The following is a 45,922-nucleotide window of genomic DNA, read 5'->3' on the forward strand; positions in this document are numbered from 1 at the left end:
AAATATGTCGTAAGTGAGCAGAAACATGTCGTAAGTATATGAAGATTGGGATAGTTTCCAAATAATATCCAGTAATATGTCGTAAGTTCCGAAAAATAGGTAGTAAGTGACTGAAAATATGTCGTAAGTGAACAGAAAGATGTCGTAAGTGAACAGAAAGATGTCGTAAGTATATGAAGAATGGGATGGTTTCCAAAAAATATCCTGAAAATGTCGTTAGTTTTGAAAAATAGGTAGTAAGTTACAAAAATACAAGAGAGAAAGGAGTGTCCCTGTTGCCATTTGATTTAGATCTACAATCCATTCAGGAAATGCGGGATGCAGTTCAGAAAGCGAAAGAAGCACAGCAAAAGTACTTGGCGTTTTCCCAAGAACAAGTCGACAACATCGTGAAACGAGCTGCCGAGGCGGCTGCTGCCAAATCACTTGAATTAGCCCAGATGGCCGTCGAAGAAACCGGAATGGGTGTGGTTGAACATAAAAAAATGAAAAATGACGTCGGTTCACTAGCTGTCTATGAATCTATTAAAAACGAAAAGACAGTTGGAATCATTAACGAGGACCATACAAAGAAAATCGTTGAAGTCGCCTCACCTTTTGGCGTGATTGCCGGGATTATTCCCACGACAAATCCCACTTCGAGTGCGATTTTTAAAGCATTAATCGCCCTAAAAACAAGAAATGGAATCGTTTTTAGTCCGCACCCACGGGCAGTTGAATGCTCAGTCGCCGCTTTAAAGATTTGTTTGGAGGCAGCGGTTGATGCGGGAGCACCGGAGGGAATTATCGGCTGGATCTCAAGGCCGACAATGGCAGCAACCACAGAATTAATGCGCCATCGTGATATTGATTTGATTTTAGCAACTGGCGGAAAAGATTTAGTCCGTGCTGCCTACAGTTCAGGTAAGCCTGCCTATGGTGTCGGTCCTGGAAACGTGCCCGTCTATATCGAAAAAACGGCAAATGTCGAAAAAGCGGTTAAAATGATTGTTCAAAGCAAAACGTTTGATAACGGCACGATTTGTGCAACGGAGCAAGCCATTGTGGTGGACCAGAATGTCAAAGAAATGGCCGTAAGGGAGCTTAAAAAGAATGGCGCCTATTTCTTAAACGAGCAGGAGAAATCCCTTTTAGAAAAGGTGATTTCACCATTTCCAGGAAAACTCAATCCGGCAATTGTTGGCCAAAGTGCTGTCAAGATTGCAGAGTTGGCGGGTATCTCTGTTCCAGCGGAAACAACGATTTTAATTGCGGAAGAAACCCGGATCGGGAAGGACGTTCCATTTTCCATCGAAAAACTGTCGCCGATCTTTCCGATTTATACAGCTGAAAGCTATGAACGTGCCAAAGAGCTGTGTGTGAAAATCTTACATTTAGGCGGGATGGGCCATAGCTTATCCCTACACACCAATGATGACAATGTGGCCCGTGAATTTGCGTTAGTAATGCCGGTATCACGTTTGATGGTGAATACTCTTTCGTCCATTGGTGCGGTTGGAGCCACCACGGAATTAATGCCATCCTTGACACTTGGCTGTGGATCATTTGGCGGTAATATTACTTCAGACAATCTTACGGCCCGTCATTTAATCAATATTAAAAGAATGGCCTTTGGAACAAAAGAAGTTAACGTTCCAAAACCATCCAGTAAAAGTTCTGCTCCACAATGGGGTGCCAGCAACCAAGTAGACGAGATTGTGAATCAGGTTTTAAGCAATGTGAATGGAGCGGACCAGCTTGATTCACAGGTAATTTCTGAATTGGTAAATCAAGTATTAAAAAAATATCAAATGAATTAATAGGAGGAATTTATAATGGCTAGAGAATTAACAGCATTAGGAATGGTGGAAACAAAAGGTTTGGTAGCATCCGTGGAAGCGGCAGATGCAATGGTAAAGGCAGCAAACGTCCATTTAATCGGTAAAGTACATGTGGGTGGAGGGCTTGTAACGGTTCTTGTCCGCGGAGATGTAGGTGCGGTTAAAGCGGCAACTGAAGCAGGTGCGGCAGCAGCGGAACGTGTTGGGGAACTATTATCTGTTCATGTCATCCCACGTCCGCATAATGAATTGGAGAGCATTTTACCAAAATTAGAAGTGGAAGTGTAAGAAGTAAGGAGCCAATTCGATGAATGAACAAGCCATTCGAACGGTAGTTGAAGAAGTGATTCAGCAATTATTAAAAAAGGACTCGAGAGAAAGTACAATCCCTCTGGCTGTCTCTGCACGCCATTGCCACTTAAGTCAGGCTGATTTAGAAACGCTTTTTGGCAAAGGGTATGAGTTAACGAAAAAAGCGGACTTGTCACAGCCCGGTCAATTTGCGGCTAATGAAACGGTGCTCATTGTCGGACCAAGAGGAAGCATTGAAAAAGTGCGAATTCTCGGTCCGGCCCGTTCGTTAACACAAGTAGAAGTCAGCAGAACAGATGCATTAAAGCTTGGGTTGAAGCCGCCGCTAAGGGAATCGGGCAATATTGCTGGTTCTGCTCCGATTACACTGGTAGGGCCCAAAGGAAGTATTTTTAAACATGAAGGACTGATCGTTGCCCAGGCTCATATTCATATGAACCCGGAGGATGCCACTTATTTTGGCGTAGAAAACGGCGAGTATGTACGAATCCGAACAGAAGGGGAACGACCGATTTCGTTTGAAAAAGTTCTTATAAGGGTTTCACCGAGATATCGGCTTGAGATGCATATCGATACCGATGAAGCCAATGCCGGGTTCATTACAAGCGGTCAGGCTGGTCTTCTTGTCAAGGATGGGGAACCTTTGGTGAAAACCGAGACAGTGACCAATCAGGAATCCCCTAAACAAATGGTACCAACAGAAGTTTATTTTCAAAAAAATCTCTTAACCAAAAGAGATGTGCAGGCATGCCAGTATCAGATGATTTCGGTGCGAAAAGGCACAATTGTGACTCCACTGGCACGGGATGCCGCAAGAGAGCTGAAAAAAACCATCCAGGTTATGGAGTAGTGTAAGGGGATGATTTTTTGTTAGTTGGAACGGTGATTGGTAATGTGTGGGCGACAAGGAAGGAAGAGAATCTAACAGGATTAAAATATTTATTTGTCCAGCCGGAGCTTCCATCCGGGGCGCCTATCCTTTCACCGTTTATTGCGGTGGATCGGATTGGTGCCGGAGTCGGAGATAAAGTGATGGTCACAACGGGAAGTGCGGCGGCAAATATTATCGGTGAGACTAGACTGCCGATTGATGCTGTCATTATCGGAATTATCGATTCTATTGATGCAGAAGGAGGTGCGTAAACGATGTCAAAGGCCTTAGGAATGATTGAAACAAGAGGACTGATTGCCTCGATCGTTGCCGCAGATGCAATGGTCAAAGCAGCGGATGTACGTTTAGTTAAAAAAGAAAAAGTGGATGCCGGCCTCGTTTCGATTTTAGTAGAAGGAGATGTCGGGGCTGTCCAGGCAGCGGTGGATGCCGGCAAGTATGCAGCTCAAAGTGTCGGGGTGCTGGTAACCGCGCATGTGATCCCGCGTCCGGATGAGGGAGTAGGGCAAATGTTGGCTCAGACGCCGAAAAAGGGCGAGGAGAAACCTAAACCTGCAAAAAGAGGTCAAAAAGCAAAACAAGAAGAGCCTCCAGCTCAAACGGAATAATTTTTAAAAGAATGGAGGGAGAAACATGTCGTTCAAACGTAAAAAAATTGCCGTGATTGGTGCAGGATTTACTGGTACAACAGCAGCGCTGATGGTTGCGCAAAAAGAATTAGGAGATGTCGTTCTACTTGATATCCCGTCTCAAAACGATCCGACCAAAGGGAAGGCACTGGATATTCTGGAAGCCAGTCCTGTCCAAGGTTTTGATGCAAATATAACCGGTACCTCAGATTATGCGGATATTCAGGATGCTGATTTGGTGTTAATCACGGCAGGGCTGCCGCGGAAACCTGGGATGAGCAGGGATGATTTGGTTTCTACCAATGCAAAAATTATCGAGCAAGTCTCAGAAAATATTAAAAAATACGCGCCTAATAGCTACATTATCGTCTTAAGTAATCCCGTTGATGCGATGACCTATGTTTGCTATAAAACAACAGGGTTTCCTAAAAATAGGGTGATCGGTCAGTCCGGTGTCTTAGATACTGCGCGTTTCAATACGTTTGTTGCCCAGGAATTGAATGTGTCAGTGGAGGATATTTCGGGTTTTGTCCTTGGCGGGCATGGGGATGATATGGTCCCATTGGTTCGATTCGCTTATGCCGGCGGAATTCCGCTAGATAAAATTCTCCCGCCTCATCGAATTGAAGCGATTGTGGAAAGAACGCGTAAAGGCGGCGGCGAGATAGTCAGTTTGCTAGGTCAAGGCAGTGCCTACTACGCACCGGCAGCTTCCATGGTCCAAATGGCTGAAGCCATATTAAAGGACAAAAAACGAATCTTGCCATGTATTGCCTATCTGGAAGGGGAATATGGCTATCAGGATTTATATCTAGGTGTTCCAACGATCCTTGGCGGCGATGGGATTGAAACGGTCATTGAAATTGCGTTAACCCCTGAAGAAAAAACAGCCCTGGATCAATCAGCCCAATCTGTTCGCAATGTCATGTCGATATTGAAGACACTATAATATTTGGATAATATAACCTGTGAGTCCTCCTACAATTTTATATTAAACTAGTAACTACTAGTTTTGGAAATAGTCTTGTAGGAGGATATGGTTTTCTTTTAATATTTCCAGGAGATCTACTATGAAAGGGGAAGGGTTTATGGAGCAGGGAAACAACCATTTACAGAAAGCGCTTAAACCAATCCATCTCTGGGGTATTGCCGTAGGGATGGTTATATCCGGTCAATATTTTGGATGGAACTATGGTTTTGAATCAGGCGGCACCATCGGCCTCGGCATTGCCGCACTGATTATTATTGTCTTTTATACGACCTTTATTTTTAGTTATTCAGAGCTTTCCACTTCCATCCCTCATGCCGGCGGGCCGTCTGCCTATGCCCGAAAGGCAATGGGGCCGTTTATGGGTTTTATAACCGGTTTAGCCTGTTTACTGGAATTCGTGTTTGCCCCTCCAGCGATTGCGGTTTCGGTTGGAGCGTATATCAATTTCTTAATCCCGAGCATTAATGCCGTTTATGCTACGGTCGGAATGTTTATTTTATTTATTTTGGTCAACCTCATCGGTGTAAAAGGTGCCGCTATCATTGAGTTAGTGGCAACGATATTGGCACTAATCGGTCTCGCAATTTATTATGTGGCCGGTTTACCTCATGTTCAATCATCCAATATCTTTAATGATATGGCTTTTAGTCATGGCTGGTCCGGTGTTTTGGCAGCGATTCCATATGCCATTTGGTTCTTCCTTGCGATTGAGGGAGGAGCGATGGCAGCAGAAGAGGTGCGCGACCCGAAGAAGGATATTCCAAAAGGCTTTATTTCCGGTATTTTAACGCTTGGTGTGGCAACGATTTTAACCTTAGTCGTAACGGCAGGACTTGGCGGCGGTACCGGTAAACCAGCGGATTATCCACTCCCACAGGCATTGGCAAGTATTTATGGAGAAGGCAGCTTTATTCCAAAATCAGTTGCCATTATTGGTTTATTTGGTTTAATTGCCAGCTTACATGGTATTATTATTGGTTATTCCCGTCAAACGTTTGCCCTGGCTCGTGCAGGTTACCTGCCTAAGTTTTTGTCTAATCTTTCAAAACGCGGAGTGCCGCATTGGGGCTTGATTGTTCCTGGCGCGATTGGAGTGATCGCAGCAGGCTCTGCAAACTTTGCAAATGCGTTGATTATCCTATCCGTTTTTGGTGCGATTACGATGTACTGCTTAAGTATGGTTTCGTTGTTTGTGCTGCGGAAAAAAGAGCCGAATTTGGAAAGACCATTTAAGGTGAGCTATCCTGTAGTACCGGCGATTGCATTAGTATTAGGTGTTTTCTCTTTTTTCTGCGTGGTAAAATACAGCGTGTTAACCACAACTCTTCCATTGTTTGGAGTACAGCTGCCTTTGGCGGGTGTGATTCTGACGATTTTTGGTGTAGCGATTGTCTATTATTTCTTAGTAGGATCCAAGAAACTTCGTCCAATGTCGGAGGAGTTTGTTTCCATTGAGGATGTGACTTCTGCAGAAACAGGGACAGAGGAGAAAATAGGATAACGTTTAATAGAAAAAGTTGTTCCATTACCCCCGTCAAGCAGACAGTATATAAAAAGGTGCATTATTTAAGTTACCTTAGCCCTGAACTCTATAGGGCTAAGGTTTTTTAGCTTCTATATAAAATAGGGTTTAGCGATATTTTTCATTCTATCATCGCAGGATGGTTTTTTCAGAATATAAATTTCTTTTCCCTATTTTCCCATTTGCCACCATTGTACCCAAGACATCCAAAACAGCTCGGGCTGCCAGCAGTGAGGTTTTGTCACTGACATCATATGGAGGAGATACTTCCACAACTTCCATCGCGCACACGCCTTCCTTAGCGACAAGCTGTAAAAATTTCAATGCTTCGCGTGGTAGGAAACCGCCTGGTTCAGGTGTACCCGTTCCAGGAGCAAAACCAGGATCGAGACTATCGATATCAAAACTTAAATACACGGCTTTTGCATTCTTCCAGGCTGTTTCCAAAGCAATTTCAGCTGCTTTCTCAATACCCATCGTTTCCACATCAGTCATGGTTAAAATAGTAGTATTTCTTTTTCCAGCATTGGAATAGCCTTCACGTGGGCTAATCCATCCACCCTGACCCACTTGTACGAGATTGGAAGCCGGAGCATTCGGTATATTAGTGGCATGGAACCAAGGTGTACCATGCATTCTTTCATCCATATCCTTTTCACCCATGTCAACATGGCGATCTAAATGGATGATTCCAACGTTCCCGTCAACATTTTCGGCAATGGCACGCAAACACGGATAACCGATAGCGTGATCTCCACCAAAAATGATGGGCATGGTTCCCGAAGAAAATACATGTGATACGGCTTTTGTAATTTGATCAAAGCTTTTTTCAATATTGGCGATTGTAAATACATCACCGATATCCACCATATCTAGTGACTCTTTTAAATCAACACCTAATTCAAAAGAGAAGGAAGTAAATAAACTAGAAATGCGACGAATCGCCTGCGGGCCAAATCTGGTTCCAGAGCGGTAAGTGGTTCCAATATCAAAAGGAACTCCCATAAAGGCCACGTCATATTTTCCAACTTCACGAACATCTTCTAAATAAGGAACTTTGAGAAATGTATTAATGCCGGAATAGGGTGGTAATGATCCTCTAGAAAAACAGGAAATCGTTCTGTCTCCAATAGAATCAGCAGCTTCCAATCCAAATTCCAGTCCACGCTTGATCTCTTCCTCTGCTTTCACTCTTGGAACTTCCTTTTCTTTTTGGGCGGCAATGACACCTAAAAGATCGTTTTTGGTTTCAGAGTCCAATCCTGTGCTCGGTTTGTATTTAAGTCCATGATTATCAAAAAATCCCATTTTATATTCCTCCTAGTAAAGTATTAAATGATTTACATCCGGTTAAAAAATAGCCGGAAGAAATGAAGATTCACCAAAGACATAGAGGATTCCCATGCCTAAACTGTATATCGCTGTAGCAAATGCGAAACTTCGAAAGGCCAGTTTATTCTTAAGAATACGTGTAAACCCGAAAAAACAAGCCAGGGCCAACAGGGTATGAGAAATCAATAAGCCGACGACAAACGCTAGGACCACAATGATCCCATGATCCAAATGACCAACGCTCGAAGCAGCGGTAAACAGCATCAATTGGGTAGGAGTTTCAGCGCCAATACCGTGAACGATGCCGATGGCGAACGAACCGGTACGGGAAACATTAATATTGATGCTGGAATCAAAACCTCGGTATTTCTTGAAATAACGACCAGTAAGTAGGGCAAACAAATTATAAAAGCCTGTAAATAAGATTCTCCATCTACTAACCATGATGATTTCCTGGCTGTTTTTATAAAGAGAAAGCAATAAAAAAGATGCCAAAATAATAAGTGTTACTCCAACAACCGGTTCCATCACGTTATCAACCCAAGAGGGGAGTGTGCTTCCGAACAGTACCGCCATTCCTCCAAGCAAAATAATGACGACTTCATGACCCATTGCGTACCAAAAGGCCAAAATAAATCCTTTTTTCTGATCTTTCTCACCACCTACTAAATCTGTAATGGCCGCGATGTGGTCCCAATCAATCCCATGCCGTAATCCCAAGAATACGGAAAGTAATATAAGGCCAAAGATTGCATGATCCACTTTAAAACCTCCCTGTAAAATGTTCATTTTGGACAAATTCTCTAAGTATTGTTATAGCTTCATCGACTGTTCGAGGTATTGTACGAAATTTGTGTCTAGGAAGGTTAATAAAGGGAAGTGACTGTATCGGCAATCGTAAGCGCGCTTTTTCCATTAGTTTTTCATCAAGAACCAAAGAAGGTGACCCTTCCGCTAACAGGCGGCCTTCGCTTAGTAGGAACAGATGATCCGCCCAGTTAGCAGCAAAATCGACATCGTGAGTCAGAACGATAACTGTTTTTCCAATAATGTGTAATCCTTCTAAAAGAGCGTATATACTCCGATAACCTTCAGGGTCCAAGCCGCTAATCGGTTCATCTAAAACCAAAACATCAGCTTGAGTAACAAGAGCTCTAGCAATACCTATTCTTTTTTTTTGACTCTTGTTTAAATAACTTAAGGTTTGATACTTCGATTCAAGCATGCCAACCATTCCTAGAGCCGTCTCTGCCATTTTAATTTTCTCTGCTTTAGGCAGTGATTTATGGATGATTCCAGCGGTTACATACTCCCAAACGGTTCGAACAAAAAGAGATGAGCGTAAATCTTGTTCTACAAAACTGATACGTTCACGGAGGAATTTCTTCGATTTTGATGGTATCGCTTCACCAAACAATCGAATGGATCCTCTCATTAATAGTGATAAACCACATAACTGATGGGCGAGTGTTGTTTTTCCTGAGCGGCTACTCCCCAAAACCACTACTTTACTATTAAATGGCACTGCTCCGGAAATATCTGAAAGGCCTAGTTCGCCATTGGGAAAAACATAGGATAGATTATAAAACTCCAATGCATACATTCTAGGTAACACCATCCTATATAGGAAAAGATCCTTTACTTATTTGTAATACTAAATGTCTCATTAACTACTAAACCCCAAACTATCAATCAGCAGTAATACTTTTCTCCTGACTTTCTATTAACACGTACTCATCGTTCACATCATCAAAATGTAACTTTCGAAGCCGCTGACGGAAGAATTTTGTCAAGAAAAGCAAATAGACAAATCCGATTGCCATCCAGCTTATTCCTAAAATGAGTGCATGAATATTCAAGTAGGACCATAGCCACATGATGAATCCTGCACCAATAAGCGGAAAAATAAGATAATGAATGGTTTCAGCGAAAGAACGCTTATGATTCCTCACATAATAGTGGGCGATGACGGAAAGATTTACAAAGGTGAACGCAATCAGGGCTCCGAAATTAATAAACGTAATCGCTGTATCCAGGCTTAGTACAATTCCTAATAAGGAAATGAAACTAACAACTAGAATACTAGTGGAGGGCGTTCTAAATCGTGGATGAATATAGCCGAATATTTTCTTCGGTAAAACCGAATCACGGCCCATTACATACAACACGCGAGAAACACTCGTAACGGACGAAACACCCGAAGTAAAGTTGCCGATAATCATGACAGTAATGAATAAAGAGCTAAATAAGTTTCCACCGATCATTTTGACAAGTTCGAGTGCTGCAGAATCAGTGTTTTTGAAATGAAATCCTGGAAAGACAATCTGTGCCAAATAGGATGAACCGATGTAAATAATACCCATGATAAGCATCATCAAAAAGATTGCTTTTGGAATCGTTTTCTCCGGATTAATGGTTTCCTCCGACAATGTTGTGACGGAATCGAAACCAAGAAAACTAAAGCAGAGAAGTGATGCCCCGGCAAAGATGACAGAGACTGAAACATTTGAGTTAACGAAGGGATGATCGGATACAAGTGTACCTGCACCCATGCCACCCAAGACGCTTTTGATTGATAAGATGGCAAAAACGACAATAAAAAGGACTTGAGCGATAACAAAAATTTTGCTTGTATTTGCGGAGAAGTTGATCCCAATTAAACTGATGATGGTTATACCGATATTTAGGATGATAATCCAAAAAGAAAACGGAATGCTTGGAAATTCTGCGCTTAAAAAAACAGCGGACATCAGACAGGTAATCATCGGCGTCAACAGATAATCCAACAAAATGGTCCACCCAACCATGAAACCGGTTTCAGAATTCATCGACCTTTGAGTATAGGTGTACGCCGAGCCAGCGATTGGATGTGCCTTAGCCATCTTTCCATAACTGACTGCGGTAAAGAGAATGGCCATAAACGCTATCACATACGCACCCGCAAGTACGCCCTTTGAAGTTTCAGCTGCAATTCCATAAGTATTAAAAAATACCATTGGGTTATTCCAGGCTAAACCTAAAAAAACAACTTGTAACAATGTTAGGGATCTTCTAAGAGTTGCTTTTTCAGTCAAATTCATTCCTCCCTCGCTATACTCGCTTAATTCTGTTTGGGCGTTTGCCCGTAATCATGTTTCTTCTCTATCTCTCCTTGATTGGATGAACATAATATCTTTTCGATAGGATTCGTTTTCTAATAGGAAAACAAATCTACCAAATTTCACCTCCTTTAAATTTACTATTCAGATAAATCTGAACTTAATGTATCATTATGGTAAAGCTTTGTGTTACACAAAGGTCAATAGGTTTTGTTATGGCATTTTTTATATCTTTTTTGTTTCTTAAGGGGTGGAGTTTTTTGAAAGAAAGGTTAACAATCAGTGAAATGGCCAAGTTACGAGGGGTGACGACAGAGACATTGCGGCATTACGATCGAATTGATTTATTTAAACCGAAATATGTTGATTCTCAAACAGGTTACCGATATTATTCAATTTTTCAGTACGAGATACTCGGGACGATCAAAGAGCTTCGTCAAATCGGAATGAGTACCGAGGAAATTAAACAGTATTTCAATCAGCGAAATTTCAAGAAATCGAGGGACATTCTGAAAGCTAAACATGTCGAACTTGTTTCTAAACTAAAAGAATTATCTGAGCTTGAGGAAAATATTCAAGAAAAAATAGCGTATTTGGACAGTGTTTTAAGTGAAGAGTCTTTTCAAGAGATTACCCTTCGCGAAATAAAAAGCAGAAAGTTATTTACGTTAAATGAACAAATCAATACGAATTTGGAACTTTGTTACAGTATTATAAGGTTAGAGACCTTGCTTACCGAGAAGGCTCCAATACTTGCCAGTAATCGCTTAGGCATCATTATTAAGGAAGCTGACATTAATGACCGACGTTTTAAGGATCCCTCTGTTATTTTTGTCGTAGCCAAAAACAATGAACAAATTCCAGAAAAGTACCTGAAAATAATTCCTGAAGGGTTATTTGCATGTATCCGTTATAATGGGGAGTTGTTAAGGAATCGGAGTAAAAGTTTGAATAAAATATGTACATATCTGGACGAAAAGGGTTACCGGATCACGGGTGATGCTCTTCAAATCATGCTTGTGGATATTACGGTAACGGATAATCCAAATGAAGTCATGTTTGAAATACAAGTCCCAATTCAAAAAGCTTGAAATTTCTGTATCTATGAAAGTTATATAATTATTTAGATTAGAGTGTTTTGGCGCAAACATTGCTGGAATGACAACTTTATTATTTAACAAACTTGGCGCCTAGATCTAATAGATCAAGCGTCTTTTTTTTGTGCCAGATTGTGTAATTCTAACGGACTATTCTGGAGAGAATATATGAAAACGTTAATTAAATGAAGTTCATATACATGAAATTATTTCATAATATATTGAACGTTTCGCTGATTTAAAATATAATATTCACGATTATGAAATTTGGGGGTATTTTTTTGATTATAGGAATGGAAATAAAGAAATTGAGGACTGAAAAAGGAATTACTTTGAAAGAGTTAAGTGAAAAAAGCGAACTATCTGTTGGATTTTTGTCTCAATTAGAAAGGGGGCTTACTACCATAGCTGTTGATTCACTTGAAATACTAGCTGATATTTTGGAAGTACATTTAACACATTTTTTTGATTATCCACGTAAAAGAAAAGATATGGTTTTAAGAAGTTATGAACAAGAAATAATAGATTCAGTAGAAGGTGGATTTATTAAGTATAGTTTAAGTACAAATTTGGAAAATAAACAACTTGTACCAAGGCTTATAGAAATTCTTCCTCAAAAGAAAGATGAAGAAATATTATCCTATAAGCATGGGGGAGAAGAGTTCATTTATGTTTTAGAGGGTATATTAACAGTTTACATAAATGGCGAGAGGCATGAAGTGTATCCTGGTGACAGTGTTCATTTGGACTCAAATATTGCCCACAATTGGGCTAATTACACTAACAAAAAGGTCAAGCTCATAGCAGTAAATACTCCTAATTATATCTACAATAGTAAGTTTTATACGACAGAGGCTGATTAGTAAAGACATTATATAAAGTTAAAAGAAAGTGATAATAACAATGGACAAATTTGTGTTATATCTAATCGGTTCTTTTTTTGTAATCGGAGCTATTGATTATATTACCGGAAATCATTTGAAACTGGGTGAAAAATTTGAGGAAGGCATAAAGACCATGGGGGCTTTAGGGCTTGGCATGATAGGAATACTTTCTTTAGCCCCTATATTTACAAATTTTTTATCCTCTGAGATTATTCCAATCTGTAGAGTTTTTAATTTAGATCCTTCTATCGTTCCTGCAGTATTTTTAGCTGTAGATATGGGGGGATATCAAATCGCAGATAAGCTAGCATTAACAAAGGAAATGGGGGCATTCTCAGGAATTATCATCGCATCTACTTTAGGAGCCACAATTAGTTTTTCAATACCCGTCGCGTTAGGGATGCTTTCTAAAGAGGATGAAAAATATTTTTCTAAGGGTGTGCTGGTTGGAATTATTACTATACCTATAGGATGTCTTGCAGCAGGCTTATGGCAAAAAATAAATATCGGCATATTAGTATGGAATCTGGTGCCTATATTTGTTTTTGCCATTATTTTAGGGGCAGGATTATTAAAAGCTCCTCATGTTTTTATTAAAGTTTTTAATGTATTTGGAAAGCTGATAATCAGTTTGAGTACTGTTGGATTACTTTTACAAGGTATAGATGTGATATTTGGTGTAAGGCTTGTCTCAGGATTAACACCACTATCTGAATCTACTCTTATAGTAGGCAAGATCGCATTTGTATTAGGTGGAGCCTATCCTATGCTAGCACTTATTAATCGAATTTTTAAAAATAGTTTTAAAGAAATAGGGGAGAAATTTGGAATTAATTCAGTTTCAGTAGCAGGCATTCTAGGAAATTTGGCTAGTAATCTGTTGATATTTGGAACATTTAAGGAAATGAATCCTAAAGGAAAAGTGGTCTGTACTGCCTTTGGAGTAAGTGGAGCATTTGTATTTGGTGGTCAATTTGGATTTGTGTCAGGAGTAGCTCCAGAAATGTTAGGAGCGTTTATCATATCAAAGCTTACTGCCGGAATAATTAGTATAGTACTAGCCATATGGCTGTATGATCGTGAAAGTAAACAATTTAGTCATAAGGAAAATGGAGGTATTTGTAATGAATATCAGGAATAGGGTCGAAAAGTTAAGGCAGCTAATGAAAGAAAATCAAATGGATGCTTATATCATTCCCAGTTTTGATGCACATCAGAGTGAATATGTAGCAGACCATTGGAAAAGTAGACAATGGATATCAGGATTTACAGGGTCTGCAGGTACTGTAGTTATTACATTAGAGGATGCTGGGTTATGGACAGATGGCAGATACTATATTCAAGCTGAAAAGCAGCTTGAGAGCTCAGGAAACAGATTATTTAGAATGGTGGATCCAGGGGTACCATTTTATACAGAATGGCTCGCAGATGTTCTTAAAGAAGGAAGCATTGTGGGCTTTGATGGAAATGTTTTTTCCATTAATATGGTTAAAAAGATGGAAAAAGATCTAAAAGCAAAGAGAATCGCATTAAAAATGAATCAAGATTTAATTGGTAATCTGTGGGAAGATAGACCGGAGATTCCTAAAGGCCCCATTTTTACTCATGACGTAAAATATGCAGGCAAATCACGAGTAGAAAAATTAAATGAAGTAAGAGAAGAAATGAAAAATAATGGAGCAAATTATTATATTTTAACTTCCCTTGATGACATTGCATGGCTTTTGAATATAAGAGGGGCTGATGTGCCTAACAATCCAGTTGTAATAGCTAATGTCATCGTAGCAGAACATAAATGTTATTTATTTATTGATTCTAGCAAGGTTCCCTCTTTGGCTAAATTAGAACTAGAGGCTGACGGAATCGAGTTAAAAGTGGATCATGAAATACAAGCATTCTTGGAAAATCTTTCAATCGAAGATGCCATTATTTTAGATACAGATAAAACAAATATTAGATTATATAATGCCATTAACAGTAATACAAAGAAAATTGAAAGTCCAAACATCACGACTAATTTAAAAGCTATTAAAAATGAAGTTGAGATAAAAAATTTTAAATGGTGTGAAATAAAAGATGGTTTAGCCATGGTGAAATTTATAAAATGGCTAAAAAACTTTGTAGACAAAGAAGAAATTACAGAGATTGCTGCAGAAGAAAGATTAGAAGATTTCAGAAGAGAGCAGGAAGGATTTGTTGGACCTAGCTTTGATACGATAGCAGGTTATAAAGAACATGCTGCGATGATGCATTATAAAGCCAATAAAGAAACGCAATATACTCTTAAGAATGAAGGTCTCTTTTTAATTGATTCAGGCGGACAGTATTATGATGGAACAACAGATATTACACGAACGATTGTTTTAGGAAAACTTACCGATGAACAAAAAAGAGATTTTACATTGGTGTTAAAAGGATTCATTGCATTAAGCTCAGTAAAATATTTATACGGAGCAACAGGCTCTAACTTAGATGTTTTAGCAAGACAACCAATTTGGCAGTATGGTTTAGACTATAAATGCGGGACGGGACATGGGGTAGGTTTTTTCTTGAATGTTCATGAAGGACCACAAAGCATAAGGAATAATAATCATGTTGTATTAGAAAAAGGCATGATTATTACGAATGAACCAGGAATATACCTTGAAGGTAAATATGGAATTAGAATTGAAAATATGATGGTAGTAGTTGAAGACGAGAAAACAGAGTTTGGTCAATTTATGAAGTTTGAAGAGATCACGTATTGCCCTATCGATTTAGCCGGTATCAATAAAGATATGTTAACAGAGAGTGAAAAGCAATGGTTAAACAGTTATCATCAAGAGGTATACAAAAAGCTCGCTCCTTATTTAAATGAAGAAGAGAAAGCGTGGCTAAGGGAAGAGACTCGGGAAATATAAATAGGTTTGCAGATTACAAGTAATATTTATCGCCTTAAAAACAGTGAAATTCACCAACCTTTATGCAAATCTAAATATTAATTTCAGAGAAAAAGAAGCGATTCGAAAATAGAAAAAATTCTAGGCACGCATATAAAAAGGCGTGTCTTTTTTTATCGGGCCATTTAATTATCAAAAACACTGGATATAAATTATTAAAACTGGATATGAAAATAAACCCCCTCCTTCTAAAAATATCACAAAAAAACATAAATTTTACACAATCAAAATTTGTCCGAATCTTCCTATAATTTAATTATCCTGTTGTGTAACCGTTTGCATGGTAGGGATAATTTTTTTGATAGAGGAGGGCATAAAAACCTAGATAGTTTTTGTTTAGAGAAAAAACATCGAAAATTCAAGGAGGGAACAAGGTTGTCAAAGAGACCAAGATATTTTAGAAAGATTGTTATGTCTTCACTAGTTTCAAGTGTTGCAGCTGCAGCCATCGCCGGAGGTGCTTTTGCTGCGTCTCCTAGTAACTCCAGTTCAGGGGGTAACCCACCGGCCCATTCAAATGCGGGCGGTAAGAAGGCACCATCTGTTGAGGCCCATGTTAAGCCTATTATTAAAATTGGTCAGCGCCTGTTTAAGGATCTCAATGCCAACGGCAAACTCGATCCTTACGAGGACTGGCGTTTATCAACAGAGAAGCGGGTTGCAGACCTTCTCCCGCGCATGAGCATGGAAGAAAAGGCTGGAATCATGCAAATTACTTCACTAAGTACTACTAACATCAACGATTACATTAATAACCGCCACATTCGTTACCTAATCATCCGAGATAACCCTACAGCATCAGAACTTGCTACACGGGCGAATCAATACCAGGAAATCGCTGAAAAAACGCCTCTTGGGATTCCGCTCGTATTCACCTCCAACCCTAGAAATCACATTAATGAACAGAATGAGTTCGGAATCAGTGAGGCTTCCGGTCAATTCTCGACTTGGCCTGGCACGCTCGGCCTTTCGGCTACACGGGACCTTGACCTGATTCGCGATTTTGCCGAGATTGCTCAAGATGAGTGGCGCTCTGCAGGCATCCAAAAGGACTATGGATACCAAATTGAAACTGCGACTGAACCGAGGTGGCGCCGTATCTCAGGCACCTTCGGCGAAGACCCGGCATGGAATGCGAAAATTGCCAAAGAACTAGTGCTTGGCTTCCAAGGAGAGGAGCTTAGCAGCCAGTCTGTCGCACAAACCGTCAAGCATTTCCCTGGGGACGGTGCCGTGGTCAAAGGCCTCGATCCGCACAATGAACCAGGACAGTACGCTACTTACCCAACACCAGGCAGCCTTTACAAATACCAGCTGCCTCCGTTCCAAGCCGCCATTGATGCTGGTGTAAGCTCAGTCATGTCCTACTATAATGTACCGAAAAATGAGGGAAGTGCCGAACAGCTTCCGCGTGAGCTTTGGCAATCTGAGACCCAGCAATTTGAAGAGGTGGCCGGCGCCTACAACAAGACCATTCTCACTGACCTTCTCCGTGAACGGATGGGCTTCAAAGGCTATGTCAACAGCGATAGCGGCGTGTTGACCAACCGCGACTGGGGCGTTCATAACCTGACCATTGAGGAGAAATTTGCGAAGGCAATCGATGCAGGGACAAACATTTTCTCTGACAACAACGACCCAAGCGGACTAATCTCTGCTGTAAATAAAGGATTAATAAAGGAGAAGGACCTTAATCCTTCCGTGTCCCAGCTGCTTACTGAAATGTTCAACCTTGGACTTTTCGAGGACCCATATACGGACCCGACAGAAGCTCAGAAGATCGCCAGCTCAGAAACATCACAGGCCAGAGCGGACGAAGCGCACCTTAAGTCCATTACACTTCTGCGCAACAACCAAGGTATGCTGCCGCTGACAGATGAAAAAGTCGCACATACAAAGCTGTACATTGAAGTTTTTAGCGGGAATAATAGTGCTCCTCGAACAGAAGCACTGAAGAAACAAATCGTGAAGGAAGACCCTACAGTGACCATTGTAAATACGCTTAGTGAAGCAAATGCTGCTCTTGTTTGGCTGCGTCCAAGCCCATTCGAGTTCCCTGATAACTCTACAGTTGACATTAAACTAGGTACAAACACCGGCATTGACGTTGCGAAGGTGAAACAAATCGAAGCAGCTGTCCCAACAACCCTTGTGATAAATATGACCAATCCATGGGTCATTGATGAGGTGGAGCCTGCTTCTGCTGCAGTCGTAGCTACTTACAGCGTCAAATCTGAAGCACTGCTGGACGTTCTGCGCGGACGCTTCAATCCAACAGGCAAGCTTCCAATCACAATCCCAGCCAATCAGGAAGCTGTCGAAAAGAACGCGTCAGATGTCCCTGGATACGCGGAAAAATTCGACTACACCTACACAAATGCTGCTGGCGACGATTACAGCTTTGGATTTGGTCTAAGCTATAAATAAAATGGAAGAAAGAAGATAAATAGCAAGAAAAAATAAATACAGAGAATGGCTCAGTTCATATTGGACTGGGCATTTTCTTTGGAAGGGAGAATGATATTTCGAAGCAAGTTAGGCTGAAAAGTAGAATTAGATGATTATGGTAGTAGGTTTGATTTCATCAGATTTTATATTGAAAGAAAACAATAAAAATGCTAATTTTAAAATATATTATATTAGTTTAATAAACTAACAAAATAAGGTAAGTACTTTTCAATACAAATCCTACCTAAAAAAATCACAAATTATCCTAAAAAAAGAACATTCAAAAACATTCATCAGATTCTTAAAATGAAAGAAAGGTAAACGTTTTCAATATGGGGGGGAATCAAATGAATGTCATCAAAAAAATAGGGTTAGTTATCGATACTATTTTTGAAAAATTCACTCTATTTTCGTTAGTTGCTTTAATTTTGGTCGTAACCACACAAGTTATGACCCGGAAATTATTTAATTTTGTATTTTTTTGGTCAGAGGAAATCACGCTTTTATTACTAGCTTGGTTTGCCTTTATGGCAATAGCGGTGGGATTTCGGGAGTATATCCATTTAGGAATTGATTCTTTCACGAATTTATTTCCTAAAAGTTTTAATAACGTCTTAGATAAAATCATCAGTGCCTCCATTTTTGCTTTCGGTGTATACCTGGTGGTTCAAGGCTGGAACTTTACGGTTTTGATGATGGATTCAACACTGCCGGCTACTAAACTTCCAAGCAGTATCACTTATGCGGTTATGCCCGTTACAGGAGTAATGATTTGCGTTTATTCACTTTTACAATTCTTTAACATCAACACCACTCGTCACAAAGAGATAGAGGAGGGTATGTAAATTGGACAGTAATACAATTGGAATTATTATCTTACTTTCAAGCTTTGTCCTATTAATCTTACTTCGGTTTCCAATTGCCCTTACGCTTGTTGCATCGTCATTATTAACGGTTATCTATTTAGGGATACCACTTCCGGTAGTTGGCCAGCAAATGATCCAAGGGATGAATTCCTTTTCTTTACTTGCAATTCCTTTCTTTATTTTAACTGGGCAAATTATGAGTGAAGGGGGACTTGCTACTCGGATCGTGAATCTTGCTAGTTTAATGGTTGGTAGAATCCGCGGAGGACTTGCAATGGTTAACAGTGTTGCTGCACTTTTCTTTGGAAATATATCCGGATCAGCAGTTGCAGACGTTTCCTCCGTTGGGTCCGTTATGATTCCAATGATGAAAAAGAAGGGCTACGAAGCAGATTACGCTGTTGGTGTAACGATTGCCTCAGCGATACAAGGTGTAGTCGTCCCGCCAAGTCATAATCTTGTTCTTTTTTCGTTAGCAGCCGGTGGGGTTTCCATCGCCAGTTTGTTTATGGCTGGCATCGTACCAGGCTTTATTATGCTAATTTCCTTAATGATTACAGGATACATTATTGCTAGAAAACGGGGCTATCAAAAAGCAGACCCTGTTCCTAAATCAGAAATTGCCGGGATTCTTATACACGGACTTTTATCATTAAGTCCTGCGGTCATCATTTTGGGCGGTATCATGAGTGGATGGTTTACCGCAACAGAATCTGGAGCACTAGCATGCTTGTATTCTTTTATTCTAGCGTTTGTTGTCTACAGAGAAGCAAAAATATCTAATATATGGAAGATATTAACTCGAACAATGCGTACGGTCTCGATGGTATTTTTCTTAATTGCAGCTTCTGCATCCTTTGGCTGGATTTTAGCCTATTTGAAAATACCATCCATGGTAACCAACTTATTTTTAAGTATTTCAGATAATCCGCTTATTATTCTATTAATTATTAATATATTATTGCTGCTTCTAGGGGCACCAATGGACATGGCGCCAATGATTTTAATTATGACACCTATTCTCCTGCCGGTGGTAACGAGCTTTGGAATGGATCCGGTGCACTTTGGAATCGTTCTAATCTTAAATGCAGGGATTGGACTTTTAACGCCGCCAGTTGGAACCGTTCTGTTTGTCGGGTGTGCGATCGGAAAGGTCTCGATACAACAAGGGACAAAAGCCATGATGCCATTTTTCTATGCGTTACTAATTGTTCTGCTGGTTATTACCTATATTCCTGAGGTTGTCATGTGGCTTCCGCATCTAGTAGCCAAGTAACCGCATGAAAAGGTGAAAATATAAAAATTTTTAAGGAGGGTTAAAGAAATGAAGAGAAAAAAGATTACAGGGATTCTTGCAGCAACGTTGTTAATGGGTACCATCCTGGCCGCTTGCGGAAAAGAGGAAACGACTAGTTCAAAAGAAGGTGGTTCAAAAGCAGAAGAACCAAAGTATACCTTCCGCTTGGCCGATAATCAGCCGCCAGATTATCCAACTGTTGTGGGAGACAAAAAGTTTGCTGAATTGGTAGAAGAAAGATCTAACGGCCGAATTAAAATTGAAGTATTTCCATCCGCGCAATTAGGGGATGAAAAATCCGTTCTAGAGCAGGTTCAGCTTGGAGCCATCGAGTTTACACGTATTAATTCCAGTCCACTTGCCGAGTTCAATAATCAGTTTACGGCTCTTGGGCTCCCATATGTATTCGAAAGTGAAGAGCATTTATGGAATTTCCTAAACGGAGATATGGGAACAAAATTGTTAGATGGATTAGAACAGTCCAAAATGAAAGGGCTTGCTTATTACGATTCAGGTTCACGAAGCTTTTATTCTACGAAACCGTTAAAAAGCGTGAAGGACTTAAAGGGTCAAAAAATTCGCGTTCAGCAGAGTAAGATCAATATTGATTTCATGGAGGCCCTTGGTGCAAGTGCTACGCCAATGCCATATGGTGAAGTATTTAGTGCCCTGCAAACGGGTATTATTGACGGTGCCGAAAATAACATCCCAAGCTTAGACTCTTCCAACCATTATCAAGAAGCTAAAAACTTTATTTTAGATCATCACCAACGAATCCCTGAAGTCCTGTTAATTAGTAAAGCGGCATGGGATAAGCTTTCAGAAAAAGATCAGAAAATTATAAAGCAAGCCGCATTGGATTCAGTAAAGACACAAAGAGAAGAATGGGATAAGTGGGAAGAACGCTCCACCAAGAAACTGAAAGAAGCTGGAGTGACATTTACGGAGGTTGATGATATGACTCCTTGGAAAGATGCTGTTAAATCAATGGTTGATAAATACTCAAACGATTATAAAGAGGTAATGGATGCAATTGAAAAAGCCCGTCCATAATCGATAAACGTGCATACAGCCTAGTTGGTAAATTCTTCTAAAAATCAACTAGGTCTTTTCTGTTTTAAAAATTCAAAGTGGAAGGAATGGATGACGATGAAGAAAACATGGAGAAAAATAGCGGCATTTATTGAAACATACATTCTTCTAAAAAATCAGTCACTAATGATTAAGCTTTGCGTTTTCTCCAGTTTTCTGGTTATCTTTCCTGTGCTTTCCGTTGGCATTATTTCATACAAACGTTCATCCGTAGAGCTTGAAAATGAACTACGACAATCAAGCAGGCAGGTAATTGATCAAGTAGAGACTCATATTGAATACTATCTGCAGGATTTTGAGATTACCAGTCTAAAAATGATCAATTCTCCTGAACTATCAAGTCTATTGAAAATGAAGTCATCAGAAAGTAAGGAGCTTTTGATCGAACCGACACGAAACACTCTAAAAACAGCAGAGTATTCAAGAGCAGATATCTCAAACATCACCATCCTTCTCGATGACGGCCCAGTCATTGATACACTCGGTAAAAGAAATTTCTATCCAGCAATGAAAATGAGAGAGGAATATTGGTATCCCTCCGTACCGCTAAATGGGATGAGTATGCTTGTCACACGGAAGCTGAAATTAGAAAATAATGAACAGCCCGTTATATCACTAGTGCGGAGACTATATAACCCAAGAACCCTCCTGCCAGTAGGCATGCTTATTATCGATATCAATTTTAAAAGAATTGAAGAAATCTCTAACAAAGTAACAATTAGTAAAAATGGCTATTTTTTTATCTTAGATGCGAATGGACATTATGTCTATCATCCCGATTATTCGAAACTGGGGAAAAAGGTTGAATTCAAGCAGCTTTCCAACCTAAAAACAGAAGAGAGCAGCACGGAAATATTAGAGAATGAGCGGAAAGATTTTGTGACCTATACCTTTTCAAGGAACCTTGGCTGGAGGTTTTTAACAGCTGTTCCCTACGGAGATTTAACAGGTGGGATGATTCAAATTGAAAAAACCATATCCCTTACCATTATTGTTTCTTTAATCGCTGCCTATTTGATCGGTTTCGGATTTGCCACCAGCATCATTCGGCCTATCCGCCGTCTCCAGCATTTTATGAAGGAAGTGGAAATTGGAAATCTAAACGGAAGAGTAAGAGTGGATTCAAAGGATGAAATTGGACAATTGACTGCTGGGTTTAATAATACGGTAGAAAAACTTTCGAATCTCCTGGAAGAAGTATATGTCTCGAAGTTAAAAGAGGCGGAAATGTCACTTAAACAAAAAGAAGTAGAACTAAAAATGCTTCAGTCACAGATGAATCCCCATTTTTTATACAATTCACTTGAAACCATTAGGGGAATGGCTTTAGAAGAAGATCAAAAAAACATTGCAATTATGTCTTTCTCGTTAGGAAAACTACTACGGTATAATCTGAATAATTCATCCTCCACTGTTAGTCTTAGAGAAGAAATCAATTTTTGTGAAATGTACCTTCGGATTCAAAAGTTTCGTTTTGAAGAACGTTTTGAGTATAAGTTTGATATCCCTGATTGGGCCGTGGAACTTATGGTGGTAAAGTTTTCACTCCAGCCATTAGTGGAGAATTGCTTTGTTCATGGTTATGGTCCGGATACTAGAAAAATAGAAATTGTGATTTCTGCAATTCGTCAATCGGAGTCTACCTTCGTGATTCGCATTTTTGACTCAGGTAATGGAATAGACGAAGGCCTATTAGAAGAGATAAGGAATCGCATTCAACAAAGAAGGACTTCTATGGACGGAAAAAATATAGGAATCTTAAATGTTCACCAAAGAATTCATTATTTATTTGGGTCTGAGTATGGAATTACGATGAAAAGTGAGCAGGGTATTGGGACAGAAGTATTAATCCATTTACCTTTTCCAGATGATACGGAGGGGCGAGACAATGAAAAAGAGAACAATCCTGTTAGTTGATGATGAGAGATGGGTTCGAACTGCTCTTAAATGGACAATCAAGCAGTTGAATCTTCCCTTGCAGGTAGCAAATGAATGTGAGAACGGATTAGAAGCACTTGATTGGATCAAGCAAAATGAGGTAGACCTTGTCATTACGGATATTCGAATGCCAATAATGGACGGACTTTCGTTTGTAAAGGAAGTGAATTTTTTTAAAATGAAACCAGATGTCATCGTCATCAGCGTACATGACGATTTCCAATTTGTTCAAAAAGCACTTCGAAACGGGGTAACGGATTACCTGTTAAAACCTGTGGAGGAGCTCGATTTAAAAGTATGCCTAGAAAAATGGCTAGACCAACTAAATCTAGCAGAGTCAAAAATGAACGCACCCAATATAGTGGATGAGAATCTGCCTGCATCCACGATTGAAAGAGTTTTGCATTATATAGAAAAGACCCCATTAGACCAAATTACACTGAAAGATGCAGCAGAGAGCGTCCATATGAATCCTAGTTATCTCAGTCAATTATTCAAACAACAACTAAATAAAAAATTTGTTGATTTTATTACCGAGCTTAGAATTGAGGAAAGTAAACGTTTATTACAAAATACATCGTTAAGAATGTCCGAGATTGCCGAACGAGTAGGGTATTCCGACTTAGCTTATTTTAGTAATAACTTTAAAAGGATAATGGGTTGTTCTCCATCTGAGTTTCGGAAATCAGTCATCATTCCATAAAATGAAAGTATAAGAAGGATAAATAAATTTTGGAAACAAAGAAAAGACTCCTTAGCTGGAGCCTTTTTCCTATTCAATGCATCTTACCATGTCCCATTTATTAGATGAAAGACGCTCCCACACCGTCCCCCATGGCCCTTGACACAAAATTTTTAAGCAGCTTAATGGGCATATGTTCGTTATAAAACCGGACTTATGCCTTTTAATTTTGCCCTAATTCGTTTGTGGTTGTTAGCGGTTCTTGATATTGTATCTCCCAAGACAGGGACGAGTATTCGACTAGATGCTTTGTCAGTAGAAATCATGGCATGGCAAGATGAACAGCTTTTTAGAGAATAAGGTATTAATTTAGATACAGTATAGACAAAGTCATGTTTTCTTACTGGAGGAGGCGCTTGCAAAGTGAATAATGATGTTGACCTCCGGGAAATCTATTAACTTAAATACAAAAATAAAACCTAATAGCTTTGATAATTGTAGTAGGTTAAATTTTCCATGTATGTCAGCTACAAAGTATAAATTGTTGAAAAAATAAAATTTTTTAAAAAATTATAAAAATTAGTATTGCAATTTGAGAGAGTACTGGGATAAAATCATCTTAAGTCATCGGACGACCAACGTAGGTGGATAGACAAAATTTTGAAATAAGTGAGGGAATAGACAGATGAAATTAGAGCACAGGAGTTTATATATGCAGGCGAGGGATATGATATATGAGCTGATTAAAAAAGAATTTGAACCAATGCAGAAAATTCCATCCGAGCAAAAACTGTCGGAACAGCTTGGAGTGAGCAGAAATACGGTCAGGGAAGCCATTCGGACATTGGAGCAGGAAGGGATATTATTAAGCAGACATGGCGTAGGGAATTTTGTAATCGGTTCCAAAAAGGAGCTGAAAACAACCATCACGACGTTGGAAAGCTCAACCAATATTATCAAGGCACATGGATACATTCCAGGGACAAAAAATGTGGTGTCGAGTGTAATTGATATCTCCGAAGAGGTGAGAGGCCAGCTCTTGCTTGAAGACAATAAAAAGGCGTTTTATATCGAGCGTGTCCGGACCGCTGACGGAGAATCAGTTGTTTATGTGGAAGACTATATTCCTTATCAATCAGGCATGGAACTTGAATACAAAGAGACGTATCATGAATCCTTGCTAGAGTTTTTAGAGAAATTCGATCACAAGGTTTCCTTTTCGATTTGTACGCTAAAAGCCGTCATCAGCTGCGAAAAGGTAGAAAAGAAACTCGATTTAAATGAAAAAAGCGCTCTACTATTACTAAAACAAGTTCACTATTCTACTGCAGGTGTACCTGTCCTTTATTCGGACAGCTATTATTTGAGCGACAAATTCGAATTTAATGTGGTTCGAAAAAGAGGTTAGAGTCTTTAAAGGAGGTGAGGAAGAAACAGAAAAAGGTAAAGGGTGGTTTTTAAAGAGGGGAATAACTAAAACAGGGAGGAATGCAAGTTGACAAAAGAAAAATCAAAACGTCTTACTACGGTTGATATTGTCTTAATGGCCATTTTAGCGATTGTGAATGGGGTAGCCATGACCTATTTGGCGATGTTGAACCAAATGTTAACGGCTATAGGCGGCCCGATATTAACTTCTATTACTCTAGGACTCTTCACTATTTCTGGCGTATTGGCTGCATATATCATTCGGAAACCGGGTGCGGCATTTTTTACTTTAACACTTGCAGGGGTTGTACAAATCCTATCTGGAAACCCGAACGGCCTCATTTCCATTACAGCTGCAATAACGGATGGCTTAGGAGCTGAATTGGGGTACTTATTATTCCGGTATAAGCGTTGGGATTGGTTGAGTACTGCCTTATCAGGGTTGTTTGCTGTACCGGTCTGGTTCGTCATCGCATCCTTTTGGTTCGGATACTACAAATGGGGTTGGGTCGTTTTAATTATTGCTTTCGGAGTACGCTGTGTGAGCGGTATTGTTTTATCGGGCTGGCTTAGCAAGGCCATTGGCGATTTGCTAGAAAAGACAGATATTTTAAAAGGCTTTAAGATTGCTAAAGACCGCAAAGCAGGAAGGGTGAATACGATTGACCCCAATTATCGAGCTTAAAAATCTCACCTACACCTATGAAGATGAGACGGAGCCAGTCTTAAAAAATCTTTCTCTTCAAATCCATGAAGGTGAGTTTGTGTTAATTGTTGGACCTAGCGGATCAGGAAAAAGCACCATCTGTCAAACCTTTAATGGGATTATCCCCAATGTGCTGGATGGCGAAATTGAGGGAGAGATCATCGTTGACGGCAAAGAGGTGTTGAATCTTGAACTGAAAGATTTATCCACCAGCATGGGATTGGTGTTCCAGGACCCTGACGCGCAGCTATGCAATATTTATGTCGAAGACGAGGTCGCCTTTGCACCGGAAAATTTAAAGGTCGAACCGCAAGAAATCCATCATCGCATCAAAGATGCACTGGAAAAAGTGGGGATGCAGGGATATGAAACAAGAAAGGTGTTTGAGCTGTCAGGAGGTCAGAAACAAAAAGTAGGAATTGCTTCCGTTCTCTCCATGAAGCCAAAAATTCTGGTACTGGATAATGCAACCGCCAATCTTGACCCTCAAGCCACAAAGGATATTTTTGATTTATTACAGCTGCTTCACAAGGAATACGGCCATACCATTATAGTGGTCGAAAATAAAATTGACGATCTGATGCATTTAGCTGACCGCGTTATTGTTGTTGATGACGGGCAGATTGTCTCACAAGGCACTCCTCGAGAAATTCTTGAACATTCGATTGACATTCTAATCAAGATGGGATTATGGGTCCCTGAAATCTCAGAATTAGCGGTCAAACTTCAACAACAAGGCTTTTCTTTTGAAAAGTTTCCTATCACCGTAGATGAGGCAACAAAAGAGTTGCAAGGAAAGTGGAGAGATGCATTTTTGCCGTCAAGCCGTCCTTTCCGCTCAAAACCCAACTCAGATGATTGCATTACTGTTGATAATTTAAATTATCGCTATCCGAATGGCACCTATGCCTTGAAAAATGCCAGTTTCTCCATCAAAAAAGGGGACTTTGTCGCCATTCTTGGCACGAACGGCTCCGGAAAAACGACATTGGTCAAGCATTTGATGGGCATTATTAAACCTCCTAAAAAAACAATTTTCGTAAATGGTGAAGACATTCACTATAAAAAGCTGCTTGATATGACAGAGCATATCGGCTATGTGTTTCAAAATCCTGAGCATCAATTTGTGGCGGATAATGTATTTGAAGAAGCCATTTACAGCCTTAGAGTCCAGCAGGGCATCGGAAAAGATGAGGACCTGCCGCAGGAGATTATCCAGCAAGGGATTGAATCGCTTGAAAGCATTAAATTGCTTGAAGCGAAAGATAAGCATCCATTTGTGCTGAGCGGCGGGGAAAAGCGCAGGTTAAGTGTGATTGCCTCGTTAATTCTCGGTCAAGACATTGTCATTCTCGATGAGCCGACAACCGGACAAGACTATGCCAGTGCCACAAAGCTTCTTGAATTGTGCAACCGCTTACAAGAACAAGGGAAAACGGTCATTATGATTACCCACGATATTCGTCTTGTGTGCAAATGGGCGAACACCGCCCTGGTTATGCATAATGGGGAAAAAATCTATAACGGTGATATTGGCGACCTGTTTTTACAGGAAGACATCTTAAAGAAAGCGTCACTGATCGAACCGCCGATTTCACAGCTGGCGAAACGATTGGCGAGCAGGAAGCTGGAGCATGGCGTCATCACGATCGATCAATTTATGCAGACCAGAGAGGGGGTTAAACAAGCCCTATGAGCATGGCCTTTCAATATCAAGAAAAAAAATCATTCATGCATGACGTGGATCCGCTCACAAAAATTGTTTGGATGATGTGTATCTCAATACTCGTTTTCATCTATGAAACAGCCTTTCCACAGATTGAATTGTTTGTGATTACCTTGATGACGGCTTTCCTTTTGGCTCGGCTCAGTCCGAAATTTGTGTTCCGCGGTATTTGGATTATGCTGCTGTTCAGCATTGGATTTTTTATCCTTCAAGTATTATTTGTTCCAGGGCATACACAACTTTTTATGGTTGGGCCGCTCCATATCTACAAGGAGTCTGTTGACTTCGCGACAGCTATTACTTTCAGAATATTGACTATTTTCACATCATCTCTCGTATTCGTAGCAACAAGCGATCCAAGGGATATTGTCATCTCATTGACGAAACAGCTGAAAATTCCGTACAGATATGCCTATTCCATCTTTGTCGCGCTTCGATTTGTCCCGACACTTGAAAGTGAAGCGCGCATCATAGAAGCCGCTCAAACCATTCGCGGTGTCGGGAAACAAAAAGGGCTGAAAAATAAAGCGGAAAACTTAAAGCGTTTCAGTCTGCCGCTCTTAATGGGGGCGTTAAGAAGGGTTAGGGTTACAGCCAATACAATGGAAGCAAAAGGGTATGGCGCCTATTCCGACAGAACCTATATTAGGACGATTAAGATCAGTAAAAAAGGAGTTGCCTTTGTCCTAATCTGGGTGGTGTTAACCGTTTATTTAGTAGCGTCGAAGTGGATGTAAGGAAAAGGGAGGGGGGATTTGGATGAATGAAATGAAGTTTGAAGTCGCTTTTATGCCAAAGGAAATTAATGCTGGGCAGACGCAGGTATGTGTGCTTGTAGATGTATTGCGGGCTACTTCAGCGATTGTCACCATGTTTGAAAAAGGCTGTGCCGAAATCATCTTAACAGACGATGAAATCAAAACGCTTGCCGAACGGCACGATTACCTTCATGATGGGACGCTTGTATGTGCTGAGGAACATGACGGTAAGATTTCTCCGTCTGCACAGTTCAGCCCGTCCTTGAGCTCCATCCGCTCCATCGGAATTGAGGGGAAGCGCGTGGTAATGCGGACGACAAACGGCACTCTTGCTGGCTTAACACTTTGGAAATCCGGGATAAAAGAAATTTTAATCGGTTCCCTGCATAACGCAAAAGCGGTTATGGAAAAAGCAGTCAGCAAAGCAAAAGAGCTGAAGGGCAGTGTCACCATTGTTTGTGCGGGTAGGGAAAATGGACAAATTGCCGCACTCGATGACGTCTATTGCGCAGGTGTCCTGCTGCAGTATGGAGAGGAAGCAGCAAGGGCGCAAAATTTGGTGCCATCGCTGAAAGACTCGGCAAAAATCAGCCGTCATTTACTTTCGGTTTATCCGGACACGAATATGGCTTTCGAAGATTCCGGAAGTGGAGAAACAATGAGAAGAATTAATTGCAGAGAAGATATCCGGCTTAGCACCGAAGAAAATATATCAAGGTGCGTGCCTGAAGTTTATTTTTCAAAAGAAGATGGAATTAAAGTGAAAAATTCGAATGGAGTGATCGTACAATGACAGAATGGAAATCGAATGCATCAAAACCGGTAATGGATGAAGGGCTTCAATATCATATTCGCTGCAAGGAAGGCGATATTGCCAAATTTGTGTTGCTCCCAGGCGATCCGGAGCGTGTCGATTTGATTGGCGAAGAGTGGGATGAGAGTAGGAAAGTGGCGAATTATCGTGAGCATCGGACATTTTCTGGAAAAATCGGCGGAGTAGAAATTTCTGCTTGTTCGACCGGTGCAGGGGGAGGCTCTACAGCCAGTGCCTTCGAAGAACTCGCTGAGCTAGGCGGTGAAACATTCATCCGAGTCGGCACTACTGCCGCGGTTCAAGACTATATCCAGCCGGGAGAACTAATCATTTCTTCAGGTGCTGTGCGTCATGATGGAACAAGCCCGTTTTATGTGGATGAGCGTTATCCGGCAAGTGCCCATTACGAAGTGACCGTGGCGCTTGTAGAGGCAGCCGAACAGCTGAATTATACTTACCACGTCGGGGTATCCTGTTCATCTGCTTCTTGGTACTGCGGACAAGGCCGGAAAGGATTTAGAGGATACGATCAAACCTTCTTTGCTAATAAAGTAGAGGATTTACGAAAAGCGAATGTATTGAATTTCGAAATGGAAGCAGCGACGATCTTTACCTTGGGCGGCCTTTATGGACTTCGCACGGGTTCTGTATGTACAGTGGTTGCCAACAGAATTACAGATGAGTTCACTTACGGCGGGATTGAAAAAAGCGTACGAGTAGCGAATTTAGCTTCGCAGATTCTGGCGGAATGGGACGAAGTGAAGAAGGCTCAGGGGAAAAAATATTGGTTCCCGTCTCTTACGAAAGCAGGAAAAATTACGGCTAAATAATCAGAGGAGTGATTTTTATGTTAGTTGGCATCAAGCATGGCATGTACATTAACGGGGAATGGATAAGTGCTGCCAGGGGGGAAGTAATTGACGTATTCAACCCGGCGAATCGTGAAAAAATTGCAGAAGTTCCCAATGGTTCGGGGGAAGAAACGGAGCTCGCCGTCCAAGCGGCAAAGGCTGCTTTTGAGCCATGGGCGAACCTGACGGCAAGAGAACGTTCCGGTTATTTGTACAAAGCCTATCACAAAATGATGGAACGTAAAGAAGAGCTGGCAAGAATATTGACAATGGAACAAGGAAAGCCGCTTCAGGAAGCCCGCGGTGAAATAGAATTTGCGGCCAGTTTCCTGCTATGGTATGCCGAAGAGGCAAATCGCGTATACGGCGAGATGATTCCGGCATCCAAAAAAGGCAAGCGTTTATGGGTGGTGCCAAAACCGATCGGTGTCGTGGCGGCCATCACTCCATGGAACTTTCCTTCTGCAATGGTTACACGGAAGGTGGCGCCAGCGATTGCCGCGGGATGCACCGTTGTCCTGAAGCCGGCGGAGCAGACACCGCTAAGTGCGATTGAGATTGTAAGAATATTCGAAGAAGTAGGTTTGCCAAAAGGCGTTATTAACCTAGTGACCGGAGATCCAATCCAAATCGGCAATGTGTTGATGGAAAGCTCCGATGTCCGTTCGATTACGTTTACGGGTTCGACGGAAGTCGGAAAGCTTTTAATGAAAGGAAGCGCGCAAAACGTCAAAAAATTATCGTTGGAATTAGGCGGCCATGCCCCGCTGCTCGTATTGGATGATGCGGATCTCGATCTTGCCGCAGAACAGGCTGTCGCAAGCAAATATCGGAATTGCGGCCAGACGTGTATTTGTACAAACCGGATTTTCGTCCACGAGCATGTGCAGGAAGAATTTACACAAAAGCTGCAGGAAAGAGTGCGGCAGTTACAGTTGGGCAATGGATTGGATGAAGGCGTAACGATTGGGCCGCTTATTGATAAAGGCGGATTGGAGAAAGTGAAAGGGCAGGTAGAGGATGCTGTTTCTAAAGGCGCTGTTGTAACAGCGGGCGGAAAGGAATGGCATGGCCCGGGAGGCTACTACTATGAACCTACTATTCTTACAAATGTGTCAAATGAGATGAAAATCATGAGCGAGGAAACATTTGGACCTGTTGTACCGGTTGTGCCGTTTACAAGCATTGATGAGGCGATCCAAGCAGCCAATGATACAGATTACGGGCTGGCGGCCTTCCTGTTTACCAATGACCTGTCTAAGGCCATTAACGTGATGGAAAAGCTGGAGTATGGCATCATCGGCATCAATGATGTGTTCCCTGGAACCGCGGAAGCTCCGTTCGGCGGCATGAAAGAGTCTGGCCTCGGACGCGAAGGCGGACATGAGGGCATCCAAGAATTCATCGAGATGAAATACGTTTCCGTTGCCATTAAAGAATTATAAGAGGTGGATACGATGAATCTGCCGAAAATTGTGCATGTAAAGCAGCGATTTCCGCAAAACAAAATACTAAATCTTGAACTTCATGTAAAGGAAGAGCTCAAACGGAATCTGCCTCCCATTCCTAAAGGAAGTTCAATCGCGATAACGGTGGGAAGCAGAGGGATCAGCAACCGGGTTTTAATCGTAAAAACCGTCGTTGATTATCTAAAAGAAGTCGGATGTTCCCCTTTCATCATTGGAGCAATGGGAAGTCATGGAGGAGGAACAGCGGAGGGGCAGCTCGATGTGTTAACTAGTCTAGGCTTTACGGAAGAAACGATCGGCTGCCCCATCGTTACTTCCGATGAAGTGATTGAAATTGGCAAAACGAAAAAGGGCTTTACGATGTATTGCGATCGATATGCCTGGGAAGCAGACGGGATTATCGTCATGAATCGCATTAAACTGCATACGGCGTTTCGCGGTCCGAATGAAAGCGGCCTGTTAAAAATGATTACCGTTGGCTTAGGCAAGGCGAAGGGCGCCAACCAGCTTCATCGCCAAGGCCCTGCCAACATGTCTGAAACCATTCGTGAAGTGGGAGGAGCTTTTCTTCAAACAGGAAAAGTGCTTGCTGGCATTGGGATTGTCGAAAACAGCTTTGATGAAACGGCCAATTTGGAAGTCATTCGGCCTGATGAAATCATTGTGCAAGAGCAAAAGCTTTTAGAACTGGCAAAGTCCTATTTTCCTAGAATTCCTATTGAGGAACTGGATCTCCTCATTATTAAAACAATGGGGAAAAACTACAGCGGAACGGGTATGGATACGAACGTAATCGGCCGCAACAAAATATTCGGTGTACCAGAACCCGAGAAACCTGCCTATAAACGAGTTGTGGTGCTTGACCTCGATAATGCTTCTCACGGAAATGCGACGGGTATTGGTCTTGCGGATCTAACAACCGAAAGACTGTATCAAAAAGTGGATAAGCAAAAAACATACTTAAACTGTTTGACGAGCACTTACGTACAAAGAGGGATGATACCTCTTGTACTGCCTAACGATAAGGAAGCCATTGGAGCAGCAGTCCAAAGTCTTGGAATCTACAATCCTATGTCTTTAAGACTAGCGGTGATTGAAAATACGCTGGAGCTTGAACATTTGTATATATCGGAAAACCTTGTGGGCGAGATCAAGGGGAAGGCGGACATTCAGTCAACCCCATTTGAGATACAGTTTACGGAAGCCGGTACACTAAATCTCTCCATATCGGTTCATTGAGAGGAGAAAGTATATGAAAAAAACACATACATCTTATGGTGATGCAGGCTTCAGTCAATTCCTCCGCATGGCCTTTCAGCGTCATCTTGGCCATGAAGAAGCGGATTTTGAAAAGCCGGTCATCGGCATATGTAATACGTATAGCGAAGTGAACCGCTGCCACAGCCACCTACAACCAATGGTAGAGGCGATTAAACAGGGGGTTCTGATGGCGGGAGGAACCCCGCTTGAGTTTCCGACCATTTCCCTCGGAGAGATGTTTACAAGTCCTACGACCATGCTTTACCGTAATTTGGCGGCGATGGATACGGAGGAAATGATTACGGCCCAGCCGATTGACGGGGTCGTGCTAATCGGAGGCTGCGATAAAGTGCTTCCTGCCCAGCTGATGGGAGCAGCAAGCGCGAACAAACCGGCCATTGCTTTCACAGGCGGGCCGATGAGTAATGGCAAATATAAAGGACAAACGCTTGGCGCGTGTTCAGATTGCCGTTTTTACTGGCAGGAGTATAATGCTGGAACAGTGAGTGAGGAAGAAATTAAAAACATTAATGCCCAATTGGCGCCGACGGCAGGACATTGCATGGTAATGGGCTCTGCTAGCACGATTGCCGCATGTGCAGAGGCAATGGGCATGATGCTCCCAGGTGCCTGCGCAGCACCGGCAACCGTAAATGAACGGATGCGTCTGGCAAGGGAAACGGGAAAAGCCATTGTGCAAATGGTGGAAAACAATATTCGTCCTTCAGACATCATGACAAAGGGAGCTATTGAAAATGCGGTGCGAACGTTGATGGCTGTAGGGGGATCGACGAATGCCGTCATCCATCTGATCGCCATCGCCAGAAGGCTGGGCATCCAGCTTACGTTAGAAGACTTTGAGAGGCTAAGCCGAACCACCCCGTTTATTGCCAATATAAGACCGGCAGGCCGTTATCAAATGGAGGACTTATATCATGCAGGCGGCATCCCTGCTGTTCTAAAAGAACTGTCCCCACTTCTGAGCCTTGATGAGCTGACCGTTACGGGCAAATCACTTGGCGAAAACTTGAGCAATGTTCAAGTGGATGAAGTGTATCGGGATATTATCAGGCCTTTCCAAGATCCGCTTCATCCAGAAGGAGGCATCGCCGTACTGAGGGGCAACCTGGCTCCGAATGGCGCGATCATGAAACCGAAAGCAGCCATTGATAAAAACTTGCTGAAACACCGCGGGAAAGCGGTTGTGTTCACTTCCATTGCGGATATGGAAAAGCGGGTGAACGATCCGAATCTTGAGGTCGATCAGGACAGTGTGCTTGTTTTGCAAAATGCGGGTCCAGTCGGTGCGCCGGGTATGCCGGAGGCCGGGATGATCCCGATTCCGAATAAGCTTCTGAAGCAAGGGGTCCGAGACATGGTGCGCCTTTCGGATTGCCGCATGAGCGGCACCGCCTTTGGGACAGTCGTCCTTCATGCTTCTCCGGAAGCAGCAGTCGGCGGGGCCATCGGCTTGATTAAAGACGGCGATTGGATTGAGCTGGACGTTGAAAACCGAACACTTGAGCTGCTGATTTCAGAAAAGGAGCTCGAACGCAGAAGAAACGAGTGGAATCCGCCTCAGTTTTCCGATTACAAGCGAGGCTATGGCTGGTTATTCCGTCAGCATGTGTTGCAGGCGGATGAAGGCTGTGACTTTGACTTTTTACGACCTGCACCTGAAACCGATAAGCTGGACGTTCCTTTTTCATTTGAGTTAGAAGGTGAGAAGGTATGAGGGAGATATTCTTAGCCCTGATTGCGGGCATCATTGTGGGGGCTGTCTTTAAGGTCGTACGGCTCCCGCTTCCTGCACCGCCTGTATTCGCGGGGATTGTCGGCATTGTTGGGGTTTGGCTGGGCGGCACAGCGGTCTCCGCATTGATGGAAAAAATATTCGGATAAGGAGGAAACGCATTGAAAATCGGCTTGATTGGCGGCACGGGATTGTATGATCTGTTTCACACACTTACCGAGCAATGCATCGAAACGGATTACGGGCAGGTTACCCTGCTTAAAGGAGAGTTTGAGGATAAAGAGGTTTATTTTTTGCCAAGGCATGGAACGGAGCATGGGGTACTGGCGCCTTTTGTGAATTATAAAGCGAATATGATGGCCCTCAAAAAAGCCGGGATTGAGCAAGTCATCGCCGTTTCAGCTGTAGGTTCCATTAATCCGGACATTCCCATTGGCGGGTTATCCATGCCGGATCAAATTGTCGATTTCTCGCGAAGGAGGGACAATACATACGGCCAATTTTCAGCCGATATGACCTATCCGTTTTGCCCGGATCTTCAGAAGGCAGTGAGTACGGCAGCTACGGAGAATAGTCAGACATTATATGAAAATACGACTCTCATCTGTGTGGATGGACCAATCTATGAAACCAGCAGTGAGCTGCAGCTTTTTTCTTCATGGGGAATGGATGTAGTTGGCATGACGAACTCAACGGAAGCGGCCCTGGCAAGAGAGCTTGGAATCTGTTATTCGGCCGTCACGCTCTCAACCGATCTCGCTACGGGATTTGCGCCGATTCCTCCTGACCTGGGGACGCATAAAAGAGTGGCAGCAATAAACAAAGATAAAGTCAAAGCGCTCATGGTAAAAACTCTTGCCTTACTTTCAGAACAGAAGAGCTGTCAGTGTGCCAAGTCTTATAACGAATATATGATATTAATAAATAACTAATTAGATGGGGTGTAATGATGAAAATAGGAATTATTGGTGGAACAGGATTCTATCAGCTTTTTGATCAAATGGTAGAAAAAACGGTTCATACGGAATATGGTGACGTCACGGTTTTCCGTGCCGTATCAGAAGGTAAGGAAGTTTATTTTCTTCCAAGGCATGGAAAGCATCATGATGCTCTTGCTCCGTTTGTAAATTATCGTGCTAATATTCTTGCATTAAAGGAGTTAGAAGTTACAAGAATCTTGTCTGTTTCTGCGGTTGGGGCGATTAATCCTGAAATTGAAGTCGGAAGCCTATCTTTGCTCGACCAATTTGTGGATTTGACAACCCGAGTGAAATCATATGGAAAATATTCCGTTGACATTACGGAACCGTTTTGTCCGGAATTACAAGAGGTTTTTGTTCAGGCGGCGAAAGAGATCAATGAACCGCTTAGAGAGAAGACCACATTAGTCTGTGTGGAAGGTCCACGTTATGAAACAAAAGCGGAAATACAATTGTTTGCAAAATGGGGAATGGATGTTGTCGGGATGACAAACGCGACGGAAGCATCGCTTGCAAGAGAGCTTGGGATGTGCTATTCCGTGGTCACGATGGCTACCAACATGGCTCCGGGTATAACCGACCACAAACCTTCTTTAAAAGCACATAAGGAAGTGGGAGAACGCAAACGCGAAACGGTGAGCACCCTTATGCTCGAAGCTATTAAGCTTGCAGGTGAAAGGAAAAACTGCTCTTGCCAGGAAGCCTACGAACGGGCTGTATTGTCAAGGACATGATCGCAAAGAAAACGCTTATTAAAAATCCCTTGATTGTTTCCAACATGTCTTCTGTTGGGAACAAGAAGGGGACTGTTATGGTAGAAGGGCAGAAAATCACGCATGTGTTTTACGATCAAGAGAATCTTGTTAACGATCTTGAACAATATGCAGATGAAATCATCGACGCTGAGAACATGGTATTAATTCCAGGAATGGTAAATGCTCATTACCATTCCTATACGAATTTACTAAAGGGTACGACCAACAATCTCCCGCTGGAAATATGGGCGCTATATACCATGGCATATGGTTATTCGCTTGAAGACGAGGATATTTATTATTCTGTGCTCCTAGGCTGTATCGAGATGATGAAATCAGGTGTGACAAGCTGCGTAGACCACTTTCCTCATATTGCGGCATCCGAGGCAGCGCTTAAAGCCTATGACGAAGCTGGCATGCGGGTAGCCTTTGCCCCGATGCTGCAGGATGTGCCTGACGAACAATTTTTTCAAGTCTCTTTTCCGCCATCTATTCAGAAACAAAATTCGCAAAAACCTCGCGCTTCAATCGAAGAAATGAAATCCTTTTTTAAAACGCTCATATCAACATGGCATCAAAAAGACGGAAGACTCACTGTCCAACTAGGCCCGAATGCTCCGCAGCGTTGTTCAGAAAACATCCTTCATTTATGCAAAGAACTTAGTGAAAAAGAAAATTTGCGGATTCATACGCATCTGCTGGAAACAAAAGCACAATTTGAGCAAAGCCGGAAGCTGTATCAAGAAGGCATCGTCCGTTACCTCGACCGTCTAGGTTTTTGGAATGAAAAAGTATCGGCAGCCCATGCCGTCTGGTTGGATGACGAAGAAATCCAGCTATTAGCCGATCGAAACGTATCCATTATTCATAACCCAGCGAGCAATTTGCTGCTCGGAAGCGGCATCGCACCCATTCCAGCCTTTTTGAAAAAAGGGGCAAATGTGGCAATTGGAACAGACGGCTCTAATTGCGGAACCGTTCACAATTTATTTGATGCCATGCGTCTGACTGCGATGATTCATCGTCCGCGGGAAAGCGATTATTCCAATTGGCTGACGGATGCGACGATATTTAACATGGCAAGCACATCAGGCGGGAAGGTATTGGGACTGGAAGGAGACTTGGGTAGGATTGAATCAGGCCAAAAAGCAGACCTGGTGTTATTGGGAACGAAAAATTCATTTTGGACCCCATTGAACAGCCCAATATCCCAACTGATTCACCAGGAAAATGGCTCGTCTGTCGATTCCGTTCTCATCAATGGAGAGTGGACAGTGCGGAACGGGAAAACAGTGAATATTGATGAAGAAAAAATCCTTCATGAAGTGAAAAGAAGACAAGAGAGTTTGCTAGAAAAATGGCAGGAACCATTAAAACGGGCTGAACAACTTAGACCGCACTTTGAAAAAATCCTATTAGAATATCATTGATCATAGGGGGAATTGAGTGTGAAAGAAGAACTTTTGAAAAAAGAATTGGTCCATATTTCTCATAAAGTATACAGTCGGGGACTGACACAAGCGACAGGCGGAAATATCAGTGTACGAGTTCCAGAACGTGATGCCATTCTTATAAAAAGATCAGGAATCAGCCTTGGTGAAGTCACAAAAGAGGACGCTCTCCTTTTATCGATGGATGGAGAGGTTTTAGAGGGATATGGGACGCCTTCGAAAGAGTACCGATTCCATTTAGGAATTTACCGGACACGCCCTGATGTCCAGGCGGTAGTTCATTGTCATCCAAACTATGCAATCGGATTTGCTTGCTTAGGAATAGAGCTCCCGCTGCCCACTGTAACGGCTCAAAAGATTCTTGGCCATGTACCCGTTGCGGAAGCGGCGCCCTCCGGTTCAGAAGAGTTAGCTTATTTTGTTACCGAAGTTTTTGAAAAGTACCCAGGTATTAAAGCAGCATTAATGAAAGATCATGGAATATGTACGGTTGGTCCTTCCCTTGAAGCAGCTTATAACATTGCCACCCTTGTGGAGGATACAGCCAATCAGGCTTTTATCAAAATGCAAATTCAAGCATCACTACCACAGCTTAGTAAAAAGGAGGTAATGAAATGAGCAAGCTTGAGCAATTCGTTCGGAATCTAAAAGACCAGCAGCTTTTACTTTCCATTTGGTTTGAAAATGGGGCACTAAAACTGATCAATCAGTTAAAGCTGCCCCATAAAGAGGAAATTCTCACAATCCAGAAAGTGGAGGATCTGGCTGAGGCGATAAGAAATATGACCATAAGAGGGTCAGGGGCAATCGGGATTGCAGGAGCGTGGGGGATGTATTTGGCCGCTCTTCATTCTGGCGGAACGCGGGAAGAAATGATTCGTGCGGCTAGATTGCTCAAAAGCACCCGCCCGACCGCAGTCAATTTGATGAAAACGATTGATGAAATTATGGATTGTGTAAATGGTTTTGAAATGACGCCGATTGACAGAATCGAAGCAAAGGTAATAGAGATTTTAGAACGACAGTTGCAATTCGAGCATTTACTAGGAAGCCATGGAGCCAATTTAATAAATGATGGCGATACGGTACTCACCCATTGCCATTCCGGGGCATTGGCTGGATCTGGTTATGGCGGACGAGCGCTGTCAGTCATTCGCAAGGCTTATGAACAAGGGAAAAACATTCAAGTCATTGCTTGTGAAACAAGACCATATTTACAAGGAGCGAGGATCACCGCTTATGAGCTTCAGAAGTTCGGAATCCCTGTCACGTTAATCACAGATAACATGTCGGGCTATTGTATGAGCGTAGGCAGGGTGCAAAAGGTGGTCGTAGGTTCCGACAGGGTTGCCGCAAACGGAGATTTGGCCAATAAAATCGGAACATATATGCACGCCCTAGCAGCCAAGGAACATGATATTCCCTTTTATACAGCCACCTCTAGTCATACGATAGACTTTTCTATTCAAAGCGGCGCCGATATTGAAGTGGAATTTCGCGGTGCAGAGGAAGTGACTTCCCTAAATGGACAGCGCCTTGCTCCAAAGGGTGTGGAAGCAATTTATCCGTCTTTTGATATTACGCCAAACAGTTATCTTTCGGGAATCATCACCGAAAAAGGTGTCATTACTCATCCCTTTTCCCAAAATCTACAACAGTTAAACAGCAAGGTTGTTCAGTAAGAACGAAAAAGATCAAAGTAATCCATTTTGGAGATGAGGAAAATGGAACAGCAACTAAGGGAAAAACCGTGTTGAATGGAAAATTAGAAAGTGTTCGCTTTTCCTCTGTTAAAGCGCAAATCTTAGAAACTATTATTCTAAGTGAGGAGCCCGTTACGATTCGCCAGGTTTCAAAGGTTCTATGGGGCTACGACTCAGAAAATATGTCAGAATCCTATGTCCCAAGAATGATTAAGGTTATACGAACAGATCTAAAAACCGCAAAGGGGATTGATGGCAAAGAGCTTTTTAGATGATTACAGAGAGGTGGAGCAGTAGGTAAATAGATGATTACAGTATTTCATCTGATCATGTGATACCATAACGCTTTCATTAATACTTTCAAAGATTAAGATAAACAAATTATTACTAGTCACTTTTCCAACCCTTTGAAAGAATCTAACCAATATTTGAAAAGGAAAGCATTACACTAGGTAGCATACCACTTGGATGATTTATTTTCATTGTATGTTAGACCAAATAAACGGATGGTAACTAGAGAAATTTTTGAAAATAAGGAAAATAAATAGAAAGAAAAATGGTCTCAACTTGAGATCGTTCCATGGGAAGGCTAATGTTTTGATTAATAGAAAAAACGTCAAATACTGGCGTTGATTTAAACCGTATTCCGTCAATTTTCTAACTTCTGTTGTCATTGTCTGATAAGTTTTTAACAGCTTTTGCAGTTGCGTCAACAGCATTCATTGCGGCATTTTCAGTGGCTTCTAACCCTCTGTGAATAGAATGAAATGCTGCTCCTGCGGTATCTTTGATATTTTCTGAAACACTTTGGTTATTATCCCTTTGATTAACCATTCCTTTTCACCTCCTAATCGACTTTATGTTATGTAAAAAATAATAAGTTATTCTGGCAAATATGTAATTCGATTTTTATCCCAAATATTTAAGGCTTAGAATCGAATATTTTTAATCGTTTCAAGCAGAAAGGGTAGCAAAGAGAATGGAGGTTATTGATGAGGTTACTGAAGGATCGTTAAATCTTGAAGAAGATGAAATTTCTGATTGCATGTGGAAAAAAGTATACGACCTTGTAACGAATAAAAATAAAGACTTAAGAGAACCAAGTGTATTAAAGCAAATAATTGACAACTTAATAAAAGAGAATTCACACCCAATAAACATGTATAATAACACAACTTACTAAATAGTTCTTAATGAACGGGTGCTTTTCTAAAAATCGTAAAGGGTTAGACATTAATCAAATAAATTACAAAGAAAACGACCTTCACAAAAAAAGCCTAAAAATCGTTCCAAATTGCAAAAAACGCCTTCAAAAATCATTTTTGAAGGCGTTTTTTGACGTTTTCGCACCAAAAATGCCCTCAAAAATGAAAAATGGAAGTTCGCTTTAAACCGTCTATCTCGATATCGTAGAAGTATCAAGAAGTGGTCCTACATAAAGAGAAGGCTAAGGTTTATTGAAATACATATGACCATTTCTTTCATTTTTTTCTATATCAAGTATGAAGGAATTTTATTAGGAGAAGGGCAGTGGTTGAAGATGGCAAAATACAGAATGGTGCGGACTGATTTTTGGAAGAATCCGGTTGTTTCTGACGAGATGTCTCCGGAGGACAAATACTTTTACCTGTATCTACTTACCAATCCACATACGACTCAAATTGGAATCTATAAGATTACCAAAAAACAAATGGCTTTTGACTTGGGGTATTCAATTGAAAGTGTTCATTCGTTAATGGAACGATTCATCGAGCTTCACAAAGTGATTCGATACAATCCGGAGACGAGAGAGCTGGCGATTAAAAACTGGGGGAAATACAATCTGCATAAAGGCGGGAAACCGGTCATGGATTGTATCTATTCCGAATTAAAAGATGTCGAGGACCTCTCGCTTATTCTTTATGTTTCTAATTCCATTGTTAAACAGGACATTTACAGCTTGTTTGAATCCTTTTGTAGACACGGAGAAATGTTAAATAAGAATGATTTGAGTGAAGAAGATGTAAAAGATACATATGTCAATACTGATTGCGAAGAGTTAGTTGATCCAGTCGTGCAACGTTCTACGATACGGGGACAAAAAGAAAAAGGATTTAATAATTTTAATGTAAATATAAAACAACAACAAGAACCTTTTCTTCCAAATATAGAGGATAATCCAGAAATCGAGAATCCATCACAGAAGTATCAAAAGGATGTGAAAGAAATTGTTGAGTATTGGGACAACAATGGTTTTGGTTTTTCGAACGTGAATGCCAAACAACAATTACTATCTTGGTTAGATGATTCTATATTTTTACAACCAAAAGAGGTGATATTAAAAGCTATGAATATTGCTAGTGCCAATAACAAGCGGAAGCTGAGTTATGTAGTTGGAATTCTGAAAAACTGGGTAAATGACTCCCTTCAGACCGTAGAAGAAATTGATTCTTTTTATGAGAGTGAAAATTGTGCATCAAAGCATAGGAGACCAACCGAATCGATTTCTGCCGGAAGAGCGATTCCTGGAGGATTTAAACTCGATCTTACGGCAGGTGAAGATTGGTGAGTATAGCGGAAAAAGCTTTCTTAGGCAGCTTGATAAAGGCGGATTACTTACTGAAGGATACCGTTATTCAACCTGAACAGCTAGAGAGTATCCAGCATAAAGAATTAATGCGGAGAATGCTGGAGTTGAACCGATCCGGCAGGAATGTTGATTTGATTACATTAACAACCTTACCTGATCTAGAGTCATTGGGTGGAATTTCCTACCTATCGGAGCTGCAATCGTATGCGGATCCAGAAAAATTTGAAGGAATGGAGAAGCTCATTCTCGGCCTTTGGAAGGAACGAGAAAAGAGAAACATCTTAACCGTTGCAGCTATGAATGATTGGGAGATTGCGAAAGTCATTGTCGAATTGGATAAAATTAACCAAATGAAAATGGAGGATCACACGTCCTTACAGCAAGCGATGTCCTTTATCTATGAGGCACCCTGGGAAGATCAAAATACGTTGAAAAATGCACCAACGGGTATTAGACAGCTCGACGAAGTAACTGGAGGATTTCAGGATGGAGAAGTAACGATATTAGCAGCAAGACCCTCAATGGGAAAAACCGACGTCATGCTTCATTTTGCGAAAATGTCGGGTTGGGCCGGGTTTTTGCCACTCGTATTTTCCCTAGAAATGCCTGAAAAGCTCATAACGACACGATTAATTGCTTCGACCGGAGGCTTTAACCGTGCCAAAATGCGGGATCCGAAACGAATGCTGACTCCAAGACAAAAAGATAAATGGTCGGGTGTGATTAATGAGCTTACTGAAACCAATATCCAGATTTTTGATGGGGCCGGTCAAACGATTGCCGAAATGAGAGCGAAAACACGAAAATTAATGCATCAATTTCCTGATAAGAAGCCGATCCTATTTATCGATTACTTAACGTTGATTCATTCCAGCCAACATTTTGGAGGGAATTCCCATTTACAAGTAACGGAAATTTCCAAATCTCTTAAAAGGATGGCGAAGGATTTTAATTGCCCTGTTATTTGTTTAGCGCAGTTAAATCGATCGGTAGAATCAAGAGCCATCAAACGGCCGATGATGTCTGATATTCGGGAATCAGGCAGCGTCGAACAAGATGCCGATGTCATTTTGTTTTTGTACCGTGAAAAGTATTATGACAAGGAGTCTCAGGATTATTCCCTTGAAATTATCGTTTCGAAAAACAGAAATGGTCCAGTTGGAACCATCGCGGTAAATTATAACGAACATACTGGAAAGATTGAGGACCAAAAGGGACAGATTATCACTGTTGAATCATCTCTTTAAGAACAAGCTTATGAACAATAATAAAATCCCATATTGAGGTGCTATTTATGAACGTAAAAGAACTTTACCTTAATTGTATACATTGTGAACATTCCTCGTTGGCTCATTATATTCACCATTTATTAGAAGAGAAGAAAATTTCATTAGAGGACAACATTTCCAAAATAGACTTAAAACAAGCAAATCATCAGAAGGTAGCAGAAATGATTAAAACGAATCTATTAGGTTTTCGCAGCAGGAATGGTATTTACTCTTTGAAGATGAAGCAGAATGAATTTGCCTTTATCTATGCAGCCAGCAAACAAGAGGCCATCCAGTTCTATACTGACACCTTTCACCAAACACCATTGAACTGTCACGAATACTCACTAGATTTCCAGCTTTCTAGAGGAAATGATGTGATTTCGTTTCGAGATATGAAGAAAGAATTCGATCGTTTTCCAGCTATTGCAGGGTATTCTCATAGGGTGTGATGTTATGGCCAAATATATTTTGTTCTTTTCCACAAGGTCACTTATGTAAAAAGTAATTCCTACCTTGTCCTATCAGATCATTTTTATCTATATAAAGGGTGTAAGGTGAAAGGATGGTTAGCTAGATTTGGAAAATACAGATTAGCTAATCATCCTGGCGGGATGAACAAAAATATATGTTGGGAGATGAAGGACTGAAGGAATCACAAGTGAAAGAAATTTCGGTAGAGAACATCAATTCGTGGATTCTTAGCATTGGTTTAAAGGAAGCTTTTTTATTGTATCAGCTTCATAAATTGATAGAAAACAAAGGTCAGTTAATTAAAAGTGAGAAATGGGTAACTATCACCTATGATGAGTTACATGAGCATTTGAGTATTTGGTCAAAGAGTTCGATCAAAAGACTGGTTCATCTACTCGAGGAAAAAGGATACATCGTGTCTGCCAATTGGAATGAATCAAAATTAGATAAGTCGAGGTGGTACACCTTAAACTATCAGAAACTAAAAAGGCTTGATCCTTATACATATCGGAAGTTGATGGCTAAAAGTGGACATACTGAAACAAATTCAGCTGTTGATACAACCCAAATATATTAATTTAAATAAAACATCAAGGTGTGTAATAAATGCAGCGTGATTGAATCATGCTGCATTTTTTTGTAACTTCGATCATCATTCCACATGATAAATGGGCAGTTCGTCAATTTGAGAGGATAGGAGGAGATTTGGATGCGAAAAAAGATAGTTGGTGTTACTCTACTCACAGCGGCTATCATTCTTGGGTTTCCACAAATTCAGAATGAAGAACACAACCAAAATCTCATCATTAAATCGGATGCAGAAAGTTCTACAGTTCAGGAACCCATTACTTTAGTAAAAACCATAGATGGCGATACGATCAAAGTGAAAATTAAGGGAAAAACCGAAACAGTTCGCTATCTTTTAGTTGATACACCCGAATCAAAAAAGGAAGGAATGTGTGTCCAGCCTTTTGCGAAGGAGGCTTTTAAAAGGAATAACCAGTTGGTCAAGAGCGGTAAATTAACGTTGGAGTTTGAACAAGGGAACATAAGAGATACTTACGGAAGAGTGCTTGCTTATGTTTATGTCGATGGACAATCGGTTCAAGAGCTATTACTGAATGAAGGATTTGCAAGGGTTGCTTATATCATGAATCCAGATTATAAATATTTAGCAGTATTTAGGGAGGCTGAACAATTGGCGAAAAGAAGCAGATTAAATATCTGGAGCCATTCGGATTATGTAACTAAATGGGGGTTTAATGGGTGTGTTCAAAAATAAAAAAAATAAAGAAATAGAATTAACACTCAATCAAATTAATTCAGATCTGTGGCGAACATCTAATCGGACGTACGACCAGTTTAACAAAATAAGTAAAAAAAAAGCGATACTTCACCAAGTAACGCTTTTTTCATAGTCTATTTAGAAGTGATAACATAATCTTCATAAGCAAGTTCTAGTTGTTGGTGTGCTTCTATTTTTATTTTAATCGGATGATGGTCAGCGATAATATCTGACATAAACCATTGTCTGCCTTTAGAGACTGCAATGATAAGCCCATGTTCGTCCCCGATTGTACTGAAGGTTTCAGTAGGTGGTCTCCAAGTAGATAAACCAAAGGAAGAATGCAATGCCTCTACGGCACCTAAAACATTGTCAACTGGAAGCCCGATTTCACTAATGTTCAAGATATCCTTAAAAGAAAAGGGGCCTTGTTTCTTATTCGATAAATTATGACGGGCTATAAACTCCAATATATTCCCAGCCGGATCTTCAAAATATAGTGAATGAGCGTTCCAGCTCTCAAAATGAATAATTTGTTTCTCCTCATATTTAATTAGATCCACTTTTGAATTAAGCCAATTGACCGCTTTATCTAATTTATTATTTGGGATATTAAATGCAAAATGATATTGAGGATTATCTTCACTTAATTGGAATGTCAATACAGTCTCACCGGCAGCCACAGAAAAGGTTTCTTTTGTCTGAATTAATATAGGCAGCTCTAACACTTCGTTGTAGAACTCTTTCATCCCGTCAATATTTGAAGTTTTTAATTCTAAGTGAGTGATTTTCATATCGATTTCCTCTTCCTTGATTAAAGATTATTTATATTT

Annotated in this window: 45 protein-coding genes; 39 read left to right on the plus strand and 6 right to left on the minus strand. The window is 41.1% G+C overall.

Features of this window, described 5'->3' with window-relative positions; all coding sequences use genetic code 11:
• The first annotated feature begins 275 nt into the window (after positions 1-275).
• The 7 genes from V7161_RS10670 (at position 276) to eat (ending at position 6,145) form a co-directional block, all read left to right on the plus strand.
• Entirely contained in the window at positions 276-1,799 is a 1,524-nt protein-coding gene (locus V7161_RS10670) for an aldehyde dehydrogenase family protein (protein WP_335444987.1), read from the plus strand.
• Positions 1,800-1,814: 15 nt separating this feature from the next.
• On the plus strand, positions 1,815-2,108 hold the full coding sequence (locus tag V7161_RS10675) for a BMC domain-containing protein (protein ID WP_026564963.1): 294 nt from the start codon (positions 1,815-1,817) through the stop codon (positions 2,106-2,108).
• 19 nt (positions 2,109-2,127) lie between these two features.
• Complete coding sequence (locus V7161_RS10680) at positions 2,128-2,982, plus strand: phosphate propanoyltransferase (protein ID WP_420491611.1); 855 nt, start codon at positions 2,128-2,130, stop codon at positions 2,980-2,982.
• 17 nt (positions 2,983-2,999) lie between these two features.
• A complete protein-coding gene (locus V7161_RS10685; RefSeq protein WP_335444989.1) occupies positions 3,000-3,275 on the plus strand; it encodes a EutN/CcmL family microcompartment protein in 276 nt (91 codons plus the stop codon).
• Positions 3,276-3,278: 3 nt separating this feature from the next.
• A complete protein-coding gene (locus V7161_RS10690; RefSeq protein ID WP_335444991.1) occupies positions 3,279-3,632 on the plus strand; it encodes a BMC domain-containing protein in 354 nt (117 codons plus the stop codon).
• A 25-nt stretch (positions 3,633-3,657) separates the two neighbouring features.
• Positions 3,658-4,602: a malate dehydrogenase gene (gene mdh / locus V7161_RS10695; RefSeq protein WP_335444992.1), complete on the plus strand. Its 945-nt coding sequence runs from the start codon at positions 3,658-3,660 to the stop codon at positions 4,600-4,602.
• Between the two features lie 139 nt (positions 4,603-4,741).
• Positions 4,742-6,145 (plus strand): ethanolamine permease, encoded by a 1,404-nt coding sequence (eat, locus tag V7161_RS10700; RefSeq protein ID WP_335444994.1) that lies wholly within the window; start codon positions 4,742-4,744, stop codon positions 6,143-6,145.
• Positions 6,146-6,295: 150 nt separating this feature from the next.
• Here eat and V7161_RS10705 read toward each other — a convergent pair whose 3' ends face one another.
• From V7161_RS10705 to V7161_RS10720, 4 genes are all read right to left on the minus strand, one after another.
• Positions 6,296-7,474 (minus strand): agmatinase family protein, encoded by a 1,179-nt coding sequence (locus V7161_RS10705; RefSeq protein WP_335444996.1) that lies wholly within the window; start codon positions 7,472-7,474, stop codon positions 6,296-6,298.
• Between the two features lie 42 nt (positions 7,475-7,516).
• On the minus strand, positions 7,517-8,260 hold the full coding sequence (locus V7161_RS10710; protein WP_335444997.1) for a hypothetical protein: 744 nt from the start codon (positions 8,258-8,260) through the stop codon (positions 7,517-7,519).
• A gap of 1 nt (position 8,261) precedes the next feature.
• Positions 8,262-9,101: an ATP-binding cassette domain-containing protein gene (locus tag V7161_RS10715; RefSeq protein ID WP_335444999.1), complete on the minus strand. Its 840-nt coding sequence runs from the start codon at positions 9,099-9,101 to the stop codon at positions 8,262-8,264.
• 85 nt (positions 9,102-9,186) lie between these two features.
• Positions 9,187-10,572 carry an APC family permease gene (locus V7161_RS10720; RefSeq protein ID WP_335445001.1) on the minus strand — a complete coding sequence of 462 codons (1,386 nt, stop codon included), beginning with the start codon at positions 10,570-10,572 and terminating at the stop codon, positions 9,187-9,189.
• 284 nt (positions 10,573-10,856) lie between these two features.
• On the opposite strand from V7161_RS10720, the gene V7161_RS10725 reads away from it, so the two are divergent.
• From V7161_RS10725 to V7161_RS10850, 26 genes are all read left to right on the plus strand, one after another.
• Positions 10,857-11,687 carry a MerR family transcriptional regulator gene (locus V7161_RS10725; RefSeq protein ID WP_335445002.1) on the plus strand — a complete coding sequence of 277 codons (831 nt, stop codon included), beginning with the start codon at positions 10,857-10,859 and terminating at the stop codon, positions 11,685-11,687.
• 287 nt (positions 11,688-11,974) lie between these two features.
• Positions 11,975-12,556 carry a helix-turn-helix domain-containing protein gene (locus tag V7161_RS10730; protein ID WP_335445004.1) on the plus strand — a complete coding sequence of 194 codons (582 nt, stop codon included), beginning with the start codon at positions 11,975-11,977 and terminating at the stop codon, positions 12,554-12,556.
• A 40-nt stretch (positions 12,557-12,596) separates the two neighbouring features.
• Positions 12,597-13,718 (plus strand): ethanolamine utilization protein EutH, encoded by a 1,122-nt coding sequence (eutH, locus tag V7161_RS10735; RefSeq protein ID WP_335445005.1) that lies wholly within the window; start codon positions 12,597-12,599, stop codon positions 13,716-13,718.
• Positions 13,702-15,477 carry an aminopeptidase P family protein gene (locus tag V7161_RS10740; RefSeq protein ID WP_335445057.1) on the plus strand — a complete coding sequence of 592 codons (1,776 nt, stop codon included), beginning with the start codon at positions 13,702-13,704 and terminating at the stop codon, positions 15,475-15,477. Before eutH ends, V7161_RS10740 begins: the two co-directional genes overlap by 17 nt.
• A gap of 315 nt (positions 15,478-15,792) precedes the next feature.
• Positions 15,793-17,943: a glycoside hydrolase family 3 protein gene (locus tag V7161_RS10745; RefSeq protein ID WP_335445007.1), complete on the plus strand. Its 2,151-nt coding sequence runs from the start codon at positions 15,793-15,795 to the stop codon at positions 17,941-17,943.
• Between the two features lie 368 nt (positions 17,944-18,311).
• Entirely contained in the window at positions 18,312-18,809 is a 498-nt protein-coding gene (locus V7161_RS10750; RefSeq protein ID WP_335445009.1) for a TRAP transporter small permease, read from the plus strand.
• A gap of 1 nt (position 18,810) precedes the next feature.
• The gene (locus V7161_RS10755) at positions 18,811-20,106 is read left to right on the plus strand and encodes a TRAP transporter large permease (RefSeq protein ID WP_335445011.1); all 1,296 of its coding nucleotides are present in this window, start codon (positions 18,811-18,813) and stop codon (positions 20,104-20,106) included.
• A gap of 48 nt (positions 20,107-20,154) precedes the next feature.
• Positions 20,155-21,180: a TRAP transporter substrate-binding protein gene (locus V7161_RS10760; protein ID WP_335445012.1), complete on the plus strand. Its 1,026-nt coding sequence runs from the start codon at positions 20,155-20,157 to the stop codon at positions 21,178-21,180.
• 96 nt (positions 21,181-21,276) lie between these two features.
• Entirely contained in the window at positions 21,277-23,136 is a 1,860-nt protein-coding gene (locus tag V7161_RS10765) for a sensor histidine kinase (RefSeq protein ID WP_335445014.1), read from the plus strand.
• Positions 23,108-23,860, plus strand: coding sequence for a response regulator transcription factor (locus V7161_RS10770; protein WP_335445015.1), 753 nt, complete (start codon positions 23,108-23,110; stop codon positions 23,858-23,860). The genes V7161_RS10765 and V7161_RS10770 overlap by 29 nt, the downstream gene beginning before the upstream one ends.
• 691 nt (positions 23,861-24,551) lie before the next feature.
• Entirely contained in the window at positions 24,552-25,247 is a 696-nt protein-coding gene (locus V7161_RS10775) for a GntR family transcriptional regulator (RefSeq protein ID WP_335445016.1), read from the plus strand.
• Positions 25,248-25,334: 87 nt separating this feature from the next.
• Positions 25,335-25,952 (plus strand): ECF transporter S component, encoded by a 618-nt coding sequence (locus V7161_RS10780; RefSeq protein ID WP_335445018.1) that lies wholly within the window; start codon positions 25,335-25,337, stop codon positions 25,950-25,952.
• Complete coding sequence (locus V7161_RS10785; protein ID WP_335445019.1) at positions 25,930-27,669, plus strand: ABC transporter ATP-binding protein; 1,740 nt, start codon at positions 25,930-25,932, stop codon at positions 27,667-27,669. Before V7161_RS10780 ends, V7161_RS10785 begins: the two co-directional genes overlap by 23 nt.
• The gene (locus V7161_RS10790) at positions 27,666-28,436 is read left to right on the plus strand and encodes an energy-coupling factor transporter transmembrane component T family protein (protein WP_335445020.1); all 771 of its coding nucleotides are present in this window, start codon (positions 27,666-27,668) and stop codon (positions 28,434-28,436) included. Before V7161_RS10785 ends, V7161_RS10790 begins: the two co-directional genes overlap by 4 nt.
• Positions 28,437-28,458: 22 nt before the next feature.
• The gene (locus V7161_RS10795) at positions 28,459-29,250 is read left to right on the plus strand and encodes a 2-phosphosulfolactate phosphatase (protein WP_335445022.1); all 792 of its coding nucleotides are present in this window, start codon (positions 28,459-28,461) and stop codon (positions 29,248-29,250) included.
• Entirely contained in the window at positions 29,247-30,101 is an 855-nt protein-coding gene (locus tag V7161_RS10800; RefSeq protein ID WP_335445023.1) for a nucleoside phosphorylase, read from the plus strand. Before V7161_RS10795 ends, V7161_RS10800 begins: the two co-directional genes overlap by 4 nt.
• A 17-nt stretch (positions 30,102-30,118) precedes the next feature.
• Positions 30,119-31,567 carry an NAD-dependent succinate-semialdehyde dehydrogenase gene (locus V7161_RS10805; protein WP_335445024.1) on the plus strand — a complete coding sequence of 483 codons (1,449 nt, stop codon included), beginning with the start codon at positions 30,119-30,121 and terminating at the stop codon, positions 31,565-31,567.
• A gap of 12 nt (positions 31,568-31,579) precedes the next feature.
• Entirely contained in the window at positions 31,580-32,830 is a 1,251-nt protein-coding gene (locus V7161_RS10810) for a lactate racemase domain-containing protein (protein WP_335445026.1), read from the plus strand.
• A gap of 13 nt (positions 32,831-32,843) precedes the next feature.
• The gene (locus V7161_RS10815) at positions 32,844-34,586 is read left to right on the plus strand and encodes an IlvD/Edd family dehydratase (RefSeq protein ID WP_335445027.1); all 1,743 of its coding nucleotides are present in this window, start codon (positions 32,844-32,846) and stop codon (positions 34,584-34,586) included.
• Complete coding sequence (locus V7161_RS10820; protein ID WP_335445029.1) at positions 34,583-34,753, plus strand: XapX domain-containing protein; 171 nt, start codon at positions 34,583-34,585, stop codon at positions 34,751-34,753. Before V7161_RS10815 ends, V7161_RS10820 begins: the two co-directional genes overlap by 4 nt.
• Positions 34,754-34,765: 12 nt before the next feature.
• Complete coding sequence (locus V7161_RS10825) at positions 34,766-35,536, plus strand: MTAP family purine nucleoside phosphorylase (RefSeq protein WP_335445031.1); 771 nt, start codon at positions 34,766-34,768, stop codon at positions 35,534-35,536.
• Positions 35,537-35,553: 17 nt separating this feature from the next.
• Positions 35,554-36,318: an MTAP family purine nucleoside phosphorylase gene (locus V7161_RS10830; RefSeq protein WP_335445033.1), complete on the plus strand. Its 765-nt coding sequence runs from the start codon at positions 35,554-35,556 to the stop codon at positions 36,316-36,318.
• Complete coding sequence (locus tag V7161_RS10835) at positions 36,276-37,769, plus strand: amidohydrolase family protein (protein WP_335445035.1); 1,494 nt, start codon at positions 36,276-36,278, stop codon at positions 37,767-37,769. The genes V7161_RS10830 and V7161_RS10835 overlap by 43 nt, the downstream gene beginning before the upstream one ends.
• Before the next feature lie 18 nt (positions 37,770-37,787).
• Positions 37,788-38,408, plus strand: a complete 621-nt coding sequence (locus V7161_RS10840) for a class II aldolase/adducin family protein (protein WP_335445037.1) — start codon at positions 37,788-37,790, stop codon at positions 38,406-38,408.
• Positions 38,405-39,472: an S-methyl-5-thioribose-1-phosphate isomerase gene (gene mtnA / locus V7161_RS10845; protein ID WP_335445038.1), complete on the plus strand. Its 1,068-nt coding sequence runs from the start codon at positions 38,405-38,407 to the stop codon at positions 39,470-39,472. Before V7161_RS10840 ends, mtnA begins: the two co-directional genes overlap by 4 nt.
• Positions 39,473-39,543: 71 nt before the next feature.
• Positions 39,544-39,768, plus strand: coding sequence for a hypothetical protein (locus V7161_RS10850; RefSeq protein ID WP_335445039.1), 225 nt, complete (start codon positions 39,544-39,546; stop codon positions 39,766-39,768).
• Positions 39,769-40,150: 382 nt separating this feature from the next.
• Here the strand turns inward: V7161_RS10850 and V7161_RS10855 are convergent, their stop codons facing one another.
• Entirely contained in the window at positions 40,151-40,327 is a 177-nt protein-coding gene (locus tag V7161_RS10855) for a hypothetical protein (RefSeq protein ID WP_335445041.1), read from the minus strand.
• A 145-nt stretch (positions 40,328-40,472) separates the two neighbouring features.
• Here V7161_RS10855 and V7161_RS10860 point away from each other — a divergent pair, with 145 nt between their 5' ends.
• From V7161_RS10860 to V7161_RS10885, 6 genes are all read left to right on the plus strand, one after another.
• On the plus strand, positions 40,473-40,676 hold the full coding sequence (locus V7161_RS10860) for a hypothetical protein (protein WP_335445042.1): 204 nt from the start codon (positions 40,473-40,475) through the stop codon (positions 40,674-40,676).
• A 357-nt stretch (positions 40,677-41,033) separates the two neighbouring features.
• Positions 41,034-42,041 (plus strand): DnaD domain protein, encoded by a 1,008-nt coding sequence (locus V7161_RS10865; RefSeq protein WP_335445059.1) that lies wholly within the window; start codon positions 41,034-41,036, stop codon positions 42,039-42,041.
• On the plus strand, positions 42,038-43,309 hold the full coding sequence (locus V7161_RS10870) for a DnaB-like helicase C-terminal domain-containing protein (RefSeq protein ID WP_335445044.1): 1,272 nt from the start codon (positions 42,038-42,040) through the stop codon (positions 43,307-43,309). The genes V7161_RS10865 and V7161_RS10870 overlap by 4 nt, the downstream gene beginning before the upstream one ends.
• Before the next feature lie 47 nt (positions 43,310-43,356).
• Positions 43,357-43,782: a hypothetical protein gene (locus V7161_RS10875; protein WP_335445046.1), complete on the plus strand. Its 426-nt coding sequence runs from the start codon at positions 43,357-43,359 to the stop codon at positions 43,780-43,782.
• A gap of 176 nt (positions 43,783-43,958) precedes the next feature.
• On the plus strand, positions 43,959-44,381 hold the full coding sequence (locus V7161_RS10880; RefSeq protein WP_335445048.1) for a hypothetical protein: 423 nt from the start codon (positions 43,959-43,961) through the stop codon (positions 44,379-44,381).
• A 132-nt stretch (positions 44,382-44,513) separates the two neighbouring features.
• The gene (locus V7161_RS10885) at positions 44,514-45,086 is read left to right on the plus strand and encodes a thermonuclease family protein (RefSeq protein ID WP_335445050.1); all 573 of its coding nucleotides are present in this window, start codon (positions 44,514-44,516) and stop codon (positions 45,084-45,086) included.
• 137 nt (positions 45,087-45,223) lie between these two features.
• Here the strand turns inward: V7161_RS10885 and V7161_RS10890 are convergent, their stop codons facing one another.
• Positions 45,224-45,883: a VOC family protein gene (locus V7161_RS10890; RefSeq protein ID WP_335445051.1), complete on the minus strand. Its 660-nt coding sequence runs from the start codon at positions 45,881-45,883 to the stop codon at positions 45,224-45,226.
• Positions 45,884-45,922: the final 39 nt, after the last annotated feature.

Source organism: Neobacillus drentensis, assembly GCF_036965425.1.
In the GTDB taxonomy this organism is placed as follows: domain Bacteria; phylum Bacillota; class Bacilli; order Bacillales; family Cytobacillaceae; genus Neobacillus; species Neobacillus drentensis_F.

Bases quoted from the DNA above. Each gene is read 5' to 3' on its own strand.
- V7161_RS10675 (WP_026564963.1), top strand. From the start codon at position 1,815: ATGGCTAGAGAATTAACAGCATTAGGAATGGTGGAAACAAAAGGTTTG.
- V7161_RS10680 (WP_420491611.1), top strand. From the start codon at position 2,128: ATGAATGAACAAGCCATTCGAACGGTAGTTGAAGAAGTGATTCAGCAA.
- V7161_RS10690 (WP_335444991.1), top strand. From the start codon at position 3,279: ATGTCAAAGGCCTTAGGAATGATTGAAACAAGAGGACTGATTGCCTCG.
- mdh (WP_335444992.1), top strand. From the start codon at position 3,658: ATGTCGTTCAAACGTAAAAAAATTGCCGTGATTGGTGCAGGATTTACT.
- eat (WP_335444994.1), top strand. From the start codon at position 4,742: ATGGAGCAGGGAAACAACCATTTACAGAAAGCGCTTAAACCAATCCAT.
- V7161_RS10705 (WP_335444996.1), bottom strand. From the start codon at position 7,474: ATGGGATTTTTTGATAATCATGGACTTAAATACAAACCGAGCACAGGA.
- V7161_RS10715 (WP_335444999.1), bottom strand. From the start codon at position 9,101: ATGTATGCATTGGAGTTTTATAATCTATCCTATGTTTTTCCCAATGGC.
- eutH (WP_335445005.1), top strand. From the start codon at position 12,597: ATGGACAAATTTGTGTTATATCTAATCGGTTCTTTTTTTGTAATCGGA.
- V7161_RS10740 (WP_335445057.1), top strand. From the start codon at position 13,702: ATGAATATCAGGAATAGGGTCGAAAAGTTAAGGCAGCTAATGAAAGAA.
- V7161_RS10750 (WP_335445009.1), top strand. From the start codon at position 18,312: ATGAATGTCATCAAAAAAATAGGGTTAGTTATCGATACTATTTTTGAA.
- V7161_RS10760 (WP_335445012.1), top strand. From the start codon at position 20,155: ATGAAGAGAAAAAAGATTACAGGGATTCTTGCAGCAACGTTGTTAATG.
- V7161_RS10765 (WP_335445014.1), top strand. From the start codon at position 21,277: ATGAAGAAAACATGGAGAAAAATAGCGGCATTTATTGAAACATACATT.
- V7161_RS10770 (WP_335445015.1), top strand. From the start codon at position 23,108: ATGAAAAAGAGAACAATCCTGTTAGTTGATGATGAGAGATGGGTTCGA.
- V7161_RS10775 (WP_335445016.1), top strand. From the start codon at position 24,552: ATGCAGGCGAGGGATATGATATATGAGCTGATTAAAAAAGAATTTGAA.
- V7161_RS10790 (WP_335445020.1), top strand. From the start codon at position 27,666: ATGAGCATGGCCTTTCAATATCAAGAAAAAAAATCATTCATGCATGAC.
- V7161_RS10795 (WP_335445022.1), top strand. From the start codon at position 28,459: ATGAATGAAATGAAGTTTGAAGTCGCTTTTATGCCAAAGGAAATTAAT.
- V7161_RS10800 (WP_335445023.1), top strand. From the start codon at position 29,247: ATGACAGAATGGAAATCGAATGCATCAAAACCGGTAATGGATGAAGGG.
- V7161_RS10805 (WP_335445024.1), top strand. From the start codon at position 30,119: ATGTTAGTTGGCATCAAGCATGGCATGTACATTAACGGGGAATGGATA.
- V7161_RS10810 (WP_335445026.1), top strand. From the start codon at position 31,580: ATGAATCTGCCGAAAATTGTGCATGTAAAGCAGCGATTTCCGCAAAAC.
- V7161_RS10815 (WP_335445027.1), top strand. From the start codon at position 32,844: ATGAAAAAAACACATACATCTTATGGTGATGCAGGCTTCAGTCAATTC.
- V7161_RS10820 (WP_335445029.1), top strand. From the start codon at position 34,583: ATGAGGGAGATATTCTTAGCCCTGATTGCGGGCATCATTGTGGGGGCT.
- V7161_RS10830 (WP_335445033.1), top strand. From the start codon at position 35,554: ATGAAAATAGGAATTATTGGTGGAACAGGATTCTATCAGCTTTTTGAT.
- mtnA (WP_335445038.1), top strand. From the start codon at position 38,405: ATGAGCAAGCTTGAGCAATTCGTTCGGAATCTAAAAGACCAGCAGCTT.
- V7161_RS10855 (WP_335445041.1), bottom strand. From the start codon at position 40,327: ATGGTTAATCAAAGGGATAATAACCAAAGTGTTTCAGAAAATATCAAA.
- V7161_RS10860 (WP_335445042.1), top strand. From the start codon at position 40,473: ATGGAGGTTATTGATGAGGTTACTGAAGGATCGTTAAATCTTGAAGAA.
- V7161_RS10865 (WP_335445059.1), top strand. From the start codon at position 41,034: ATGGCAAAATACAGAATGGTGCGGACTGATTTTTGGAAGAATCCGGTT.
- V7161_RS10875 (WP_335445046.1), top strand. From the start codon at position 43,357: ATGAACGTAAAAGAACTTTACCTTAATTGTATACATTGTGAACATTCC.
- V7161_RS10880 (WP_335445048.1), top strand. From the start codon at position 43,959: ATGTTGGGAGATGAAGGACTGAAGGAATCACAAGTGAAAGAAATTTCG.
- V7161_RS10885 (WP_335445050.1), top strand. From the start codon at position 44,514: ATGCGAAAAAAGATAGTTGGTGTTACTCTACTCACAGCGGCTATCATT.
- V7161_RS10890 (WP_335445051.1), bottom strand. From the start codon at position 45,883: ATGAAAATCACTCACTTAGAATTAAAAACTTCAAATATTGACGGGATG.